Annotated in this window: 54 protein-coding genes, 4 tRNA genes, 1 rRNA gene and 1 other annotated feature (1 of these 60 running past the window's edge); of the genes, 47 read left to right on the top strand and 12 right to left on the bottom strand. The window is 54.9% G+C overall.

The features are described from left to right. Nucleotides 1–767 carry the final stretch of an assimilatory sulfite reductase (NADPH) hemoprotein subunit gene (gene cysI, locus F3I20_RS13305; protein WP_150014640.1) on the top strand. Its footprint begins 955 nt before the window's first position, so the window shows 767 of its 1722 coding nt (coding positions 956–1722); the start codon falls outside the window, past its left edge; the stop codon is at nt 765–767. Continuing rightward, nucleotides 764–1498 carry a phosphoadenylyl-sulfate reductase gene (locus tag F3I20_RS13300; protein ID WP_150014638.1) on the top strand — a complete coding sequence of 245 codons (735 nt, stop codon included), beginning with the start codon at nt 764–766 and terminating at the stop codon, nt 1496–1498. The genes cysI and F3I20_RS13300 overlap by 4 nt, the downstream gene beginning before the upstream one ends. A 59-nt stretch (nt 1499–1557) precedes the next feature. Here F3I20_RS13300 and F3I20_RS13295 read toward each other — a convergent pair whose 3' ends face one another. Further along, nucleotides 1558–1842 (bottom strand): YciI family protein, encoded by a 285-nt coding sequence (locus F3I20_RS13295; RefSeq protein ID WP_150014636.1) that lies wholly within the window; start codon nt 1840–1842, stop codon nt 1558–1560. Between the two features lie 9 nt (nt 1843–1851). Next, nucleotides 1852–2865, bottom strand: a complete 1014-nt coding sequence (locus tag F3I20_RS13290; protein WP_150037773.1) for an aminopeptidase — start codon at nt 2863–2865, stop codon at nt 1852–1854. Nucleotides 2866–3230: 365 nt separating this feature from the next. Here F3I20_RS13290 and cysG point away from each other — a divergent pair, with 365 nt between their 5' ends. The 13 genes from cysG (at nt 3231) to rpoS (ending at nt 14593) form a co-directional block, all read left to right on the top strand. Further along, entirely contained in the window at nt 3231–4646 is a 1416-nt protein-coding gene (gene cysG / locus F3I20_RS13285; protein WP_150014632.1) for a siroheme synthase CysG, read from the top strand. Between the two features lie 9 nt (nt 4647–4655). Further along, the gene (gene cysD / locus F3I20_RS13280; protein ID WP_150014629.1) at nt 4656–5564 is read left to right on the top strand and encodes a sulfate adenylyltransferase subunit CysD; all 909 of its coding nucleotides are present in this window, start codon (nt 4656–4658) and stop codon (nt 5562–5564) included. A gap of 11 nt (nt 5565–5575) precedes the next feature. Continuing rightward, nucleotides 5576–7003, top strand: a complete 1428-nt coding sequence (cysN, locus tag F3I20_RS13275; RefSeq protein WP_150037772.1) for a sulfate adenylyltransferase subunit CysN — start codon at nt 5576–5578, stop codon at nt 7001–7003. Next, a complete protein-coding gene (cysC, locus tag F3I20_RS13270; protein ID WP_150014626.1) occupies nt 7003–7608 on the top strand; it encodes an adenylyl-sulfate kinase in 606 nt (201 codons plus the stop codon). Before cysN ends, cysC begins: the two co-directional genes overlap by 1 nt. A 52-nt stretch (nt 7609–7660) precedes the next feature. Further along, nucleotides 7661–7981: a DUF3561 family protein gene (locus F3I20_RS13265; protein WP_150014624.1), complete on the top strand. Its 321-nt coding sequence runs from the start codon at nt 7661–7663 to the stop codon at nt 7979–7981. Nucleotides 7982–8150: 169 nt separating this feature from the next. Then, on the top strand, nt 8151–8468 hold the full coding sequence (ftsB, locus tag F3I20_RS13260; RefSeq protein ID WP_003849108.1) for a cell division protein FtsB: 318 nt from the start codon (nt 8151–8153) through the stop codon (nt 8466–8468). Nucleotides 8469–8471: 3 nt separating this feature from the next. Then, nucleotides 8472–9188: a 2-C-methyl-D-erythritol 4-phosphate cytidylyltransferase gene (gene ispD, locus F3I20_RS13255; protein WP_150014622.1), complete on the top strand. Its 717-nt coding sequence runs from the start codon at nt 8472–8474 to the stop codon at nt 9186–9188. Further along, nucleotides 9188–9670: a 2-C-methyl-D-erythritol 2,4-cyclodiphosphate synthase gene (gene ispF, locus F3I20_RS13250; RefSeq protein ID WP_008927107.1), complete on the top strand. Its 483-nt coding sequence runs from the start codon at nt 9188–9190 to the stop codon at nt 9668–9670. Before ispD ends, ispF begins: the two co-directional genes overlap by 1 nt. Further along, nucleotides 9667–10707 (top strand): tRNA pseudouridine(13) synthase TruD, encoded by a 1041-nt coding sequence (gene truD, locus F3I20_RS13245; RefSeq protein WP_150014620.1) that lies wholly within the window; start codon nt 9667–9669, stop codon nt 10705–10707. The genes ispF and truD overlap by 4 nt, the downstream gene beginning before the upstream one ends. A 191-nt stretch (nt 10708–10898) precedes the next feature. Next, on the top strand, nt 10899–11660 hold the full coding sequence (gene surE / locus F3I20_RS13240; RefSeq protein WP_150014618.1) for a 5'/3'-nucleotidase SurE: 762 nt from the start codon (nt 10899–10901) through the stop codon (nt 11658–11660). Next, nucleotides 11654–12280 (top strand): protein-L-isoaspartate(D-aspartate) O-methyltransferase, encoded by a 627-nt coding sequence (locus F3I20_RS13235; RefSeq protein WP_150014616.1) that lies wholly within the window; start codon nt 11654–11656, stop codon nt 12278–12280. The genes surE and F3I20_RS13235 overlap by 7 nt, the downstream gene beginning before the upstream one ends. Before the next feature lie 162 nt (nt 12281–12442). Then, complete coding sequence (gene nlpD, locus F3I20_RS13230) at nt 12443–13543, top strand: murein hydrolase activator NlpD (protein WP_150014614.1); 1101 nt, start codon at nt 12443–12445, stop codon at nt 13541–13543. A 57-nt stretch (nt 13544–13600) separates the two neighbouring features. Then, the gene (gene rpoS, locus F3I20_RS13225) at nt 13601–14593 is read left to right on the top strand and encodes an RNA polymerase sigma factor RpoS (protein WP_150014612.1); all 993 of its coding nucleotides are present in this window, start codon (nt 13601–13603) and stop codon (nt 14591–14593) included. A gap of 132 nt (nt 14594–14725) precedes the next feature. Here the strand turns inward: rpoS and mutS are convergent, their stop codons facing one another. Both mutS and narL read right to left on the bottom strand, forming a co-directional pair. Next, entirely contained in the window at nt 14726–17287 is a 2562-nt protein-coding gene (mutS, locus tag F3I20_RS13220) for a DNA mismatch repair protein MutS (protein WP_150037771.1), read from the bottom strand. Between the two features lie 310 nt (nt 17288–17597). Then, nucleotides 17598–18245: a two-component system response regulator NarL gene (gene narL, locus F3I20_RS13215; RefSeq protein ID WP_150014608.1), complete on the bottom strand. Its 648-nt coding sequence runs from the start codon at nt 18243–18245 to the stop codon at nt 17598–17600. 311 nt (nt 18246–18556) lie between these two features. Between narL and F3I20_RS13210 the strand changes: the two genes are divergently transcribed. The 7 genes from F3I20_RS13210 (at nt 18557) to F3I20_RS13180 (ending at nt 28399) form a co-directional block, all read left to right on the top strand. Further along, nucleotides 18557–19948 (top strand): NarK family nitrate/nitrite MFS transporter, encoded by a 1392-nt coding sequence (locus F3I20_RS13210; protein ID WP_150014606.1) that lies wholly within the window; start codon nt 18557–18559, stop codon nt 19946–19948. A gap of 101 nt (nt 19949–20049) precedes the next feature. Further along, nucleotides 20050–23811, top strand: coding sequence for a nitrate reductase subunit alpha (locus tag F3I20_RS13205; protein WP_150019353.1), 3762 nt, complete (start codon nt 20050–20052; stop codon nt 23809–23811). Further along, nucleotides 23808–25352 (top strand): nitrate reductase subunit beta, encoded by a 1545-nt coding sequence (gene narH / locus F3I20_RS13200; RefSeq protein WP_150037770.1) that lies wholly within the window; start codon nt 23808–23810, stop codon nt 25350–25352. The genes F3I20_RS13205 and narH overlap by 4 nt, the downstream gene beginning before the upstream one ends. After that, nucleotides 25349–26077 carry a nitrate reductase molybdenum cofactor assembly chaperone gene (narJ, locus tag F3I20_RS13195; protein WP_150037769.1) on the top strand — a complete coding sequence of 243 codons (729 nt, stop codon included), beginning with the start codon at nt 25349–25351 and terminating at the stop codon, nt 26075–26077. Before narH ends, narJ begins: the two co-directional genes overlap by 4 nt. Then, nucleotides 26074–26751, top strand: a complete 678-nt coding sequence (gene narI / locus F3I20_RS13190) for a respiratory nitrate reductase subunit gamma (protein ID WP_098052529.1) — start codon at nt 26074–26076, stop codon at nt 26749–26751. The genes narJ and narI overlap by 4 nt, the downstream gene beginning before the upstream one ends. A gap of 149 nt (nt 26752–26900) precedes the next feature. Beyond that, a complete protein-coding gene (gene mltB / locus F3I20_RS13185; RefSeq protein ID WP_150037768.1) occupies nt 26901–27983 on the top strand; it encodes a lytic murein transglycosylase B in 1083 nt (360 codons plus the stop codon). Between the two features lie 80 nt (nt 27984–28063). Further along, nucleotides 28064–28399, top strand: a complete 336-nt coding sequence (locus tag F3I20_RS13180) for a zinc ribbon domain-containing protein YjdM (protein WP_150014596.1) — start codon at nt 28064–28066, stop codon at nt 28397–28399. A 33-nt stretch (nt 28400–28432) separates the two neighbouring features. Here the strand turns inward: F3I20_RS13180 and F3I20_RS13175 are convergent, their stop codons facing one another. Further along, nucleotides 28433–29320, bottom strand: coding sequence for a dihydrodipicolinate synthase family protein (locus F3I20_RS13175; RefSeq protein WP_150019357.1), 888 nt, complete (start codon nt 29318–29320; stop codon nt 28433–28435). A gap of 165 nt (nt 29321–29485) precedes the next feature. Between F3I20_RS13175 and tam the strand changes: the two genes are divergently transcribed. From tam to luxS, 14 genes are all read left to right on the top strand, one after another. After that, a complete protein-coding gene (tam, locus tag F3I20_RS13170) occupies nt 29486–30298 on the top strand; it encodes a trans-aconitate 2-methyltransferase (protein ID WP_150014688.1) in 813 nt (270 codons plus the stop codon). Between the two features lie 68 nt (nt 30299–30366). After that, entirely contained in the window at nt 30367–30861 is a 495-nt protein-coding gene (pncC, locus tag F3I20_RS13165) for a nicotinamide-nucleotide amidase (RefSeq protein WP_150014592.1), read from the top strand. 95 nt (nt 30862–30956) lie between these two features. Beyond that, nucleotides 30957–32027 (top strand): recombinase RecA, encoded by a 1071-nt coding sequence (recA, locus tag F3I20_RS13160; protein ID WP_150014590.1) that lies wholly within the window; start codon nt 30957–30959, stop codon nt 32025–32027. 121 nt (nt 32028–32148) lie between these two features. Then, nucleotides 32149–32667 (top strand): regulatory protein RecX, encoded by a 519-nt coding sequence (locus F3I20_RS13155; RefSeq protein WP_150014588.1) that lies wholly within the window; start codon nt 32149–32151, stop codon nt 32665–32667. A 133-nt stretch (nt 32668–32800) separates the two neighbouring features. After that, complete coding sequence (gene alaS, locus F3I20_RS13150) at nt 32801–35428, top strand: alanine--tRNA ligase (protein ID WP_150014586.1); 2628 nt, start codon at nt 32801–32803, stop codon at nt 35426–35428. 248 nt (nt 35429–35676) lie between these two features. Next, nucleotides 35677–35862, top strand: a complete 186-nt coding sequence (csrA, locus tag F3I20_RS13145; protein WP_008927091.1) for a carbon storage regulator CsrA — start codon at nt 35677–35679, stop codon at nt 35860–35862. A 282-nt stretch (nt 35863–36144) separates the two neighbouring features. Beyond that, nucleotides 36145–36237 (top strand) — tRNA-Ser (locus F3I20_RS13140). Nucleotides 36238–36245: 8 nt separating this feature from the next. After that, nucleotides 36246–36322 (top strand) — tRNA-Arg (locus F3I20_RS13135). Between the two features lie 211 nt (nt 36323–36533). Then, a tRNA-Arg gene (locus tag F3I20_RS13130) sits at nt 36534–36610 on the top strand. 219 nt (nt 36611–36829) lie between these two features. Further along, nucleotides 36830–36906 (top strand) — tRNA-Arg (locus tag F3I20_RS13125). A gap of 580 nt (nt 36907–37486) precedes the next feature. Then, nucleotides 37487–38053: a fructose-1-phosphate/6-phosphogluconate phosphatase gene (gene yqaB, locus F3I20_RS13120; protein ID WP_150014584.1), complete on the top strand. Its 567-nt coding sequence runs from the start codon at nt 37487–37489 to the stop codon at nt 38051–38053. Further along, complete coding sequence (locus F3I20_RS13115; protein WP_010248498.1) at nt 38050–38478, top strand: YqaA family protein; 429 nt, start codon at nt 38050–38052, stop codon at nt 38476–38478. The genes yqaB and F3I20_RS13115 overlap by 4 nt, the downstream gene beginning before the upstream one ends. A gap of 31 nt (nt 38479–38509) precedes the next feature. Beyond that, a complete protein-coding gene (gene gshA / locus F3I20_RS13110; RefSeq protein WP_150014582.1) occupies nt 38510–40117 on the top strand; it encodes a glutamate--cysteine ligase in 1608 nt (535 codons plus the stop codon). A gap of 152 nt (nt 40118–40269) precedes the next feature. Then, nucleotides 40270–40785, top strand: a complete 516-nt coding sequence (gene luxS / locus F3I20_RS13105; RefSeq protein ID WP_003849049.1) for an S-ribosylhomocysteine lyase — start codon at nt 40270–40272, stop codon at nt 40783–40785. Nucleotides 40786–40846: 61 nt separating this feature from the next. On the opposite strand, the gene F3I20_RS13100 is transcribed toward luxS, so the two are convergent. Both F3I20_RS13100 and F3I20_RS13095 read right to left on the bottom strand, forming a co-directional pair. Beyond that, entirely contained in the window at nt 40847–42133 is a 1287-nt protein-coding gene (locus tag F3I20_RS13100; RefSeq protein ID WP_013358821.1) for an HlyC/CorC family transporter, read from the bottom strand. 15 nt (nt 42134–42148) lie between these two features. After that, nucleotides 42149–42949, bottom strand: coding sequence for a cytochrome C assembly family protein (locus F3I20_RS13095; protein ID WP_150014580.1), 801 nt, complete (start codon nt 42947–42949; stop codon nt 42149–42151). A 163-nt stretch (nt 42950–43112) separates the two neighbouring features. Between F3I20_RS13095 and ffh the strand changes: the two genes are divergently transcribed. The 5 genes from ffh (at nt 43113) to rplS (ending at nt 46621) form a co-directional block, all read left to right on the top strand. Next, nucleotides 43113–44474, top strand: a complete 1362-nt coding sequence (gene ffh, locus F3I20_RS13090) for a signal recognition particle protein (RefSeq protein ID WP_013358819.1) — start codon at nt 43113–43115, stop codon at nt 44472–44474. A gap of 141 nt (nt 44475–44615) precedes the next feature. Continuing rightward, nucleotides 44616–44864, top strand: a complete 249-nt coding sequence (gene rpsP / locus F3I20_RS13085) for a 30S ribosomal protein S16 (RefSeq protein ID WP_009086880.1) — start codon at nt 44616–44618, stop codon at nt 44862–44864. A gap of 18 nt (nt 44865–44882) precedes the next feature. Then, complete coding sequence (rimM, locus tag F3I20_RS13080) at nt 44883–45431, top strand: ribosome maturation factor RimM (protein ID WP_150014578.1); 549 nt, start codon at nt 44883–44885, stop codon at nt 45429–45431. A gap of 35 nt (nt 45432–45466) precedes the next feature. Then, on the top strand, nt 45467–46231 hold the full coding sequence (trmD, locus tag F3I20_RS13075; RefSeq protein WP_050496505.1) for a tRNA (guanosine(37)-N1)-methyltransferase TrmD: 765 nt from the start codon (nt 45467–45469) through the stop codon (nt 46229–46231). A 42-nt stretch (nt 46232–46273) separates the two neighbouring features. Next, nucleotides 46274–46621: a 50S ribosomal protein L19 gene (gene rplS / locus F3I20_RS13070; RefSeq protein WP_003849035.1), complete on the top strand. Its 348-nt coding sequence runs from the start codon at nt 46274–46276 to the stop codon at nt 46619–46621. A gap of 97 nt (nt 46622–46718) precedes the next feature. Here rplS and F3I20_RS13065 read toward each other — a convergent pair whose 3' ends face one another. After that, nucleotides 46719–47255, bottom strand: a complete 537-nt coding sequence (locus tag F3I20_RS13065) for a GNAT family N-acetyltransferase (protein ID WP_150037767.1) — start codon at nt 47253–47255, stop codon at nt 46719–46721. A 288-nt stretch (nt 47256–47543) separates the two neighbouring features. Between F3I20_RS13065 and F3I20_RS13060 the strand changes: the two genes are divergently transcribed. Both F3I20_RS13060 and tyrA read left to right on the top strand, forming a co-directional pair. Then, nucleotides 47544–48623 (top strand): 3-deoxy-7-phosphoheptulonate synthase, encoded by a 1080-nt coding sequence (locus F3I20_RS13060; RefSeq protein ID WP_150037766.1) that lies wholly within the window; start codon nt 47544–47546, stop codon nt 48621–48623. A gap of 5 nt (nt 48624–48628) precedes the next feature. Then, nucleotides 48629–49750: a bifunctional chorismate mutase/prephenate dehydrogenase gene (gene tyrA, locus F3I20_RS13055; RefSeq protein WP_150014572.1), complete on the top strand. Its 1122-nt coding sequence runs from the start codon at nt 48629–48631 to the stop codon at nt 49748–49750. Between the two features lie 41 nt (nt 49751–49791). Here the strand turns inward: tyrA and pheA are convergent, their stop codons facing one another. From pheA to bamD, 4 genes are all read right to left on the bottom strand, one after another. Further along, a complete protein-coding gene (pheA, locus tag F3I20_RS13050) occupies nt 49792–50955 on the bottom strand; it encodes a bifunctional chorismate mutase/prephenate dehydratase (RefSeq protein ID WP_150014570.1) in 1164 nt (387 codons plus the stop codon). A gap of 22 nt (nt 50956–50977) precedes the next feature. Beyond that, nucleotides 50978–51102, bottom strand: a sequence feature (Phe leader region). After that, nucleotides 51054–51101: a pheA operon leader peptide PheL gene (pheL, locus tag F3I20_RS24165; protein WP_187507180.1), complete on the bottom strand. Its 48-nt coding sequence runs from the start codon at nt 51099–51101 to the stop codon at nt 51054–51056. It overlaps the preceding feature by 48 nt. A gap of 89 nt (nt 51103–51191) precedes the next feature. Further along, nucleotides 51192–51527 carry a ribosome-associated translation inhibitor RaiA gene (raiA, locus tag F3I20_RS13045; RefSeq protein ID WP_013358812.1) on the bottom strand — a complete coding sequence of 112 codons (336 nt, stop codon included), beginning with the start codon at nt 51525–51527 and terminating at the stop codon, nt 51192–51194. Between the two features lie 280 nt (nt 51528–51807). Further along, complete coding sequence (gene bamD, locus F3I20_RS13040; protein ID WP_009086788.1) at nt 51808–52539, bottom strand: outer membrane protein assembly factor BamD; 732 nt, start codon at nt 52537–52539, stop codon at nt 51808–51810. A gap of 129 nt (nt 52540–52668) precedes the next feature. On the opposite strand from bamD, the gene rluD reads away from it, so the two are divergent. The 4 genes from rluD to F3I20_RS13020 all read left to right on the top strand — a co-directional run. Continuing rightward, entirely contained in the window at nt 52669–53646 is a 978-nt protein-coding gene (gene rluD / locus F3I20_RS13035; RefSeq protein ID WP_150014568.1) for a 23S rRNA pseudouridine(1911/1915/1917) synthase RluD, read from the top strand. Further along, a complete protein-coding gene (gene yfiH, locus F3I20_RS13030) occupies nt 53646–54374 on the top strand; it encodes a purine nucleoside phosphorylase YfiH (RefSeq protein WP_150037765.1) in 729 nt (242 codons plus the stop codon). Before rluD ends, yfiH begins: the two co-directional genes overlap by 1 nt. A gap of 113 nt (nt 54375–54487) precedes the next feature. Further along, nucleotides 54488–57073, top strand: a complete 2586-nt coding sequence (gene clpB / locus F3I20_RS13025) for an ATP-dependent chaperone ClpB (protein WP_190285972.1) — start codon at nt 54488–54490, stop codon at nt 57071–57073. Nucleotides 57074–57544: 471 nt separating this feature from the next. Next, nucleotides 57545–57671 (top strand): 16S ribosomal RNA (locus F3I20_RS13020); the annotation flags it as partial.

The following is a 57671-nucleotide window of genomic DNA, read 5'->3' as shown; positions in this document are numbered from 1 at the left end:
TTAAAGCGGAAGTGGAAAAACGAGCCGGTGTGACCTTTGAGCCGATCCGCCCGTATGAATTTACCACCCGTGGCGATCGCATTGGCTGGATTAAAGGCATCGACAATAAATGGCACCTGACGCTGTTTATCGAGAATGGTCGCCTGCTTGACTATCCGGGCCGTCCGCTGAAGAGCGGCATTGCCGAAATTGCGAAAATCCATCAGGGTGACTTCCGCCTGACGGCCAACCAGAACCTGATTGTGGCGGGCGTGCCGGAAAGCGAAAAAGCGCAGATTGAAGCGATCGCCCGCGAACATGGTCTGATGGATCATGTGACGCCACAGCGCGAAAACTCCATGGCCTGCGTTGCGTTCCCGACCTGTCCGCTGGCGATGGCAGAAGCCGAACGCTTCCTGCCCGCGTTTGTGACCAAAGTCGAGGGCATCATGCATGCTCACGGCGTCGGTGATGAGCACATAGTGTTACGCGTTACCGGTTGTCCGAACGGTTGTGGTCGTGCCATGCTGGCAGAGCTGGGTCTGGTGGGTAAAGCGCCAGGCCGCTATAACCTGCATCTGGGCGGAAACCGCACCGGAACGCGTATTCCCCGCATGTACCGTGAGAACATTAACGAAAGCGAAATTCTCGCCACCATTGATGAGCTGGTGGGACGCTGGGCCACCGAGCGCCAGGCGGCAGAAGGCTTTGGTGACTTCACCATCCGCGCGGGCATTGTCGCGCCGGTGCTGGACCCGGCACGCGACTTCTGGGAGGAGGCAAAATGAGTCATCCTGACCTCGCAGCACTGAATGAGATGTCCAAAGTCCAGCGCGCTATGGCGCTGGCGGCGACCAATGCGCAGCTGGAGAAGGCGTCAGCAGAAGAGCGGGTCAGCTGGGCGCTGGAGAATTTACCGGGAGCCTATGTGCTCTCCTCCAGCTTCGGTATTCAGGCCGCGGTGTCGCTGCACCTGGTGACGCGTCAGCAGCCCGATATTCCGGTGATACTGACCGACACCGGCTATCTCTTCCCGGAGACCTATCGTTTTATTGATGAGCTGGCGGACCAGCTCAATCTCAACCTCAAAGTGTTCCGCGCCGAAACCTCACCGGCCTGGCAGGAAGCGCGCTACGGCAAGCTGTGGGAGCAGGGCGTCGAGGGGATTGAGAAATATAACGAGATCAATAAAGTCGAGCCGATGAACCGGGCTATCGAAACCCTGGGTGCCCAGACCTGGTTTGCCGGCCTGCGCCGCGATCAGTCCGGCAGCCGGGCGAATCTGCCGGTGCTGGGCGTGCAGCGTGGCGTCTTTAAGCTGCTGCCGATTATTGACTGGGATAACCGCCAGATTCATCAGTACCTGGAACAGCACAAGCTGAAGTACCATCCGCTGTGGGATGAAGGCTATCTTTCAGTAGGTGATACCCATACCACCCGCAAATGGGAGCCGGGTATGGCAGAAGAAGAGACGCGCTTTTTCGGTCTCAAGCGCGAGTGTGGTCTGCACGAAGGCTGATGCCGTGCTTCTCTCCCCCGCGAGGGGGAGAGAATGTCTTCGCGCAGTCAGTCAGGCAGCTAAACGCCTTTTAATCCGGCAAACGCCTCCGCTTCGCGCGTCACATTCACCTTCGTCACCTCATACTCTGCCACGGCGACAAACGGATCTTCCGCTAATATCGCATCCAGCTTTTCACGTTCCATCTCCCTGACCAGCAACATGCCGCCCGTACGTGGATCTTTACGTCCCGCGGCAATAAAAAAGCCCGCATCAAAATAGCGATCCAGCCAGTCGATATGGCCTGCCAGCAGCACTTCAACCTCTTCTACCGGACGAACATAATTCAGAAAAATGACGTACATGTCAGATCCTCATACTTTAGGATTGGTCAGTTCGCTGATTAGCGGCAGCAGCACGCGAACGCTGTCGCGGGTTCGCAGCGCTATCTGGCCCGGCAGCCAGCGGTCGAGATAGTTCAGATTATCCAGGTCAGTCTGATGACGGGTCATGCCATCTGGAAAGTGGTGGCTGCGATGACGCTGTAATGCGCCATCTTTATTTCCCAGCGTCCAGTTGCTGGCGGTGACATCCAGCAGCGGAAAGCCTGCCCTGTCGAAGGCATTCAGACCGTTGAAGTCTTTACGATTCAGCTGGTGGCTGGCAGCGGGAATGCCCAGCTGACGGGCCAGTAGCAGAGCGCGGTCGCTGGTCTGCTTGCGCACCGCACGGGGCGTGTTCATGCCGCTGTTGAAATAGAGATGATCGCCGGTGATCAGGCTGTTCAGATCGATAACCAGCAGCGTGTTCTTCTTCTCGCGCGTGCTCATCCGCTCAACATAATCATCCATGCCATGCAGGTCCGCTTCTCCGGCGCTCAGCGCCACAAAGCGAATGCCATAGTGCAGCGGTTTGTGACTCAGCTGCTGTGCCAGCTCCAGCATCACGCCAAGACCCGACGCATTATCGTCGACGCCCTGCAGACGTAAGCCGCCCAGATTATGATGGACCTGGCTACTGTTCTGTGGCGTCCAGGTATCCAGATGCGCCACGATCAGGATCTCCTGCGGCACGCTGCCTGCACGAGCGGCAATTACCGAGGTGGCCGTGAGCTTATGCCAGCGCTGCGTGCCGTCATCTTCCTGCCACTTATAGCCGGTGTTGAACTGGCGGGTATCGGTTTTATACCCCAGCGCGGTAAATTGCTGTTGCAGATAGTCAGCGGCCATCAGCTCAGCCGGACTACCACTCATGCGGCCAGGAAAATAAGTGGCGATGTGCCGGACCTGCTGTTCGGCAAACTGACCCGCTGGCGCGGCCAGGGCCAGCGGGGAAATGAGTGCGCTCAACAAAACTGTCGCAACCCTCAGGCGGAGGGAACAAAACATAGTGCATCCTTTTTTTCATTATCCGGGAGCCAACAGGCATGCGGGCCGGGCCTGCTCATGCCGCGCGCATTATACCCCTTTTGTTCTGCGAGCTGGGTAGCGGAATCGGGCGCTGCTCTGAGCGAAAGCACCCACGCACATTTATCGCTGGCACTTATCTGCTTTTACAGTGGCGTAAGTAAATGTGAATGTGTGAGCCTGTTCACGAAAAAGCCATTACATTTCATCTGCTAAGATCAAATTGTTCTGTGCTTTGCGGTGTCGTTATTCCATTCGGTAACTACTCATTCCAATTCGTAATTTCATCTGGATAAACTCAGCGACGTATAGTCGCGTTAATACAAAGTTAAATCATCAGGGTTAACGTGGACTATTTGCCTCTTTTTGCCGATCTCTCTGGCCGCCCGGTTCTGGTTGTCGGCGGTGGAGATATTGCGGCGCGAAAAATTGAACTGCTGCGTCGCGCGCACGCACGCGTTCAGATCGCCTCGCGTGAACTCTGCCCGGAACTGCAGGCACTGCTGGATAAGCAGGAGCTGGAGTGGGTGGCGACCGCGTTTGACCCGGCCCAGCTGGATGGTGTTTTCCTGGTGATTGCTGCCACGGACGATAATCATCTCAACGCCCAGGTTTTTGAAGCTGCTAACGCGCGGCATAAGCTGGTTAACGTGGTCGACGACCAGCCAAAATGTACCTTTATCTTCCCGTCGATTGTTGACCGTTCACCACTGGTGGTGGCGATCTCCTCCAGCGGCACCGCACCGGTGCTGGCACGCATGCTGCGCGAAAAAATCGAAACGTTGCTGCCCGCCAGTCTTGGTCAGATGGCGGAGGTCGCCGGACTCTGGCGCGATAAAGTTAAACAGCGCTTCAGCCGCATGTCCGATCGTCGTCGTTTCTGGGAGCGGGCCTTCGACGGTCTGTTCGCCAGTCAGATGTCAGCCGGTAACGTCGAAGAGGCGAAGCGCACGCTGGATCGTGAACTGCTGGAAGAGCCAACCCGTCAGGGCGAGATCTTTCTGGTAGGTGCCGGGCCGGGCGACAGCGGCCTGCTGACGCTACGTGGCCTGCAGGTCATGCAGTTAGCCGATGTAGTGCTCTACGACCATCTGGTCAGCGAAGAGGTGCTGGACCTGGTGCGTCGCGACGCCGACCGCATCTGCGTCGGTAAACGCGCCAGCGCGCATACGTTACCCCAGGAAGAGATTAATCAGTTGCTGGTTTCACTGGCCCTGAAAGGTAAGCGCGTTGTCCGCCTCAAGGGTGGCGATCCCTTTATCTTTGGCCGCGGCGGCGAAGAGCTGCAGGCGGCACAGCAGGCGGGCGTGCCGTTCCAGGTAGTGCCGGGCGTCACCGCGGCTGCCGGTGCGACGGCCTATGCCGGTATTCCGCTGACCCACCGCGATTACGCGCAGAGCGTGATGTTTATTACCGGTCACTGCCGTCCCGATGGCGATGATATCGACTGGCCATCGCTGGCGCGTGCGCGTCAGACGCTGGCGATCTACATGGGCACGGTTAAAGCGGCTGCTATCAGCGCGGCGCTGATTCAGCACGGTCGCGCACCATCAACGCCCGTGGCGGTGATCAGTCGCGGCACCCGTCAGGATCAACAGGTGCTCACCGGCACCTTAGAACAACTTGAGGCGCTGGCCGCCTCGGCACCTACTCCGGCGCTGCTGGTGATCGGAGAGGTGGTTAATCTGCACGGGCAACTCGCCTGGTTTAAACATTCAGCACAGCAGGGGACTCGCGAGTCCGCCGTTGTCAATCTGGCTTGAGGGAAAATCATGGACCAAAAACGACTCACTCATCTGCGTCAGCTGGAGGCGGAGAGTATCCACATCATTCGCGAAGTGGCGGCGGAGTTCAGCAACCCGGTGATGATGTATTCCATCGGCAAAGACTCCTCGGTGATGCTGCATCTGGCGCGTAAAGCCTTTTATCCGGGCACGCTGCCGTTCCCGCTGCTGCATGTGGATACCGGCTGGAAATTCCGTGAAATGTACGAATTTCGCGACCGCACCGTGAAAGCGATGGGCGCAGAGTTGCTGGTTCACCGCAACCCGGAAGGCGTGGCGATGGGGATTAACCCGTTTGTCCACGGCAGTGCCAAACACACTGACATCATGAAGACGGAAGGGCTGAAGCAGGCGCTGAACAAATATGGTTTTGACGCGGCCTTTGGCGGCGCACGTCGCGATGAAGAGAAGTCACGCGCCAAAGAGCGTATCTACTCCTTCCGTGACCGCTTCCACCGCTGGGACCCGAAAAACCAGCGTCCTGAGCTGTGGCACAATTACAACGGCCAGATTAATAAGGGCGAGAGCATCCGCGTCTTCCCGCTATCGAACTGGACCGAACTGGATATCTGGCAGTACATCTTCCTGGAAAACATTGAGATCGTGCCGCTCTATCTCGCCGCACCGCGTCCGGTGCTGGAGCGTGATGGCATGCTGATGATGATCGATGACGATCGCATCAACCTGCAGCCGGGTGAAGAGATCACCCAGCGGATGGTCCGTTTCCGTACGCTCGGCTGCTGGCCGCTGACCGGGGCGGTAGAGTCCGAAGCGCAGACGCTGCCAGCGATCATCGAAGAGATGCTGGTCTCCACTACCAGCGAGCGTCAGGGCCGCATGATCGATCGCGATCAGTCCGGTTCGATGGAACTGAAAAAACGCCAGGGTTATTTCTAAGGAGACGCCAGATGAATACCGTAATTGCACAACAGATTGCCGACCAGGGCGGCGTTGAAGCCTGGCTGACCGCTCAACAGCATAAGAGCCTGCTGCGTTTTCTGACCTGCGGCAGCGTCGACGACGGAAAAAGTACCCTGATTGGGCGTCTGCTGCACGACACCCGTCAGATCTATGAAGATCAGCTTTCCTCACTGCACAATGACAGCAAACGTCACGGTACCCAGGGCGAGAAGCTTGATCTGGCGCTGCTGGTGGATGGCCTGCAGGCTGAGCGTGAGCAGGGCATTACCATCGATGTTGCCTGCCGCTACTTCTCGACCGAAAAGCGTAAGTTTATTATCGCCGATACGCCGGGACATGAGCAGTACACCCGCAACATGGCAACCGGCGCGTCAACCTGCGATCTGGCGATCCTGCTGATCGATGCACGTAAAGGCGTACTGGATCAGACTCGCCGTCACAGCTTTATCTCGACGCTGCTGGGCATCAAACACCTGGTGGTGGCGATCAACAAGATGGACCTGGTGGCGTACGATCAGGCACGCTTTGAGCAGATTAAACAGGATTACCTCGACTTTGCTGCCCAGTTGCCGGAAGACCTTGATATCCGCTTTGTGCCAATGTCAGCGCTGGAAGGAGATAACGTCGCCTCTGCCAGTCAGACTATGCCGTGGTACAGCGGCCCGACGCTGCTGGATGTGCTGGAAACCGTGGAGCTGAAGCGCGTAGTTGATCATCAGCCGATGCGTTTCCCGGTGCAGTATGTGAACCGTCCGAATCTGGATTTCCGTGGCTATGCCGGTACGCTGGCGTCGGGCAGCGTGCAGGTAGGCCAGCGCGTAAAAGTGCTGCCGTCTGGCGTGGAGTCGACCATTGCCCGCATTGTGACTTTTGATGGCGATCTGCAGGAAGCGGGTGCAGGCGAAGCGATTACGCTGGTGCTGCAGGATGAAATTGATATCAGCCGTGGCGATCTGCTGGTGGATGCCAGCGACGCGCTGGCTGCGGTGCAGTCTGCCAGCGTTGATGTGGTCTGGATGGCGGAACAGCCATTGCAGGCCGGTCAGAGCTATGACCTGAAAATCGCCGGTAAGAAAACGCGTGGTCGCGTTGAGAAGGTGCTGCATCAGGTTGAGATCAACTCGCTGGAGACGCGTCAGGTCGATTCGCTGCCGCTGAACGGTATTGGTCGCATTGAGATCACCTTTGATGAACCGATGGTGCTCGACAGCTATCAGCAGAATCCGGTGACCGGCGGCATGATCTTTATCGATCGCCTGAGCAACGTCACTGTAGGTGCCGGCATGATCCATCAGCCAAATCATGATGTGCCGGTTAACAGCGGTGAGTTCAGCGCGTTTGAGCTGGAACTGAATGCGCTGGTGCGCCGTCACTTCCCGCACTGGAATGCGCGCGACCTGCTGGGCGGTCAATAATGGCGCAGCACGATGATAACGTGGTGTGGCATGACCATCCGGTAACTCGTGCTTCTCGCGAGCAGCAGCACGGCCATCAGGGCGTGGTGCTGTGGTTCACCGGGCTGTCGGGCTCGGGGAAATCGACTGTTGCCGGTGCGCTGGAGCAGGCGCTGCACCGCATCGGTGTCAGCACCTATCTGCTGGATGGGGATAATGTGCGTCACGGCCTGTGCCGTGACCTCGGTTTCAGCGATGACGACCGTAAAGAGAATATCCGTCGGGTCGGCGAAGTGGCGAAACTGATGGTGGATGCCGGATTAGTGGTACTCACCGCCTTTATTTCACCGCATCGCGCCGAGCGGCAGATGGTGCGCGATCTGCTGGAACCGGGACAGTTTATCGAGGTGTTTGTCGATACGCCGTTAGCGGTGTGTGAGGCGCGCGATCCGAAAGGGTTATATCGCAAAGCCCGTGCCGGAGAACTGCGAAACTTCACCGGTATCGACAGCGTTTATGAAGCTCCGGAGAGCCCGGAAATTCAGCTGGATGGCGAACAATTGGTTACAAAACTGGCCGCCCAATTGTTAGACCTGCTGCGTGACCGCGATATCATCAGATCCTGAAGAGACAGCGGCGGATCGTCTGATCTGCCGCCCTCGCGCCAACAGGATGCCTATGCAGAACATTACCCCCATGCTCGCCCGTAAAGATGACTCAGCCCCGGATGAGCCACGCTCATTGTTGCCGGGCGGCGTTATCGGTTTTCTTGCTTACTGGTGTGCGCTGGCGATCCCGTTCCTGCTGTTCGGCTCTAACACGCTGTTTTTCTTTCTCTATACCTGGCCATTTTTTCTGGCGCTGTTGCCTGTCGCCGTGGTTACGGGGATTGCACTGAATACGCTGCTGAGCGGACAGTGGCTCTGGGCCGCGCTCGCCACGGTGATTATGGTGGTCACGCTTTTCTGGTTAATGTTCTCCTTTCTCTCCGGCTGGTAAGCCATCACTGCGCCCGTGCTGATGTGCAAACGCATCGGCAGGTTACAAATCTTTTCCCGCCAGATTCGGTACTGATTACCTGGACGCACAGCAAAGCGCGCCATTTTCGCGGCTGGTGTGGAGTCCTGTGCAAAGTTATGGGATGATTGTGCCGTTTTTAGGGGGCGGGATGGGAAAACTGACGTTACTGTTATTGGTGCTGCTCGGCTGGCTGCAATATTCATTGTGGCTGGGGAAAAATGGCATCCATGACTATACGCGCGTCAATGATGATGTCGCGGTACAACAGGCAAACAATGCCAAACTTAAATCGCGAAACGATCAGCTTTTTGCCGAAATTGACGATCTCAATGGCGGCTCGGAAGCGATCGAGGAGCGTGCGCGCAATGAACTGGGCATGATTAAACCCGGTGAGACCTTCTATCGTCTGGTGCCTGACCAGAACAAACGCAACGCGCAACAATCAGCGCAAAACCTACAACGATAAAACATGAACACTCTGGCCTCCCTTGCGGATGTGATTGCCGTGGTGCCCGCTGCCGGGATCGGCAGCCGCATGCAGGCAACCTGTCCAAAGCAGTATCTGACGATTGGTCAGCACACCCTTCTGGAACACAGCATTGCACGTCTGTTTTCCCATCCCGCTATCAGACAGGTGATTGTTGCCCTCAGCCCCGATGATGAGCACTTTGCTTCCCTGCCGCTGGCACGCGATCCGCGCGTAGTCAGGGTCACAGGCGGAGAGACCCGTGCCGAATCGGTGCTGGCCGGACTCCAGGCCGCACAGGGTTCCGCCTGGGTGCTGGTCCATGACGCTGCGCGTCCCTGTCTGCATCCCGACGATCTCCAGCAACTGCTCAACGTGCGCGAACAGAGCCACGTGGGTGGAATTCTGGCCGCGCCCGTGCGCGACACGATGAAGCGGGGCGAGCCGGGCAAAGCGGCAGTGGCCCATACTGTAGAACGTGACGATCTCTGGCACGCCTTAACGCCGCAATTTTTCCCGCATGCGCTGCTCACCGCCTGCCTGACGCGGGCGCTGACCGAGGGCGCAACCATAACGGATGAGGCCTCGGCGCTGGAGTATTGCGGCTACCATCCGCTGTTAGTCAGCGGACGCAGTGATAACATTAAAGTCACCCGGCCAGAAGATCTGGCGCTGGCGGCTTTTTATCTGAGTCAGATTCAATTAAAGGAGAGCGCATGATGCGTATCGGTCACGGTTTTGACGTTCACGCCTTTGGCGGAGAAGGTCCGTTAGTGATTGGCGGTGTGCGAATCCCGTTTGAACACGGTTTTATCGCCCATTCGGATGGCGATGTGGCGCTGCATGCGCTGACTGACGCGCTGCTGGGCGCAGTGGCGATGGGAGATATCGGCAAACTGTTTCCCGACACCGATCCGGCCTTTAAAGGGGCGGACAGCCGCGGCCTGCTGCGCGAGGCCTGGCGTCGTATCGAAGCCAAAGGTTATCGTATCGGTAATGTCGACGTCACGATTATTGCTCAGGCACCGAAAATGCTGCCGCACGTGCCACAGATGCGTATTAACATCGCAGAAGATTTAGGCTGCCATATGGATGCGGTCAACGTCAAAGCGACCACCACCGAGAAGCTCGGCTTTACCGGGCGCGGCGAAGGCATCGCCTGTGAAGCGGTCGCGTTAGTCCTGAAAGCTGACAGCCAATGACGCTGAGTTACCTGCACGGCACGCCCACAGCCGTCGGCGTGATCAAAGCCAATCCGGAAGATTTCGTGGTGGTGGAAGACCTCGGGTATAGCGCGGATGGGGAAGGTGAGCATCTGCTGGTGCGTATCCGTAAAGTCGGCGCGAATACCCGCTTTGTGGCGGAGGCGCTGGCTAAGTATCTTGGTATTCATCAGCGCGACATGAGCTATGCCGGGATGAAAGATCGCCATGCGGTCACGGAGCAGACCCTCTGTTTTCGTCTGCCAGGCAATGCGATGCCCGATCTGCGCGGTTTTTCGCTTGAGGGCGTCGACATTCTGCAGGTGGTGCGCCACAAGCGTAAGCTGCGCATCGGCGCACTGGCGGGGAATGCGTTCCGGCTGGTTATCCGCCAGATCAGCGATCGTGATGCGGTTGAAAAGCGTCTGGCGCAGATTCGCGATGCGGGCGCGCCCAACTATTTTGGTGAACAGCGTTTTGGTCGCGGCGGCAATAACCTGGTGATGGCGGAGAAGTGGGCGCGCAATGAGATTATTATTCGCGACCGCAACAAGCGCAGCCTGATGCTCTCTGCCGCACGCAGTGCGCTGTTTAATCAGGTGACCAGTACGCGTCTGCAACAGCAGGGCAGCCTGACGCAGGTTCTCAATGGTGATGCTTTACAGCTGACTGGCCGTGGCAGCTGGTTTGTCGCCCAGCCTGATGAACTCGCCGAGTCACAGCGCCGGGTTGAACAGCATGAGCTGCGCATTACCGCGCCGCTGCCGGGACGCGGCGAGCCTGGTCCGCAGGCTGACGCGCTGGCCTTTGAACAGCAGGCGCTGGCGGATGCGTCGCTGCTGCTGGGGTTGATCGAACGTGAGAAGATCGATGCTGCCCGCCGCGCCATGCTGGTGGTGCCGCGCGATATGCAGTGGAGCTGGTGGGATGATGTCACGCTGGAACTGGCATTCTGGCTGCCTGCGGGTAGCTTTGCCACCAGCGTCGTCCGCGAGCTGCTGACTCAAACGGATTCGCCCGATCAGCCTGATGAGTAATCTTCGCTGCAACATGACCCGACTTGTGGGTAATGTTGCGGCAAACCCCCACCGTCGTGTGATTTACGCCTACCACTTCCTTGCGTGCCTCGCTAGAATGCAAAAATCGCTGTCCATTCATCACCTGTTGCCATGCCGTTCAAACAGGTTCAGTCACGGCGACCAGTCGAATAAAAAAAGGTCAGAACGAAATGCGGATATTGCTCAGCAACGATGACGGCATTCATGCGCCAGGCATTCAGACTCTGGCAAACGCTCTGCGGCAGATTGCTGACGTGCAGGTTGTGGCTCCCGATCGTAACCGAAGCGGTGCCTCCAACTCCTTAACGCTGGAAACGCCTCTGCGTACTTTCACCCATGAAAACGGCGATATCGCGGTTCAGATGGGCACCCCGACCGACTGCGTCTATCTTGGGGTGAATGCGCTGATGCAGCCGCGTCCTGATATTGTGGTGTCAGGCATCAATGCCGGTCCCAATCTGGGCGATGATGTCATCTACTCCGGCACGGTGGCGGCGGCGATGGAAGGGCGACATCTGGGTTTACCGGCGATAGCGGTTTCACTTAACGGCCATCAGCACTACGCCACCGCGGCAGCGGTGACCTGCGCTATCCTCAGGGCGCTGACGCATGAACCGCTGCGTACCGGCCGTATTCTTAACATCAATGTCCCCGATCTGCCGCTGGCCGAACTTAAAGGCATCCGCGTGACGCGTTGTGGTAGTCGCCATCCGGCGGATCAGGTGATTGCGCAGCAGGATCCGCGGGGCAATACCCTCTACTGGATTGGCCCGCCGGGCGAAAAACTGGATGCGGGCCCGGATACGGACTTTGCCGCCGTGGATCAGGGTTACGTTTCTGTGACCGCACTGCATGTCGATTTAACGGCGCACAGCGCGCAGAACGTGCTCAGTGACTGGCTGGCGAAAGCTGAGGTGAACCTGGCATGGTGAATCGGCGTATTGAGACATTGCTGTCACAACTGCGTCAGCAGGGCATTGATGATGAGAACCTGCTGACAGCCATCAGCGAGGTGCCACGCGAACGGTTTATCGACGAGGCGTTTGAGCATAAAGCCTGGGACAATGTGGCCTTGCCTATCGGCTCCGGTCAGACGATCTCACAGCCTTATATGGTCGCGCGGATGACCGCGTTACTCGGCCTGAATCCGCATTCGCGTGTACTGGAGATTGGTACGGGTTCCGGGTATCAGACAGCGATTCTTGCCCATCTGGTAGACCATGTTTATTCAGTGGAACGCATCAAAGGGCTGCAATGGCAGGCCAAACGTCGTCTGAAACAGCTGGATCTGCATAATGTCTCCACCCGCCATGGCGATGGCTGGCAGGGCTGGCCTTCTCGCGGTCCGTTCGATGCCATTATTGTTACCGCCGCTCCACCGGAAATTCCGATTGCGCTGATAGCACAACTGGCAGAAGGCGGCATTATGGTGCTGCCGGTTGGTGAAGATCAGCAGGTACTGAAGCGCCTGCGTCGCCAGGGCGCAGAAGTTACGGAAGAGATTATTGAACCGGTGCGTTTTGTTCCGCTGGTGCAGGGCGATCTCGCCTGATGCTCTTCGTATTTCTTCACAACTGTTTCATGGCACCACCTGGTTGATATTGTTACTATCCAGTTTATTCAACGAAAACACAGATTTTATCGCGCTGCGCAGAGCATTCTGCTGGCCGGTACAGTGAAACAGATAGATCAGCGTTGCCATCACGGGGGATTAATGAGCACGGGAAGCACACTTTTTCAGTTACGCCGTCTGGCGGCACTTTCACTGGTAGGATTCTGGCTGGCAGGCTGCAGCTCCGGCGACAACTCACAGGCACCCATCAGTCGCGTTGGCGATGATGGCGGCATGATGAACAGCCAGGCTGGGGCAGGCCCGGTTTCGGGTGGTGTGCCTGCCGCGCCGTCTCAGGGACAAATGTTAAGCAGAAATTCAGCATCTGTCCCCAGCAATGGCGGAATGATTAGTACCAACAGTAATGTTGAGACGCAAAACGGCCGGATAGTGTACAATCGCAGTTACCAGAATATTCCTAAGGGTAGCTACTCCGGTGAAACGTATACCGTTAAGCGCGGAGACACCTTATTTTACATTGCCTGGATTACCGGCAATGATTTCCGTGATTTAGCCCAGCGCAACAACGTTGCCGCGCCATACAACCTGAATGTGGGCCAGACTTTACAGATTGGTAACGGGGCGGGGCAGCCGATTACCGGTGGCAATCCCATTACCGTTGCTGATGCAACGCAGGGCGGCGTTCCGGCGGCACCACAAATTAAATCGCCTGCTGTTGCACAGCAACCTGTTATTACGTATTCTGATGATTCAGGTAATTCGGGCGGCAGCAAATTGTTGCCTTCGAAAGGAGCAAATGTTGCAACGACAACAGCTCCAGTCGTGACCGCCCCCCCAACGGTGAGCAGTACCACCAACAGTTCAACGCCGGTCGGAAGCTGGCGCTGGCCGACCGATGGGAAGATTATCGATAACTTCTCTGCCGCCGAAGGTGGCAATAAAGGGATCGATATCGCCGGAACGCGCGGACAATCTGTGGTTGCCACTGCTTCAGGACGCGTGGTTTACGCAGGTAACGCACTCCGGGGGTACGGTAATTTAATCATCATTAAACACAACGATGATTACCTGAGCGCCTACGCCCACAACGATACAATGCTGGTTCGGGAACAACAGGAAGTTAAGGCGGGGCAGAAGATCGCTACCATGGGTAGCACCGGAACCAGTTCAGTCAGATTACACTTTGAAATTCGTTACAAGGGGAAATCCGTAAACCCGTTGCGTTATTTACCGCAGCGATAATCCGGCAGAACAACATTGTTTTATGTTCTGCCCTGGAATCACGGGTAGGAGCCGCTTATGAGCCAGAATACGCTGAAAGTAAACGAGTTACATGAGAACGCGGAATTCGATGAGAACGGAGCTGAAATTTTTGACGAGAAGGCACTCGTTGAAAACGAAGCCAGTGATAGCGACGTAGCGGAAGAAGAGTTGCTATCACAGGGTGCGACGCAGCGTGTATTAGATGCGACGCAGCTCTATCTTGGGGAGATTGGCTATTCTCCGTTGTTAACGGCAGAGGAAGAAGTTTTCTTTGCTCGCCGTGCATTGCGGGGTGATATCCCTTCCCGTCGCCGCATGATCGAAAGTAACTTACGCCTGGTAGTGAAAATCGCCCGTCGTTACAGCAATCGCGGTCTGGCACTGCTGGACCTGATTGAAGAAGGTAACCTCGGCCTGATTCGTGCCGTTGAGAAATTTGACCCCGAGCGCGGGTTCCGTTTTTCAACCTACGCTACCTGGTGGATTCGTCAGACCATTGAACGGGCGATCATGAATCAAACCCGTACCATTCGTCTGCCGATTCACATTGTGAAAGAACTGAATGTTTATCTGCGAACTGCGCGTGAACTTTCCCACAAGCTCGACCATGAGCCGAGTGCGGAAGAGATCGCCGATCAGCTTGATAAACCTGTTGAGGACGTAAGCCGTATGTTACGTCTCAACGAACGCATTACCTCAGTTGATACGCCATTGGGCGGTGATTCTGAAAAAGCGCTGCTGGATATTCTGGCCGATGAGAAAGACAACGGCCCTGAAGACACCACGCAGGACGATGATATGAAACAAAGCATCGTCAAATGGCTGTTCGAACTGAACGCCAAGCAGCGTGAAGTGCTGGCACGTCGTTTCGGCCTGTTAGGCTATGAAGCGGCAACGCTTGAGGATGTGGGTCGTGAAATCGGCTTAACTCGTGAGCGTGTACGTCAGATTCAGGTTGAAGGTTTGCGCCGTCTGCGAGAAATCCTGCAGGGTCAGGGCCTCAGCATTGAAGCACTGTTTCGTGAATAATCGTCTGTAAGGTAGTCTGAGTGCGAATGCAAAAAGCGGTGGTGAAAACCACCGTTTTTTTATGCCTGTAGAAAAGTGATTTACAGAAGAATGCCAGCGCCGCACCATGCGTTCACACGATGCGGCGTGCTATCACACCAGTGATTTAAGCCGATAAATCCAGTCGAGCGCCTGACGCGGTGTCAGCGTATCCGGATCCAGCGCCTCAAGCGCTTCTACCGCTGGCGAGGTCTCTTCAACCAGCAGTGGCAGCTGAGAACCATCTACCGTTGATGATGCCGAGTGATTTGAAACGGTTTCCAGCTCTTTCAGCTTGTTGCGCGCCCGTCTGATGACCTCTTTAGGCACGCCCGCCAGCGCGGCTACGGCCAGCCCATAACTTTTGCTCGCTGCACCTTCCTGAACGCTGTGCATAAAGGCAATGGTGTCACCATGCTCAACTGCATCCAGATGGACGTTGACCACGCCTTCCATTTTTTCCGGCAATGTTGTCAGCTCGAAGTAGTGGGTGGCAAACAGCGTCATCGCTTTGATGCGGTTTGCCAGGTTTTCGGCGCATGCCCAGGCCAGCGATAAACCGTCGTAGGTCGAGGTACCGCGTCCAATCTCATCCATCAACACCAGACTGTTTTCAGTGGCGTTATGCAGGATGTTTGCGGTCTCGGTCATCTCAACCATAAAGGTTGAGCGCCCGGAGGCGAGATCGTCAGCGGCACCGACGCGGGTAAAGATACGATCCAACGGGCCAATCAGCGTCTCGTCGGCAGGAACAAAACTGCCAATCCATGCCATCAGCGCAATCAGCGCCGCCTGCCGCATATAGGTACTTTTACCGCCCATATTGGGACCGGTAATGATCAGCATTCTGCGCTGAGGTGCCAGTGATAGCGGGTTAGCAATGAATGGCTCCTTCAGAACCTGTTCAACCACCGGATGGCGACCGCCGCTGATTTTGATTCCGGCTTTATCCTGCAACACAGGACGGCAATAGTTCAGGGTCCAGGCGCGTTCTGCCAGGTTGCTTAACACATCCAGCTCAGCCAGCGCAGCGGCACTGAGTTGCAGCGCCTCAAGGTGCGGCAGCAGCTGATCGAACAGCGCCTCATACAGGCTCTTCTCCAGCGACAGCGCTTTGCCCTTGGAGGTAAGGACTTTGTCTTCGTACTCTTTCAGTTCCGGGATGATGTAGCGCTCAGCATTTTTCAGCGTCTGACGGCGGACATAGTGCATCGGGACCTGATGGCTCTGGCCACGGCTCACCTGAATGTAATAGCCATGCACACCGTTAAAGCCGACCTTCAGCGTATCGAGTCCCAGCTTTTCGCGTTCACGGATCTCCAGCCGGTCAAGGTAGTCGGTTGCGCCGTCGGCCAGCGCGCGCCACTCATCCAGCTCGGCGTTGTAACCGGGCGCAATCACGCCGCCGTCGCGGATTAGCACTGGCGGGGAGTCGATGATCGCCTGCTCCAGCAGCTCACGCAGCGCGGTGAACTCGCCCATTTGGGTGCGCAGCTTCTGTAGCTGTGGTGCTTCAACACCGGCCAGCAACTGATTGAGTTCCGGCAGTTGCTGAAATGCGTGGCGCATGCGGGCCAGATCGCGCGGACGCGCGGTGCGCAGTGCCAGACGCGCCAGGATTCGCTCCAGATCGCCGACCTGACGCAGCACCGGTTGCAGAGCATCGCTGAGATTCTGCAGCTCAGCAATCGACTCCTGACGCTGGTTAATGATGCGCACATCACGCAGCGGCATATGCAGCCAGCGCTTCAGCATCCGGCTGCCCATCGGGGTGACGGTTTTATCCAGCACGGCCGCTAAGGTGTTGTCAGTACCGCCGGCCAGGTTCTGGGTAATCTCCAGATTGCGGCGGGTAGCGGCATCCATGATGATGCTATCCTGCTGCCGCTCCATGCTCAGCGAGCGGATGTGCGGCAGGGTGGTGCGCTGGGTATCTTTGGCATACTGCAGCAGACAGCCCGCCGCACTCAGTCCGAGGTGCGCGTTCTCTACGCCGAAGCCATTGAGATCGCGAGTGCCGAACTGCAGGTTCAGCTGCTGGCGCGCGGTGTCAATCTCAAACTCCCACAGCGGACGACGGCGCAGGCCACGACGCTGATCGATCAGCGACATCGCCTGAAAATCTTCGGGGTAGAGCAGCTCAGCGGGATTGGTGCGCTGCAACTCTGCCGCCATGGTTTCGGCATCAGCCGGTTCGCTTAAGCGAAAACGGCCTGAGCTGATATCCAGCGTGGCGTAGCCAAAACCGCGCGAACTTTGCACAATCGCCGCCAGCAGATTGTCATGCCGCTCCTGCAACAGCGCCTCATCACTGATGGTGCCGGGCGTTACAATGCGAACCACTTTGCGCTCGACCGGTCCTTTGCTCAGCGCCGGATCGCCTATCTGCTCGCAGATGGCAACGGATTCGCCCAGCTGAACCAGCTTAGCCAGATAGCCTTCAACCGCATGATAGGGTACACCCGCCATCGGGATCGGTTCGCCCGCGGACGCGCCGCGTTTGGTAAGTGAAATCTCCAGCAGCTGCGAGGCGCGCTTTGCGTCGTCATAAAACAGCTCGTAGAAGTCACCCATCCGGTAAAACAGCAGAATATCAGGATGCTCCGCCTTGAGGCGCAGGTACTGCTGCATCATGGGGGTATGGGAAGGAAAGTCCTTTTCGGTTGGCTCTTGCATAAGGTTTTAACTCATCTTTAATGCGGTAAATTTCTGGCGGTCAACGCCCATGAAACCGAAAGGATTCGCGTCGGCGCGCAGGATAACCAGATGATAACGAATAGGACAGGGCATATGCCAGCCTGATAAACGCCCTGATCCTGACCGGGTGTAACCTGACAGGCATCCTGGCAAATGTGGCGACGGCTGGCGACAGAAAAGTGGCATTTTTCATGACGCTGGCGCGGTGCTGCGAGGCGGCTCGCGATTTCTGCGTCAGTTTATGGCGTACGGGGGGCGGCGCTACAGCGCACAGCAGAAGGGAAAATGCTCAGTGCAGCCCGTTCTGCAGCGCCCAGACGGCGGCTTCGAGCCGGGATTTGAGGTTCATTTTTTTCAGCAGATATTTGACGTGAACCTTGACCGTGCTTTCGCTGATGTCCAGTTTGCGGGCAATCGCTTTGTTGGTCATTCCATCGCTGATCAGTTGCAGGATGTCGCGTTCACGCCGGGTCAGCTGGCTGATATCGCGCGTCTGTGCAGGCTGCGAATCGCGCAACCTCGCAACCAGAATCGGGGTTAACACTTCGCTCAGTACGATCTGTCCGGCGGCGGCCTGATGCAGCGCTTTCAGCAAGGCTTCCGGTTCCATATCTTTCAACAGATAGCCATCCGCGCCGCGCTTCAGCGCGCTGATCACATCCTCTTCATTATCGGAAACGCTGAACACGACTACCCGGCCAGAAAGGGCGATTTCGCGCAGCTGGGTCAGGGTATCCAGCCCGTTCAGACCCGGCATATTGAGATCCAGAAGGATCAGGTCGGGATCGTGCTGTTGTGCCAGTGCCAGACCCTCAATGCCGTTACCCGCTTCGGCCACCACCTGCAATCGTTCATCCAGCGCAATCAGCTGCTTCAGACCGTTGCGCAGCATAGGGTGGTCATCGATTAATAAGAGCGTAAATTTCTCTGCCGTCACAATTTTTCCTGTCCTGTACACCAGCCCTGTGCGGGCGACGGTGCCTATCTTACCGGTGAAGCGGGGTCGCTATATACCCCTAAAGGACTACTCCTTTATTTCCATTCAGATGCCCTTTTGCTGAAGGCGTTCGCAGCTGCAATTAAACCGCATGATTTATAAGGGTTATCTGCACTCAGTCAACTACTTAACCGGGATGAGCTGAGATTGCCACGCCTTTGTAACCTGCATTGCCGTTGATTTGTATCAAGCAAGCCACCAGGCCGGATGCGCAGGATATGCACAATTATTATTCTGCTGATGAGAGATTTATGACCCAATCTGCCCCATTGCAAACCCCGACGCGCGGCGCGTTAATCCAGGACTGGCAACCTGAAAACGAGGCGTTCTGGCAGACGCGCGGCAAGCGTATCGCCAGCCGTAATCTGTGGATTTCTGTTTTTTGCCTGCTGCTGGGCTTCTGCGTCTGGATGCTGTTCAGCACCGTCGCGGTGAATCTGAATAAAGTCGGCTTTAACTTCACTACGGAGCAGCTCTTTTTACTGACTGCGCTGCCGTCGGTGTCCGGGGCGCTGCTGCGTGTGCCTTACTCTTTTGTTATTCCCATCTTTGGTGGCCGCCGCTGGACCGCCTTCAGCACCGGTATCCTGATTATCCCCTGCCTGTGGCTCGGCTTTGCGGTACAGGACAGTCAGACCTCATTCGCCACGTTTATGGTGATCTCTCTGCTGTGCGGATTTGGTGGCGCTAATTTTGCTTCGAGCATGGGCAATATCAGCTTCTTCTTCCCTAAAGCCCATCAGGGCGGCGCGCTGGGTATCAACGGCGGCCTTGGTAATCTTGGCGTCAGCGTGATGCAGTTTGTCGCACCGCTGGCAATTTCCTGTGCCATTTTTGGCTTTGCCGATGTGGGTCATACCACCGTCACCGGCGACAATATCTGGCTGGAAAATGCGTCCTGGATCTGGGTGCCACTCCTGGCGATCGGCACGCTCGCGGCCTGGTTCGGCATGAATGATCTCGCGGCGGCAAAATCCTCGCTGCGTGAGCAGTTGCCGGTGCTGAAACGTCCGCATTTGTGGATTATGGCACTGCTCTATCTGGCGACCTTCGGTTCCTTTATCGGATTTTCTGCTGGCTTCGCCATGCTGACGAAAACGCAATTTCCGGATGTTGTGATCATGCATTACGCCTTTTTCGGCCCGCTGATTGGTGCGCTGGCCCGTTCAGCAGGCGGCATCGTTTCTGACCGCCTCGGCGGTACCCGCGTCACGCTGGTCAACTACATCCTGATGGCGCTGTTTGCCGCGCTGCTGTTCCTCACGCTGCCGGGAGACGGACATGATGGCTCGTTCATCGCCTTCTTCACCGTGTTTATGGGCCTGTTCCTGACCGCCGGTCTGGGCAGTGGCTCCACCTACCAGATGATTGCGGTGATCTTCCGCAAGCTGACGCTGGAACGTATCAAAGCTGAAGGTGGTGACGATGCGCATGCGCAGCGTGAAGCGGCAACTGAAACCTCGGCTGCGCTGGGCTTTATCTCCGCCATTGGTGCACTGGGCGGCTTCTTTATTCCACAGACCTTTGGCCTGTCGCTCGCCATGACCGGTTCACCCGCTGGCGCGATGAAAATCTTCCTGGTCTTCTATCTCTGCTGCATCGCCGTGACCTGGCTGGTTTACGGACGAAAAGCCCGCGCCTGATAACGACAAAGCCGGTGTGGCGCACCGGCATCATTTTACTTTCTGTGTCGCGACAGATGCAGAGTCAGCAATGTCATACAAAGCCTTCAGGAGTATTCCGGATGAGCAAGTTTCTTGATCGATTTCGTTATTTTAAACAGCTGGCCGAGCCCTTTTCCGGTCAGCATGGCCAGACCTTAAACAGTAACCGCGACTGGGAAGATGGCTACCGCAGCCGCTGGCAGCACGATAAAATCGTGCGCTCCACCCACGGTGTTAACTGTACCGGCTCCTGCAGCTGGAAAATCTACGTGAAAAACGGCCTGGTCACCTGGGAGACCCAGCAGACCGACTATCCGCGTACCCGTCCCGATCTGCCCAACCATGAGCCGCGCGGCTGCCCACGCGGAGCGAGCTACTCCTGGTATCTCTACAGCGCTAACCGCCTGAAATATCCGCTGATGCGCAAGAAGCTGATTCAGCTGTGGCGCGACGCGAAAGCACAGCACAGCGATCCGGTGGATGCCTGGGCATCCATTATCAGCAATCCGGAAAAGGCTAAAAGCTACAAGCAGGCGCGCGGACGCGGTGGCTTTGTCCGCTCCAGCTGGCAGGAAGTGAACGAGATGATCGCTGCTGCGAACATCTGCACCGCGAAGACGTACGGCCCTGATCGCATTATGGGATTCTCGCCGATTCCGGCAATGTCGATGGTCTCCTACGCCGCCGGCGCTCGTTATCTGTCACTGATCGGCGGAACCTGCCTGAGCTTCTATGACTGGTATTGCGATCTGCCGCCTGCGTCACCGATGACCTGGGGCGAGCAGACCGACGTGCCGGAATCGGCCGACTGGTACAACTCTTCTTACATTATTGCCTGGGGCTCGAACGTGCCGCAGACCCGTACCCCGGATGCGCACTTCTTCACGGAGGTCCGCTATAAAGGGACGAAAACCGTGGCCATTACCCCGGACTATGCCGAAGTCGCGAAGCTGTGCGACCAGTGGCTGAGTCCGAAGCAGGGTACCGACAGCGCGATGGCGCTGGCGATGGGCCATGTGATGTTAAAAGAGTTTCACCTTGATCGCGAAGTCGGCTATTTCCGTGACTACGTGCGCCGCTATACCGATATGCCGATGCTGGTGCTGCTGGAGCCGCGTGAGGGCGGCTACTATGCCGCAGGCCGTCAGCTACGCGCCAGCGATCTGGTGGATGGCCTGGGTCAGGAGAATAACCCGGAGTGGAAAACCGTGGCGCTGGATCAGGCGACCGGTGAACTGATTGCGCCGCAGGGTTCAATCGGCTTCCGCTGGGGTGAAAAAGGCAAATGGAATCTGGAGCAGCGTGACGGCCTGTCGCAAAAAGAAGTGGAGCTGCAGCTCAGCCTGCTCGGCAGCCACGATGAGGTCGTTGAAGTCGGCTTCCCTTACTTTGGCGGCATCACCCGCGAGCATTTTAAAAGCGTCGCGCTGGATGAGATTCTGCTGCACAAGCTGCCGGTGAAACGCCTGCAGCTGGCGGATGGCAGTGAAGCGCTGGTCACCAGCGTCTACGATCTGACCCTGGCGAACTACGGTCTGGATCGCGGTCTGGATGATGCCAACTGCGCGCAAAGCTACGACGAGATCAAAGCCTATAGTCCGGCGTGGGCTGAGCAGATTACCGGCGTCTCCAGGCAGAACATCATCCGCATTGCCCGTGAGTTTGCCGAAAACGCCGAAAAAACCCGCGGCCGTTCGATGATCATCGTCGGTGCGGGCATGAACCACTGGTATCACATGGATATGAACTACCGTGGTCTGATGAACATGCTGATTTTCTGCGGCTGCGTCGGTCAGAGCGGCGGGGGCTGGGCGCACTATGTCGGTCAGGAGAAACTCCGTCCGCAGACTGGCTGGACCCCGCTGGCCTTTGGCCTCGACTGGCAGCGTCCGCCGCGTCAGATGAACAGCACCTCTTTCTTTTACAACCACGCCAGTCAGTGGCGCTATGAAACCCTGGCGACCAGCGAACTGCTGTCACCGCTGGCAGATAAAAGTCGCTACAGCGGCAGCCTGATCGACCTTAACGTGCGTTCCGAACGCATGGGCTGGCTGCCTTCCGCGCCGCAGCTTAACGTCAACCCGCTGCACATCGCGGAACAGGCGAAAGCCGCCGGTCAGTCACCGCTGGATTACACCGTGGAAAGCCTGAAGCAGGGCGCTATTCGGTTCGCCGCTGAACAGCCGGACGATCCGCAGAACTTCCCGCGTAACCTGTTTGTCTGGCGTTCCAATCTGCTCGGCTCCTCAGGCAAAGGGCATGAGTACATGCTGAAATATCTGTTGGGTACAGAAAACGGCATTCAGGGTAAAGATTTAGGTCAGCAGGGCCGCGTGAAGCCGGAAGAAGTGGAGTGGCTGGATCAGGGTGCCGAAGGCAAGCTGGATTTGGTGGTCACACTCGACTTCCGTATGTCGAGCACCTGTCTCTACTCTGACGTCGTGCTGCCAACCGCCACCTGGTATGAAAAAGACGATATGAATACTTCGGATATGCATCCGTTTATTCATCCGCTCTCGGCCGCTGTTGATCCTGCCTGGGATTCAAAAAGCGACTGGGAGATCTATAAAGGCATCGCCAAAGCCTTCTCCGAACTCTGTCCTGGCCATTTAGGTGTTGAAACCGATGTGGTGACACTGCCGGTGTTGCATGACTCACCCGCAGAACTGGCGCAGCCGTTTGAGGCGAAAGACTGGAAAAAAGGCGAGTGTGACCTGATTCCGGGCAAAACTGCGCCACACATTATGGTGGTAGAGCGCGACTATCCGGCGACCTGGGAGCGCTTTACCTCGCTGGGACCGCTACTGGATACCCAGGGTAACGGCGGCAAAGGCATCAGCTGGAACACCAGCAAAGAGGTCGATTTCCTCAAGCAGCTTAACTATGTCAAAGCGGATGGCCCGGCAGCGGGACGGCCAAATATTGACACGGCGATCGATGCAGCCGAAGTGATCCTGGCACTGGCACCAGAAACCAATGGTCAGGTGGCGGTGAAAGCCTGGCAGGCGCTGGGCGCAATTACCGGCCGTGACCACACGCATCTGGCACTGAACAAAGAAGATGAGAAGATTCGCTTCCGCGATATTCAGGCGCAGCCGCGCAAAATTATCTCCAGCCCGACCTGGTCAGGTCTGGAAGATGAACATGTCTCCTACAACGCCTGCTACACCAACGTTCATGAGCTGATCCCGTGGCGTACCCTGAGCGGTCGTCAGCAGCTCTATCAGGACCATGAATGGATGCGCGCCTTCGGTGAGAGCCTGATGGTCTATCGTCCGCCTATCGATACCCGTGCGGCGAAGCCGTTGCTGAACAGCAAACCCAACGGTAACCCGGAGAAGGCGCTTAACTTCCTGACGCCCCATCAGAAGTGGGGCATTCACTCCACCTACAGCGACAACCTGCTGATGCTGACGCTGTCACGCGGCGGCCCGATTGTCTGGATGAGTGAAGATGACGCCCGTGAGCTGGGCATTGTGGATAACGACTGGATAGAAGCGTTCAACGCCAATGGTGCACTGACCGCGCGTGCGGTCGTGAGCCAGCGCATCCCGGCCGGTATGACCATGATGTACCACGCCCAGGAACGCATCGTGAATATTCCCGGCTCGGAGATCACCAGCCAGCGCGGCGGCATCCATAACTCCGTGACGCGAACCTGCCCGAAACCGACCCATATGATTGGCGGTTATGCCCAGCTCTCATGGGGCTTTAACTACTACGGCACCGTCGGCTCAAACCGCGATGAGTTCGTGGTGGTCAGAAAAATGAATAACGTTAACTGGTTAGATGGGGAAGGCAACGATGCCTGCCAGGGCAGCCAGCAGGAGGTAAAACCATGAAAATTCGTTCACAGGTCGGCATGGTGCTGAACCTCGACAAATGTATCGGCTGCCACACCTGTTCGGTGACCTGTAAAAACGTCTGGACCAGCCGCGAGGGCATGGAGTACGCCTGGTTTAACAACGTCGAAAGCAAACCTGGCGTCGGCTATCCGCACGCCTGGGAAGATCAGCAGAAGTGGAAGGGCGGCTGGATCCGTAAGATCAACGGCAAACTGGAGCCGCGCATGGGCAATCGCGTCGGCCTGCTGTCGAAGATCTTCGCCAACCCGGATGTGCCTGCACTGGATGATTACTATGAGCCGTTCGATTTTGATTATCAGCATCTGCACAACGCCCCTGCCGGTAAACATCAGCCGATTGCACGTCCGCGCTCGCTGATCACCGGTCAGCGGATCAAAAAGATCGAAAACGGCCCGAACTGGGAAGAGATCCTGGGCGGCGAATTTGCCAAACGCTCACAGGATAAGAACTTCGATAATATCCAGAAGGAGATTTACGGCCAGTTTGAACACACCTTCATGATGTACCTGCCACGCCTGTGTGAGCACTGCCTTAACCCGGCGTGCGTGGCAACCTGCCCCAGTGGCGCAATCTACAAGCGCGGCGAAGATGGCATTGTGCTGATCGACCAGGATAAATGTCGCGGCTGGCGGATGTGCCTCACTGGCTGTCCATACAAGAAGATCTACTTCAACTGGAAAAGCGGCAAATCAGAAAAATGCATTTTCTGTTATCCACGTATTGAAGCGGGCCAGCCCACCGTCTGCTCGGAAACCTGTGTCGGCCGGATCCGCTATCTCGGCGTGCTGCTCTATGACGCTGACCGCATTGAACAGGCGGCTGCTGCGGAAAACGAACAAGATCTCTATCAGAGCCAGCTGGAAATCTTCCTTGATCCCCACGATCCCGTGGTGATCGCCCAGGCGCTGAAAGATGGTGTCGCACAGAGCGTGATCGATGCCGCGCAACGTTCACCGGTTTATAAAATGGCGATGGAGTGGAAGCTGGCGCTGCCGCTTCACCCTGAATACCGCACGCTGCCGATGGTCTGGTATGTGCCGCCACTGTCACCGATTCAGTCGGCGGTGGATGGCGGGGCGCTGGCACATACCGGCGTGCTGCCGGATGTGGAAAGCCTGCGTATTCCGGTTGAGTACCTGGCGAACCTGCTGACCGCAGGCGACACCGCGCCGGTGCTGCTGGCACTGAAACGCATGCTGGCGATGCGCCATTACAAGCGCGCAGAAAGCGTGGACGGTGAGCATGATATCCGGGCGCTGGAGCAGGTCGGTCTGACCGAAGCGCAGGCGCAGGAGATGTACCGCTATCTGGCGATCGCCAACTATGAAGATCGCTTTGTGGTGCCTTCAAGTCATCGAGAACTGGCGCGTGAAGCCTTTCCGGAAAGCAAAGGCTGTGGCTTCAGCTTTGGCGATGGCTGCCATGGCAGCGACAGCAAATTTAACCTGTTTAACAGCCGCCGTATCGATGCCATTGACGTCAGCAGGAAAACCAGCCGCCCGGAGGATGCCTCATGATCACGCTGCGTGTTGTGTCGCGCCTGCTGGACTACCCGGACGAGGCGCTGTTTACCCACTATCCCGACCTGATCGCGGCGCTGGAAGAGGCCAGCGAACTCAACCTGCAGCAGAGTACACGGCTGGTGAGCTTTATCAATCAGCTCTGCACCCGGCCCATGCTGGACGTGCAGGCTGACTACTGCGAACTGTTTGATCGCGGCCGCGCCACCTCGCTGCTGCTGTTTGAACATGTGCACGGTGAGTCCCGCGATCGCGGTCAGGCGATGGTTGATCTGCTGGAACAGTACCGGGCTGACGGTCTGGAACTGGACAGCAAAGAGTTGCCCGATTATCTGCCGCTCTACCTCGAATATCTCGCCTGTAAAAGCGATAAGGCCGCGCGTCAGGGACTGGAAGACATCGTGCCAATCCTGGCCTTGCTGGCCGCGCGACTGGAAGCGCGACAGAGTCCTTATGCTGACCTGTTCACAGTGTTACTGACGCTTTCCGGCAGCGCAGTCGATCCTGCGGCCCTTAAGCCCCAAGTGGCGCAGGAAGCGCGCGACGATACTCCGGCCGCACTCGATGCGGTCTGGGAAGAGGAGCAGATTAAATTTCTCGGCGAACAGGGCTGTGCCTCAGCGCAGCAGGCGATGCATCAGCGTCGCTTCGCCGATGCGGTCGCGCCGCAGTATCTGGATATCGGCGCGGCGACGGCGCGCACCACAGGAGAATCAGCATGAATTTCATTAACACTTTCTTCTTCGATATTTATCCCTACCTGGCCGGAACAGTTTTCCTGGTCGGAAGCTGGCTGCGCTATGACTACGGGCAGTACAGCTGGCGGGCCGGTTCCAGTCAGATGCTGGACAAAAAAGGGATGCGGCTCGCCTCTAACCTGTTCCACATCGGCATCATCGGGATCTTCTTCGGTCATATCGTCGGGATGCTGACCCCGCACTGGATGTATGAATCCTTCCTGCCGATCGACGTGAAGCAGAAGCTGGCGATGATAGCCGGTGGTCTGTTTGGTGCGATGACGCTGGCGGGTGGGGCGCTGCTGCTGAAGCGCCGTCTGACCAATCCTCGGGTGCGGGCGACCAGCAGCGTCGGCGACATTCTGATCCTGACGCTGCTGGTAGCGCAGGCTACGCTGGGTCTGCTGACCATTCCGTTCTCTGCTCAGCATATGGACGGCAGTGAGATGATGAAGCTGGTGGGCTGGGCGCAGGCGGTAGTGACCTTCCACGGTGGTGCATCGCAGCATCTTGAGGGCGTCGCGTTTATCTATCGCGTGCACATGGTACTGGGCATGACGCTGTTCCTGCTGTTCCCGTTCTGTCGTCTGGTGCATATCTGGAGCGCACCGGTTGAATATCTGACCCGCCGTTATCAGCTGGTGAGAAACCGCCGCTAACCCCGGAATGGCTGCGGGGGAAATATCGCCCCGCAGCCCTTTTAACCGACGGCGGCGTTGACGTTTTTTTAAGATTCCGGACTGTATGTCAACGCGCTGAACGACTACTATTACCGCATCTGAATTTACCCCTCGTTTATGGATAACCGATGCGTCTCAAGTTAGCCCTCCTTGCGTTCATCCCGCTTCTGGCCTCCTGCAGCAGCAAACCTGACGTTCCGCCCCAGCAGAAGATGCTGGCTGCGCCGCAGGGCGGTTTTTTACTGCAACCGTCGCACAGCGGGCAGGCGATGTTCGGCGACTTTGCCGGTAATCCTGCCGCAGAGCAGTTTATCGATAAGATGGTTGAGAAGCATGACTTCGACCGTGAGCAACTGCATAACATCATCGGTCAGGCTAAGCGGCTGGATTACGTGCTGCGGCTGATGGATCGTCAGGCACCGAGCTATACGCCCGCGCCGGGACCTAACGGGGCCTGGATCCGCTATCGCAACAAGTTCATTACGCCGGATAATGTGCAAAATGGCGTGGCGTTCTGGAACCAGTATCAGGATGCGCTGCAACGCGCGCAGCAGGTCTATGGCGTGCCGCCGGAAATCATTGTCGGCATCATTGGCGTGGAAACCCGCTGGGGGCGCGTGATGGGGAAAACGCGGATTCTGGATGCGCTTGCAACCTTATCGTTTAACTATCCGCGCCGTGCCGCGTACTTCAGCAGCGAGCTGGAAACCTTCCTGCTGATGTCGCGTAAAGAGCAGGATGACCCGCTGGCGCTGAAAGGCTCTTTCGCCGGGGCGATGGGCTATGGTCAGTTTATGCCTTCCTCTTACAATGATTACGCGGTTGATTTCAACGGCGACGGCCATGCCAACCTGTGGGATCCGGTGGATGCGATCGGCAGCGTGGCGCACTACTTCCAGAAACACGGCTGGCGCAGCGGCGAAAATGTGGCAGTCCCGGCCAGCGGTCAGGCACCGATGCTGGAAGATGGCTTTAAAACCCGTTACAGCGTGAGCATGCTGGCGGCGTCAGGCCTGTCACCACAGGGTTCGCTGGACGGCAACGATGAGGTCAGTCTGCTGCGCCTCGACTTAGGCACCAGCTACCAGTACTGGTACGGCTTACCCAATTTCTATGTCATTACCCGCTACAACCATAGTACTCATTATGCGATGGCGGTGTGGCAACTGGGTGAGGCGGTGAGCAAGGCACGGCAGGGGGGCCTGTTATAAAGGCTATCCTTGTTAACTGTAAGGTTATATGATGACGCCCTTTTTCAGGCCACACAGCCACTGATATCTCTGGAGTCGTTATGTCTTTACCTGCCTGCCCAGCCTGTCACGCCGATTACACCTGGCAAGATGGCGAAAACTTCAACTGCCCTTCCTGTGGTCATATCTGGACCGAAGGAGAGGGTGACAGCAGCAATGCGTCACCGGAAGTGCGTGATGCCAATGGTAATCTGCTGGCAGATGGCGACAGCGTCACGGTGATCAAAGATCTCAAGGTGAAGGGCAGCTCCTCATCGCTGAAGATCGGTACCAAAGTGAAAAGCATTCGCCTGGTTGAAGGGGACCACAACATCGACTGTAAAATCGACGGTTTTGGCCCGATGAAATTAAAATCTGAGTTCGTGAAAAAGAACTGAGATCCGGGGCGCAGGGATGCGCCTGTCTTTCTTCTAGCTGAACAGCCGATCAATTGCGGCGCACTGTTCCGCGTTCAGAGCACCACCGTAATTTCGCGAGTTACTGCTCATTGAGTCATAACGTCGCGCCACGGCCGTTTTAATTGTCGTCACGAAATCATCTCCGATACTGTAAATCGCCATCAGCCGGCCGATCTGCTGCTGCAGACGCGTCAGCTCAGGCAGATTGCCTGTCCGCCATGCCGCCATCATCTCGGCAAAGTACTCCGGCACAATATTATTCAGGCCTGAAATTACCCCGGCACCACCCGCCAGCAGATTGGGAAGCAGGTATTCGTCATACCCCGATAGCACGGCGAAATCACTACGTACTTTGCGGGTCTCTTCAATCATTGCCCGGTTATGCGACACGCAATCCACCGTATCTTTGATACCGATAAAGTTGGGCAGCTTTGCCGCCAGAGCAGCAATCAGCGTGGGCGTCAGATCGCAGCCGGTGCGAGCCGGGAAGTTGTAGGCAAACCATTTCCCGCCCAGCTGTGCGTCAAGCGCTTCGAAGTAGTGCATCAGCTGCTCTTGTGTCTGGCCGTAATAGTAGGGCGGCAGCACCATCACCGCATCAAAATCGTTTTTCCACGCGGCTTCGGCCAGCGCCAGCATATCCGGGACACAGGTCGCCGAGACGTTCGCGACCATCTTCAGCGGCGACAGGGGCCTGGCTTCCTGAATCAGCTGTAAACGCTCCTGCTGCGTCAGTGAGGCAAACTCGCCAATGCTGCCCATCACCAGCAGGGTATCGATGCCGGACTCATTAAGGCGGGAGAAGTGTCGCCCGAGCGCGTCGATATCAAGGCCGCCCTGTGCACTGAAAGGGGTGACAGAAGGGCACCAGACACCGGCAAAGGCCGATTTTTCACGCATAGCTGACTCCTGAAGTAAATGTTAAAAATGAAACACTGTTTTAACTTAATGACTCCAGCCAGTCTCTGCCAGCGCCAGATGAAGAATTGAGCAACGGGTCGCACTTTTTTGTCTTTCATCCGTCTCAGTAAGCGAATGCTTCTGACAACTGAGCGAGAGGTGATGATGAAAGAGTGGGATCCCGTGCTGTATCGCAAATTTGAAGCGGAACGAACCCGTCCAGCCCGCGAGCTGCTGGCGCGCATCAGCCTGGGACAGGTTGAACAGGTGACCGATCTGGGCTGCGGACCCGGTAACAGCACCGAGCTGCTCGCCGATGCCTGGCCGCTGGCGCAGATCACCGGGCTCGACAGTTCAGCGACGATGCTAACTCAGGCCCGTGAACGTCTGCCGCACTGCCGTTTTGTCCAGGCAGATATCCGCACATGGCAGGCGGATGCGCCGCAGCAGGTGATTTATGCCAACGCATCTCTGCAATGGCTGGATAATCACGCCACGCTATTTGCTCATCTGGTTAGCCTGCTGGCACCCGGGGGCGTGCTGGCGATCCAGATGCCTGATAACCTCAATGAGCCGTCGCACCAGCTGATGCGCGAGGTGGCGGCTACCGATCGCTGGTCGTTACGCATGAGTGCCAGTGCCGCTGAACGTACACAGCTGCTTTCTACAGGCGAATATTATGATCTGCTGACCCAGGCCGGCTGTGAGGTGGATATCTGGCGAACCACCTATTATCACGTGATGGCCGATGCACAGGCGATTATCCGCTGGTTACAGGCGACCGGTCTGAGGCCTTTCCTGGCGATGTTAAATGAGTCTGAACAGATGTCTTTTCTGTCTGATTATCATCAGCGCTTACTTACCGCTTATCCGGCTCAGGCCGATGGTCAGATTCTGCTCGCCTTTCCGCGGCTTTTTATGGTTGCAGTGAAAAAAGGTGATGGCGCTGGAAAGCAGGCTGCAAAAACAGGGCAATAATGATAATAGCCCTTGAAAAAGTGGTTTTTCTGCACCACCTTCAACCCACGACCAAAGGGAGAGTTGTAATGGACGATCAGCAATTGCAGGCGTTAAGCGCGCAGATAGGTGAGAAGCTGAAGCAGCGTAATGCCACCGTAACCTGTGCGGAATCCTGTACGGGCGGCTGGATTGCCAAAGTCTTTACCGATATCAGCGGCAGTTCCGCCTGGTTCGAACGTGGTTTTGTGACCTACAGTAATGAGGCGAAACAGCAGCTGGTGGATGTTAAGTCTGACTCGCTGGCGCAGTATGGCGCGGTGAGTGATGCGGTGGTGCGTGAGATGGCGCTGGGTGCCCGCAAGGCAGCCCAGGCTGACTACGCGATCTCCGTCAGCGGCATTGCCGGCCCGGATGGCGGCAGTGAAGAAAAACCGGTCGGCACGGTGTGGTTTGGCTTTGCCGGGCCGCAGGATAACGTATTGACTTTTCAGCAGCATTTTAGCGGTGATCGTGATGCCGTCCGCCGCCAGTCGGTGGCATGGGCCCTGCAGAAACTGTATGGCGAATTTCTGACAAATTAAACTTGATACTGTATGACTATACAGTATAATTGTCGGCAACAGAAAGAGTGCAGGCACCCTGCGTGCGTGTTTACCCGGCTTGATTAGGAGTTGAAATGGCGATTGATGAAAACAAACAGAAGGCTTTAGCTGCCGCGCTGGGCCAGATTGAGAAACAATTTGGTAAAGGCTCCATCATGCGCTTGGGTGAAGACCGCTCAATGGATGTGGAAACCATCTCTACCGGTTCGCTCTCGCTGGATATCGCATTAGGCGCAGGCGGTCTGCCAATGGGCCGTATCGTTGAGATCTACGGACCAGAGTCTTCCGGTAAAACCACGCTGACCCTGCAGGTTATCGCATCTGCACAGCGTAAAGGCAAAACCTGTGCCTTTATCGATGCTGAGCATGCGCTTGATCCGGTTTACGCCAAGAAACTGGGCGTAGATATCGAAAACCTGCTCTGTTCTCAGCCCGACACGGGTGAGCAGGCGCTGGAAATCTGTGATGCGCTGGCGCGCTCTGGTGCTGTTGATGTTATCATCGTCGACTCCGTTGCGGCGCTGACGCCGAAAGCGGAAATTGAAGGTGAAATCGGTGACTCACATATGGGCCTCGCGGCACGTATGATGAGCCAGGCGATGCGTAAACTGGCCGGTAACCTGAAGCAGTCCAATACGCTGCTGATCTTCATCAACCAGATTCGTATGAAAATTGGCGTGATGTTTGGTAACCCGGAAACCACTACCGGTGGTAACGCGCTGAAGTTCTATGCGTCTGTCCGTCTTGATATTCGCCGTATCGGTGCCATCAAAGAGGGCGATAACGTGGTGGGTAGTGAGACCCGCGTTAAGGTAGTGAAAAACAAAATTGCCGCGCCATTTAAACAGGCTGAATTCCAGATCATGTACGGTGAAGGTATCAATACCTTTGGTGAGCTGGTCGACCTGGGCGTGAAGCACAAGCTGATTGAAAAAGCGGGTGCATGGTACAGCTACAATGGCGACAAGATTGGTCAGGGTAAATCGAATGCCGGCAACTTCCTGAAAGAGAATGCTGCTGTAGCAAACGAAATTGATCTGAAGTTGCGTGAGATGTTGCTCAATGGCGCGGATGAGACACTCGCAGCAGCCGACAAGACTGCTGAGAAAGAAGACGCGGCAAGTGAAGCGAACGAAGACTTCTGATTTCTGATGCGGGAGGGGCAAAAGCCTCTCCCGCTGTTTTATCCCCCCTGATACTTTTCCTGCCTTCCCTCTGTCCTGTTCTGTCGCCATAATCTCCCTCTGTTTTTAGAAGGTGCGCAGTATGACTGAATCCTCTCAGCCCCAACCCAATGTTGTCTCTTATTCTCGTCTGCTTGACCGTGCGATGCGCATTCTGGGTCAGCGTGACCACAGCCGTGCTGAGTTATCCCGTAAGCTGCAACAGTCAGCTCAGCGTGCCGCATGGGCGCAGAAAAAAGAGCCTGAAATTATCACTGAAGCGCTGCTGGAGCAGGTACTGGACTGGTGTCAGGAAAGCGGCTGGTTAAACGACGAGCGTTTCACCGATCGGTTTATTCAGAGCCGAAGCCGTAAAGGTTTTGGGTCGCAGCGCGTACGGCTTGAACTGGCTCAGAAAGGCATCGATCGTGAAGCCATTGATATTGCGATGGAAGAGACAGAGGTTGACTGGGCAGCCTGCGCCGCACAGCTGGCTGAACGAAAATTCGGACATCCGCTGCCCACAGAGTGGAAAGAGAAGGCGAAAGTACTACGCTATCTGCAGTCGAAGGGCTTTCAGACCGACGATATCCAGTCCATTTTCAGAAATTTTGATGACTAAAAGCCGATGTAATTTTACTTCCCAACGAAGAAAATTTATCTTATTCCCACTTTTTGTTCCGCTAATCAGGCACCACGAGAATGTGGCCGCGCCGATCAGAGGGAACGTTCGTTAGCGTGATTCCAGGACATATATGAGCAAGAGCACTGCTGAGATCCGTCAAGCGTTTCTCGACTTTTTTCATAGCAAGGGACATGAGGTTGTAACCAGCAGCTCCCTCGTACCGAATAACGATCCAACCTTGTTGTTTACTAACGCCGGGATGAACCAGTTTAAAGATGTGTTCCTCGGTCAGGACAAACGTGATTATACACGTGCGACCACGTCACAGCGCTGCGTTCGCGCAGGCGGTAAACACAACGATCTTGAAAACGTCGGCTACACCGCACGTCACCACACCTTCTTTGAAATGCTGGGTAACTTCAGCTTTGGTGACTACTTCAAGAAAGAGGCGATTGGTTTTGCCTGGGAACTGCTGACGAGCGAACAGTGGTTCAGCCTGCCGAAAGAGCGTCTGTGGGTGACGGTCTATGAAACCGATGATGAAGCCTACAATATCTGGGCGGATGAAATCGGCGTGCCACGCGAGCGCATTATCCGCATCGGCGACAACAAGGGCAGCGCGTACGCGTCAGATAACTTCTGGCAGATGGGCGATACCGGTCCTTGTGGTCCGTGCAGTGAAATTTTCTACGATCATGGCGATCACATCTGGGGTGGCCCTCCGGGCAGCCCGGAAGAAGATGGTGACCGTTATATTGAGATCTGGAACATCGTCTTTATGCAATTCAACCGTCAGGCTGATGGCACTATGCTGCCGCTGCCAAAACCGTCGGTTGATACCGGAATGGGCCTTGAGCGTATTTCTGCCGTTCTGCAACACGTCAACTCCAACTATGAAATCGACCTGTTCCAGAAACTGATTCAGGCTGTGGCACAGGTTACCGGCGCAACCGATCTGAGTAATAAATCGCTGCGTGTGATTGCCGACCATATTCGCTCCTGTGCTTTCCTGATTGCCGATGGCGTGATTCCGTCAAATGAGAACCGTGGTTACGTGCTGCGTCGTATCATTCGTCGTGCCGTACGTCATGGCAACATGCTGGGTGCCAAAGAGGCTTTCTTCTATAAGCTGGTTGCGCCACTGGTTGAGGTTATGGGGGCTGCGGGCGAAGAGTTACAGCGTCAGCAGGCTCAGGTTGAGCAGGTGCTGAAAAGCGAAGAGGATCAGTTTGCCAGAACGCTGGAGCGCGGACTGGCCCTGTTAGACGAAGAGCTGGAAAAACTGCAGGGCGACACGCTCAATGGCGAAATCGTCTTCCGTCTTTACGATACCTTTGGCTTCCCGGCTGATTTAACGGCTGACGTCTGCCGCGAACGCAACCTGAGAATTGATGAGGCGGGCTTTGAGCAGGCGATGGAACAGCAGCGTCAGCGCGCACGTGAAGCAAGTGGCTTCGCCGCTGATTACAGCAACGTGATTCGCATTGATGCCGCCTCTTCCTTCAAAGGCTACGACCAGCTTGATCTGACCGCCACGGTGAAAGCGCTCTACGTTGCGGGTGAGGCGGTTGATGAAGTGACCGCAGGTCAGGATGCTGTAGTCGTGCTGGATGAAACCCCATTCTATGGCGAATCCGGTGGTCAGGTAGGCGATACCGGTCTGCTGAAAGGGAAGAATGCTGAATTTAGCGTCCAGGATACACAAAAATATGGTCAGGCAATCGGTCATGTCGGTAAGCTGACCGCAGGGCAGTTGCGTATCGGAGATCGCCTTGAGGCCCAGGTTGATGCGGCACGTCGTGCGCGCATCCGTCTTAACCACTCTGCGACCCACTTATTGCATGCCGCATTGCGTCAGGTTTTAGGTGAGCATGTGGCGCAGAAAGGCTCGCTGGTTAATGACAAATACCTGCGTTTCGACTTCTCGCATTTTGAAGCGATGAAACCACAGGAGATTCGTCAGGTCGAAGATATTGTCAATGCGCAGATTCGTCGCAACCTGCCGGTTGAAACTGAAGTGATGGATCTTGATGCGGCGAAGTCTAAGGGTGCAATGGCACTGTTTGGCGAGAAATATGATCAGCGCGTACGCGTTCTGACCATGGGTGATTTCTCTGTTGAGCTGTGCGGGGGTACGCATGCTGCGCGCACGGGTGATATCGGCCTGTTCCGTATTCAGGCTGAGTCAGGAACGGCGGCAGGCATCCGTCGTATCGAAGCCATTACCGGTGAAGGGGCGCTGGCACAGGTCAATGCGCAGAGCAGCCAGCTGCAGGATCTTGCGCAACTGGTTAAAGCGAACAGCAGCAACCTCAACGAGAAAGTGCGTGGTCTGGTCGATCATGTACGCGCTCTGGAGAAGGAGTTGCAGCAACTGCGCGATCAGCAGGCCGCGCAGGAGAGTGCCTCACTGAGCAGCAATGCCATCGACGTTAAGGGAGTGAAACTGCTGGTCAGTGAGCTCAACAACGTCGAGCCTAAAATGTTGCGTACCATGGTTGATGATCTTAAGAATCAGCTGGGATCGGCGATTATTGTGCTGGCGACAGTTGCTGAAGGTAAGGTGTCACTGATTGCGGGTGTGACCAAAGATCTGACTGACCGTGTTAAAGCGGGTGAGTTGATTGCCGGTCTGGCACAGCAGGTTGGCGGGAAGGGCGGTGGCCGTCCTGATATGGCACAAGCGGGTGGTACTGATGCTGAAGCGCTGAAAAGCGCTCTGGCAGGGGTTGAGAGCTGGGTTAACAGCCGCCTGTAACACATAGAACAAGGCATTGTAAAAAGCGTCAGAACTCCGGTTCCGGCGCTTTTTAATACGATGCTAAAACAGCAAATGACAAAGTCAGGTTGATGTAGTGTATTTCGGCTAAACTAACTATCAGCAGAATGTATTGGCGCATCGATGTGCATTGGTGTATTTCTCATAGTCAATGTGCAGCGTTAAATGATGGATAATGCCGGGAGCCTGTACAAGCCCGACTCTTTTAATCTTTCAAGGAGCAAAGAATGCTTATTCTAACTCGTCGAGTTGGTGAAACCCTCATGATCGGTGATGAGGTAACTGTAACGGTGCTGGGTGTTAAGGGTAACCAGGTTCGTATAGGGGTTAACGCGCCGAAAGAAGTGTCTGTGCATCGCGAAGAGATCTATCAACGCATCCAGGCTGAAAAAACGCAACAAACCAGCGTTTAACGGATTCAGCGTCTCGCACCTGTGCGAGGCGCTACCGCTTTCTGTAAAAATCCCTCCTTTTCTTTTCAGCTTTCTCTTCCCTGTTTCGTTAACGACATCACCTTTCATTGTTGATAATTCACTCTTTTTGTCGCCATTTTGTCCCAATTGTGTGTGATTTGCTCAATCAAACAAAGTTTCGGAAAAATTGTTTGACTTAAAAGTCCGGGAAAGTAATATGTGCGCCACGCAGTGCCGATGAGCAGAAACAAGTTCAGACGCACGGTTCGAAAGAAAGCGTAAGGTGAGGTGGCCGAGAGGCTGAAGGCGCTCCCCTGCTAAGGGAGTATACGGTCAAAAGCTGTATCGAGGGTTCGAATCCCTCCCTCACCGCCATTTTCGATGCATCCATAGCTCAGCTGGATAGAGTACTCGGCTACGAACCGAGCGGTCGGAGGTTCGAATCCTCCTGGATGCACCATATTTTCGAATATGGAGATGTGCCTCGGTGTGACATGACGCATTAGCGTTCAGGCCGCACTAAGGAGGATAACGTTGCATTAGCAACGGCCCGAAGGGCGAAGCGCAAGCTGAGTAATCCTCCTGGATGCACCATCGAAAAACAAAGTGAATTAGCAATTCCTTTCATGGTGAGTAGTTAGTACCCTGCGTTGTACAAGAATTAGATTTATGCATCCATAGCTCAGCTGGATAGAGTACTCGGCTACGAACCGAGCGGTCGGAGGTTCGAATCCTCCTGGATGCACCATATTCTGCAATATGGTTAGTGCCTCAGTGTGTCATGACGTAATTAGCGTTCAGGCCGCACTAAGGAGGATAACGTTGCTTTAGCAACGGCCCGCAGGGCGAAGCGCAAGCTGAGTAATCCTCCTGGATGCACCATTCTTTGTAACATCCTCAGGTTGGTTTCTGTAATTCCATTAAAAGTTGTACCTCAAAAGACAGACCCCAAAAGATAGATCCCAATGCATCCATAGCTCAGCTGGATAGAGTACTCGGCTACGAACCGAGCGGTCGGAGGTTCGAATCCTCCTGGATGCACCATATTCTCCAATATGGTCAGTGCCTCAGTGTGTCATGACGTGATTAGCGTTCAGGCCGCACTAAGGAGGATAACGTTGCTTTAGCAACGGCCCACAGGGCGAAGCGCAAGCTGAGTAATCCTCCTGGATGCACCATCTTTGTTCTCTCATAAACCCTCAATGTATCATCGCTAAGAACTCACTAAACTCCTTACTGCCGCATCAGTAACCGCCTGTGCCCCAAAGCTAAAAACGTTTCAGGAACTCCCCCAGCAGTTTCCCTCTGGCTTTACCCATACTGTTTTTCTGCTTAACCCGCCTCACTGATTCATCATTCTGACTTAAGCGAATTACAGCGCCTGTCTCACGCGTCAGCACTCTCTGTTTTGCTGCCCACGCCCGTCCCCCGCAGCCTGTCAGCCAAAAGAATGTAAAAAATTCGCTTAAAATTCGCACTGTTATCACTGGCCGCGCACGATCACCTTTATCTGAAAACAAAAATTGTTAATGCTTTCAAAGCATTTGCTGTTCATCCCCCCTGGCGACAACCTGTCCACATTAGGCTAAAGTAATGTCTCATTTGGTGGATGTCCGGAGTGACAATGTACGATCAATATGACGCCCTGATTTTCGATATGGACGGCACGATTCTTGATACTGAGCCGACACATCGAAAAGCGTGGCGTCAGGTACTGGCGCGTTATGGATTAACGCTGGATGAAGCTCGTATTATCGACTTCAATGGCGCTCCCGCCTGGCGGCTTGCGCAGTTCATCATTGAAACCAATCAGTCGTCACACGACCCTCATCTTCTTGCCGCAGAAAAAACCGCTGCTGTGGAAGCGATGCTGCTGGAAAACGTTAAGCCGCTGCCTTTAATGGAGGTGGTAAAAGCGTATCACGGGCGTCGTCCGATGGCGGTGGGTACCGGAAGCGAACACAACATGGCAGAGGCGTTACTGACGCAGCTGGGCGTGCGTGAGCTCTTTTCTGCAGTTGTCGGCGCTGACGACGTTCAGCGTCATAAGCCTGAGCCTGAAACCTTCTTACGCTGCGCTGAGCTGATGGGTGTCGCGCCGGCACGTTGTGTGGTGTTCGAGGATGCTGACTTTGGCGTTCAGGCTGCGAAGGCGGCAGGCATGGACGTGGTGGATGTCCGCTTACTGTGAGTGACGTTCTTACCTATGCCTCGATGTTCGGCAGCAGTTTTCTGAGTGCGACGCTCCTGCCGGGAAGTTCTGAAGCATTGCTGATAGCACTATTAATAGCAAAAAAGACATCAGTTTACGGGTTGCTTTTGGCCGCATCCCTGGGAAACACCCTGGGCGGCTTAACCAACATTCTTATTGGTCGCTTGCTGCCGCTAAAACGTCAGGGGCGATGGCATGACACAGCAATGACGTGGTTGCACCGACTGGGACCTGCAGCACTATTATTCAGCTGGCTGCCGGTGATAGGTGATCTGCTCTGCGTTCTCGCAGGCTGGTTGCGTTTCGCCTGGCTACCCGCGATGCTGTTTCTCGCCGTCGGCAAAACACTGCGTTATATCGTTATCGCGACTGCCACATTACAGGGTATGCAATGGTGGCATTGATTCGCACAGATTCGAGGCTACGGTTAACATTATGCTGAACAAAAATAAATTATTATCACAGCGGGGGGGTAATGTGATCCCGGACGTATCTAAAGCGCTCTCCTGGCTGGAAGCGCATCCTAATGCCCTGAAAGGTATTGGCCGTGGCATCGAGCGTGAAACGCTGCGTGTACAGGAAAATGGCAATCTGGCAAAAACCGGCCACCCGGAATCTCTGGGCTCGGCGCTGAAACATGACTGGATCACCACTGATTTTGCCGAAACATTGCTGGAATTTATTACGCCAGTGGATCACAGCATCGATCATATGCTGGCCTTCCTGCGCGATATTCACCGTCACGTCGCCCGTGAACTGGGTGATGAACGCATGTGGCCTTTCAGTATGCCGTGCGAGATTGACGACGCGGATAATATTGAGCTGGCGCAATATGGCACCTCCAATATCGGCAAGATGAAGACCCTCTACCGCGAAGGCCTGAAAAACCGTTACGGCGCGTTGATGCAGACTATCTCCGGCATTCACTATAACTTCTCGCTGCCGCTCTCATTCTGGCAGGAGTGGGCTGACGTGAAAGATCAGGAAAGCGGAAAAGAGACGATTTCGGCGGGTTATCTGCGGCTGATCCGCAACTATTATCGCTTCGGCTGGGTAATCCCGTATCTGTTTGGCGCATCGCCAGCTATCAGCTCAAGCTTCCTGCAGGGGCGTGAGAGCGCGCTGCCTTTCGAAACCAATGACAAAGATACTATGTGGCTGCCGTACGCCACCTCGCTGCGTCTGAGCGATTTAGGCTATACCAATAAATCGCAGAGCGCTCTGGGCATCACGTTTAACTCGCTGGAAGGGTATGTCACTGCGCTGAAGAAAGCCATCAGGACGCCGTCAGAAGAGTATGCGGCGATGGGGACCAAAGATGCCGACGGTAACTGGCTGCAGCTCAACACCAATGTGCTGCAGATTGAGAACGAGCTCTATGCGCCCATCCGGCCTAAGCGTGTGACGCGTTCGGGTGAAGCACCTTCAGATGCGCTGCTGCGTGGCGGCATTGAATACATTGAAGTGCGCTCGCTGGATATCAACCCGTTCTCTGCCATCGGCGTTGACGAGAATCAGGTTCGCTTCCTCGATCTGTTCCTGATCTGGTGTACCCTGGCGGATGCGCCGGAAATGAGTGCCGATGAGCTGCAATGCACCCGTAAAAACTGGAACCGGGTGGTGCTGGAAGGGCGTAAGCCGGATCAAAAAATTGCAGTAGGATGCGGAGAAGCGGAACATTCGCTGGTGGAAGTAGGCAAGACCCTGTTTGCCGATCTGCGTCGGGTTGCTGAAGTTTTAGACAGTCATAATCAGGACAGCACGGAATATCAGCAGGTTTGCGATCAACTGGTAGCATCGTTCGACGATCCTGAGCTAACCTACTCGGCGCGTATCCTTCAGGCAATGAAGGACAATGGTGTCACCGGAACAGGGGTGGCGCTGGCTGAACAGTATCGCCATCTGCTCTGCGAAGAGCCGCTGGAAGTGCTGACAGAAGACGATTTCACGCGTCAGGCGCAGGCGTCTGTTGCTGCACAGCAGCAGCTGGAAGCGAATGATAAGCTGGATTTTGAAGCGTATCTGGCGAGCCGGGAAGGGTAGAAAAGAAAAAGGCCACATCAATGTGGCCAAATTAACATCTCTGTTGTCAGGGATGATGATGATAACAAATGCGCGTCTTTCATATATTCAGACGTTGGGCGAACAGAAAAGTTTCATCGTTTTAAAAAAATTCTCAGAACAGGAGGTGACGTATGCCACTACTGGACAGTTTTACCGTTGATCACACCATCATGGGCGCACCGGCAGTACGCGTTGCTAAAACCATGAAGACTCCGCATGGCGATACGATTACCGTCTTTGACCTGCGTTTTTGCCGCCCGAACATTGATATCCTCACTGAGCGTGGCATTCATACGCTTGAGCATCTCTTTGCCGGATTCATGCGTGACCACCTGAATGGTGACGGTGTGGAAATCGTCGATATCTCGCCAATGGGTTGCCGTACCGGCTTCTACATGAGCCTGATTGGTACGCCAGACGAGCAGCGCGTTGCGAAAGCGTGGAAAGGGGCGATGGAAGATGTTCTGAAAGTGAAAGATCAGAACCAGATCCCTGAGCTGAATGAATACCAGTGTGGCAGCTACAAGCTGCACTCACTGGATGAAGCGCAGCAGATTGCCCGCAATGTGCTGGCGCATGAGATCGGCGTTAACCGCAACGACGATCTGAAGCTGCCTGCTGAAAAGCTGAAAGAACTGCACATCTAGCCAGAGCTTCTCTGCTAAAAAAAACGCCGCATCATCTCGATTGCGGCGTTTTTTTATGGCTTCAGGAACCGACCGATTTTTTCAGTGGCGTCTTTGGCGTGATGCGCACCTGTTTAATCATGTTGTCCTGCACGTCCAGAATATCGACGTTGTAATGGCCTATCTGAACCCGGGTGGCGATTGCGGGGATCTCTTCCAGCGCTTCCAGCAGCATGCCGTTGATGGTGCGGGCTTCCTGCTCTGGCAACTGCCAGTTAAATGCCTTATTGATTTCACGCACGTTAGCACTGCCCTCAATCAGCACCGAGCCATCATTCTGCGGCATTACTTCTTCTGCCAGCGACGGTGACATGGAGGTGGTGAAGTCACCAACAATCTCCTCCAGAATGTCCTCAATCGTCACCAGCCCTTTGATGTCGCCATATTCATCCACCACCACGCCCGCTTTCTCTTTATTGCGCTGAAACTTCACCAGTTGGGTGTTAAGCGGTGTACCTTCCGGGATGTAGTAGATCTCATCGGCGGCACGCAGCAGCGTCTCTTTGGTAAACTCTTTTTTCTCCGTCATCATGCGCCAGGCTTCGCGTACCCGTAGCATCCCGACGCAGTCATCCAGCGAATCCCGGAACAGCACGATGCGGCCGTGTGGCGAGTGACTCAGCTGACGTACGACCGACTTCCAGTCATCATTGATGTTGATACCGACGATCTCATTACGCGGCACCATGATGTCGTCAACGCTGACTTTCTCCAGGTCGAGCACAGAGAGCAGCATGTCCTGGTTCCGGCGTGACATCAGGCTACGCGACTCATAGACGATGGTACGTAACTCCTCTTTGCTCAGCGCAGAGTTAATGGCACCGTCAGCGCGGATACCCGCTATCCTCATCAGCAACCGGGTAATGGTGTTGAGCAGCCAGACCAGCGGCAGCATGATGTATTGTAACGGGACCAGCAGCAGGCTGCTGGGAAAGGCGACGCGCTCGGGATAGAGCGCCGCCACGGTTTTTGGCAGCACTTCAGCGAAGACCAGCACCACAAAGGTCAGGATGCCGGTCGCAATCGCAACGCCTTCATCACCGTGAATACGCATGCCTACGATGGTGGCAAGGGCGGAGGCCAGAATATTGACCAGGTTGTTACCGATTAAAACCAGACTGAGCAGCCGGTCAGGACGACGCAGTAGTTTCTCCACCCGGCGTGCGGCGCGATTACCGTTTTTGGCCTGATGGCGCAGCTTATAGCGGTTAAGCGTCATCATGCCGGTTTCCGACCCGGCAAACCAGGCGGAAACCAGGACCATGACGCAGAGAATAATAATCAGCGTGGTGGTTGAAACATTCTCCAACGCAGAACTTCCTTTTTAACGAGAGACAGGGACAAGCAGATGCTGCAGGATGCGACTGCCGAAGTAAGCCATAGTTAACAGCACGGCACCGCTGCAGTTAAACCAGACGACGCGGCGACCACGCCAGCCTTCATGATAGTGCCCCCAGAGCAAAACGATATAAACAAACCACGCAATGATGGAGAGAACGGCTTTATCGACGTTTTCTGCGCTGAAAAGATCCTGCATATAAAACAGACCGGTGCAGAGCACCAGCGTCAGCAGCACAACGCCGACCTGGGTGATATGAAACATTTTACGTTCGATGGTCAGCAGCGGCGGCATATCCTGGGTGAACGCCAGTCGCTTGTTTTTCAACTGATAATCAATCCACGCCAGCTGCAGCGCATAGAGCGCGGCAATAATCAGCGTCGCATAGGCGAACAGCGACAGACCGATATGGATCATCATGCCCGGCGTGGTTTCCAGATGGGTGATGAACGCATTCGGGACAAAAGTAGCGAAGGCCAGATTAATCAGCGCGAAGCTGTAGACAATCGGCAGCAGCAGCCAGCCACGGTTGCGTGAAGCCACAATGGTCATGATGGCGCAGATCAACAGGCTCACCAGCGAGCCAATGTTGAGCAGGCTTAAATTCTGTCCGCTATCAACCGCAAATATGCGTTGCTGCAGGGCGACCGCGTGTGTCACCAGCGCCACACAGGCAGAGAACATCGCCATTCGCCGCCAGCCGCCGTTACGTTTCAACAGGCTGGGAATGATAAGGGCAAGACTTAAGGAGTAGGCGAATAGCGCCACTATCGCGAAAACGAACATAGATCCTTTCAGGTCAGTCAGATAAGGAAAAAGGCAGTATAGCGCCAGCCGAAGCAGGCTCCAAACGATCTAAGGGGCAATTGCAGAGATCGCCGAGGCTTCGTGTTATAATCCGCCGCATTCTGCCGATCAGGCGCCTCGCGATCTTTTTAAGTGAGAGACCATGTTTGATAATTTAACCGATCGTTTGTCGCAAACCCTGCGAAATATCAGCGGCCGCGGAAGGCTGACTGAAGAGAACATCAAAGAGACCCTGCGTGAAGTGCGCATGGCGCTGCTTGAAGCTGACGTTGCACTGCCGGTGGTGCGTGACTTCATCAACCGTGTGAAAGAGAGCGCGGTCGGCCATGATGTGAATAAAAGCCTGACGCCAGGTCAGGAGTTCATCAAAATCGTTCGTAACGAGTTGGTTGCGGCGATGGGTGCAGAGAACAACGCACTCGACCTGGCGGCTCAGCCACCAGCCGTGGTACTGATGGCGGGCCTGCAGGGTGCCGGTAAAACCACCAGCGTCGCTAAGCTGGGTAAGTTCCTGCGTGAGAAGCACAAAAAGAAAGTCTTAGTGGTTTCTGCCGACGTCTATCGTCCGGCGGCAATCAAACAGCTGGAAACCCTGGCACAGCAGGTTGGCGTGGATTTCTGTCCGTCCGACCTCAGCCAGAAGCCGGTCGATATCGTTAACAATGCGCTGCGTGAAGCCCGTCTGAAGTTCTACGATGTGCTGCTGGTGGATACCGCCGGTCGTCTGCACGTTGACGAAGCGATGATGGACGAAATCAAACAGGTTCATGCCGCGATTAAGCCGGTAGAAACGCTGTTTGTGGTCGATGCCATGACCGGCCAGGATGCCGCAAACACGGCAAAAGCCTTTAATGAAGCGCTGCCGCTGACCGGGGTTATCCTGACCAAGGTCGACGGTGATGCCCGCGGTGGTGCTGCGCTGTCGATTCGCCATATCACCGGCAAGCCGATTAAATTCATGGGTGTCGGTGAAAAAACCGAAGCGCTTGAACCGTTCTATCCCGACCGTATTGCGTCACGTATCCTCGGCATGGGTGACGTACTGTCACTGATCGAAGATATCGAAAGCAAGGTTGACCGCGACCAGGCGGAGAAACTGGCTAAGAAGCTGAAAACCGGCGACGGTTTTGATCTCAATGACTTCCTTGAGCAGCTGAAGCAGATGCGCAACATGGGCGGCATGGCCAGTCTGATGGGCAAACTGCCCGGTATGGGACAGTTGCCTGACAATGTGAAATCGCAGATGGATGATAAAGTGCTGGTGCGCATGGAAGCCATCATCAACTCGATGACGCGCAAAGAGCGTGAGAAACCAGAAATCATCAAAGGCTCGCGCAAGCGCCGCATCGCAACTGGCTCCGGTATGCAGGTACAGGACGTTAACCGCTTATTGAAGCAGTTCGACGACATGCAGCGTATGATGAAGAAAATGAAGAAGGGCGGTATGGCGAAAATGATGCGCGGCATGAAGGGTATGATGCCGCCAGGATTCCCTGGCCGCTAAGCGTTCCACAAAAAAGCCCGGAAAGGCACGGTTTAGGTTGCTTTTTTCGCCAAAATGAGTAAAATTTTCGGGCTTTTTATACAGCACCCGGACCCCGTTCCTCGATGGGGGCCGGGTGTTTTATTAACTGAAGAGGATGTTATGGTAACAATTCGTTTGGCACGTCACGGCGCTAAAAAGCGTCCGTTCTATCAGGTCGTCGTTACTGACAGCCGCAATGCACGCAACGGTCGTTTCATCGAGCGCGTTGGTTTCTTCAACCCGATCGCTTCTGGTCAGGCTGAAGGTCTGCGTCTTGATATGGATCGTATCGAGCACTGGGTTGGCCAGGGCGCAACACTCTCTGATCGCGTTAACGCGCTGGTCAAAGAAGCTAAGAAAGCAGCTTAATCTGTCACGGTGGTGAGCATGAGCAGACAACTTGCCGCACAGCCTCCTGTTAACCCGATTGTATTGGGTAAGATGGGAGCCGCCTACGGTATTCGCGGCTGGCTCAAAGTGTTTTCCTCCACTGAAGACGCTGAAAGCATCTTCAGCTACCAACCCTGGTTCATCCAGCGCGCCGGTAAATGGCAGCAGGTCGAACTGGAAGGTTGGAAGCACCACAATCAGGACCTGATCATCAAAGTCAAAGGCATTGACGATCGGGATGCGGCGGCTCAGTTAACCAATTGCGAAATTCAGGTTGACTCGACGCAGTTGCCATCGCTGGAAGAGGGCGATTACTACTGGAAGGACCTTATGGGCTGCCAGGTGGTTAACCTTGAAGGCTACGAGATGGGCAAAGTCATCGATATGATGGAAACCGGCTCGAACGACGTTCTCGTCGTTAAGGCAAACCTGAAGGATGCATTCGGTGTTCAGGAGCGGTTAATTCCGTTTCTTGATGAACAGGTTATCAGGAAAGTCGATCTCTCTACTCGCGTCATTGAGGTAGATTGGGATCCTGGTTTTTGAGCTCCGAATCGAGCGGTAACGTAACGGCGAATACAATGTGGATTGGTGTTATTAGCCTGTTTCCAGAAATGTTTCGCGCTATTACCGACTACGGGGTAACTGGCCGGGCTGTAAAAAACGGTCTGCTCAGCATTCAAAGCTGGAGTCCTCGTGACTTCACGCACGACCGGCATCGTACCGTGGATGATCGTCCTTACGGCGGCGGACCGGGAATGCTGATGATGGTACAACCCTTACGGGATGCCATCTCCGCAGCGAAAGCAGCGGCAGGTGATGGTGCCAGAGTGATATATCTTTCACCTCAGGGGCGCAAACTGGACCAACAGGGCGTTTGCGAACTGGCGGCACGAGACAAGTTAATTCTGGTCTGTGGCCGTTATGAAGGGATTGATGAGCGCGTAATTCATTCCGAAATTGACGAAGAATGGTCAATCGGTGATTACGTTCTCAGCGGCGGGGAACTGCCAGCCATGACGATGATTGACGCAGTCGCCCGATTTATTCCAGGCGTACTCGGCAAGCAGGCGTCAGCCGATGAGGATTCGTTCTCTGACGGTTTGCTGGATTGCCCGCACTATACCCGACCTGAAGTGTTAGACGGCGTGGAAGTCCCGGCAGTATTACTGTCAGGTAACCATGCTGATATTCGCCGCTGGCGTCTGAAGCAGTCGCTAGGCCGTACCTGGCTGAGAAGACCTGAACTTCTGGAAAACCTGGCTCTGACTGAAGAGCAAGCAAGGTTGCTGAATGAGTTCCAGCGTGAATCTCGGCAGCAACAAAACGATGATGTGGAAGAGTGATCTTCCCCGACTATCAGTTTACCCAGGATATGAGATTTAATTATGAGCAACATTATCAAGCAAATTGAACAAGAGCAGATGAAACAGGACGTACCTTCCTTCCGCCCGGGTGATTCCGTGGAAGTGAAAGTATGGGTCGTTGAAGGTTCTAAGAAACGTCTGCAGGCATTCGAGGGCGTGGTTATCGCTATTCGTAACCGCGGTCTGCACTCTGCATTCACTGTTCGCAAAATTTCTAACGGCGAAGGCGTTGAGCGTGTATTCCAGACTCATTCACCTGTCATTGACAGCATCGCTGTTAAACGTCGTGGCGCTGTGCGTAAAGCCAAACTGTACTACCTGCGTGAGCGTACTGGTAAGTCTGCTCGTATTAAAGAGCGTCTTAACTAAGGTATCGCTAACGCGACATCTAAAAGTTAATAGCAAACAAGGGGTTGGCGTGATGCCAGCCCCTTTTTTTGTCCTGATGGCAGCCAGCTGACAGAAGCTAACCGACGTCCGGCCTCTGAAAATGATAAATCGCCGTATTAACCGGCCCCGCCTCTGATACGATCAGGCCATAGCGACAGCCAATAAACTGGCCACCGCACTTCTCAGCAACTCTCCGACTGGCCAGGTTTTCCTCAGCCGCCAGAATTTCAATCACTCTTGTCTCCGGGTGTGAAAACCCCAGCGGTAACAGCTTTGCCACCGCGCGGCTGGCGATACCCTGACACTGGGCGTCACTCCGAACCCAGTAGCCAATTGCGCTGGTGTCACCTGAATGACGGGCAAAGCGTATTCCTGCGCCTCCCAGCAGCTGGTCATGCTGATCAACGATCGCAAACTCTTCCGCTTCTTCTTTCATCCTTTGCCAGTGGGTAAAGCGGATCCAGCTTTCTGCTTCGTGAGGCTGATAATCGTGATGCGCCCAGACCATCCAGGGGATCAGGCTGTCCAGTGAGTCATTAACTGCAGCAGTAAATGCGGAAACGTCGCCAAGCTCAAAAGGTCGCAGATAAATGTTCTGTAGCGATGGGCGCATAACTCTCTCAGTTTCAACAGGATAATTATTTCATTCTGCCTGTGGGGAGCAGAAACGCAACATACTTACGTGTAAATATATAATTACAGAAAGGTGAATCGTTATCCTGGAGGGTTTTTATTTATAGCTATGAATTTAAACACTATTTATTTAATAGTCCAGACTGTATTTGATCTGTGGTAATAAATGTGTACATGTAATATTGCGCTATGTATTGTCTGTGATACAGTAATTGCATTCCTCAATGAGGAGCCTTAATCAGCTAATACGAGCCAAAGGATCGCCATCATGCAAAAAGACGCGCTGAACAATGTGCATATCGCCGGTGAACAGGTACTTATCACGCCTGAAGAGCTGAAAGCGAAGTTTCCACTGACTACTGAACATCAGGATCAGGTCGCGGCGTCCCGCCAGACTATTTCTGACATTATTGCCGGCCGTGACCCGCGTCTGCTGGTGGTATGCGGACCCTGCTCAATTCACGATACCGAAGTGGCGCTCGAATATGCTCGTCGTCTGCAAACCCTTTCTGAAGAGCTGAAAGATCAGCTTTATATCGTGATGCGCGTCTATTTTGAAAAGCCTCGTACGACTGTCGGCTGGAAAGGGCTGATTAATGATCCTTACATGGATAACTCTTTTGATATGGAAGCGGGTCTGCACATTGCGCGCCAGCTGCTGGTGAATCTGGTTGAAATGGGGCTGCCGCTGGCGACTGAAGCACTGGATCCCAATAGTCCGCAATACCTGGGCGACCTGTTCAGCTGGTCTGCCATTGGCGCACGGACGACAGAATCTCAGACGCACCGTGAAATGGCCTCGGGCCTGTCGATGCCGGTAGGTTTTAAAAACGGCACCGATGGGAGTCTGGGAACGGCAATCAACGCCATGCGTGCTGCCGCAATGCCGCACCGTTTTGTCGGCATCAATCAGGCTGGTCAGGTCTGCCTGCTGCAGACGCAGGGCAATCCGGATGGTCACGTGATTCTGCGTGGTGGCAAAGCGCCGAACTACGGTCCTGAAGATGTCGCGCAGTGTGAAAAAGAGATGCTCAAAGCGGGACTGCGTCCAGCCTTAATGATAGATTGCAGCCATGGCAATTCGAATAAAGACTACAGCCGTCAGCCTGGCGTAGCGGAATCCGCTATTGCGCAGATCAAAGACGGTAACCGTTCAATCATTGGTCTGATGCTGGAAAGCCATATCAATGAGGGTAATCAGTCTTCTGAACAGCCACGCAGCGAAATGAAGTATGGCGTTTCCGTTACCGATGCCTGCATCAACTGGGAAGTGACCGAAACGTTGCTGCGTGAGATGCATCAGGATCTGCAGGGAGTGCTGGCGGCGCGTCTGTCACAAGAGGTGTAAGAGCAATGGTGGCTGAACTGACCGCGTTACGCGATCAAATTGACAGTGTTGATAAAGCGCTGCTGGATCTGCTGGCTAAACGGCTGGAGCTGGTAGCGGAAGTAGGGGAGGTCAAGAGCCGTTACGGCCTGCCTATCTATGTGCCTGAACGGGAAGCGTCTATGCTGGCTTCCCGTCGCAAAGAAGCTGAAGCCCTGGGCGTGCCGCCGGATCTGATTGAGGATGTGCTGCGTCGCGTGATGCGCGAATCCTATACCAGCGAAAATGACAAAGGGTTTAAAACCCTCTGTCCTGAACTGCGCCCGGTGGTAATCGTCGGTGGCAAGGGCCAGATGGGCCGACTGTTTGAAAAAATGCTCAGCCTGTCAGGCTACACGGTAAAAACGCTGGATAAAGAGGACTGGCCACAGGCCGGGGCACTGCTTAGCGATGCCGGCATGGTAATCATCAGTGTGCCGATTCATCTGACCGAGCAGGTCATTGCTCAGCTGCCTCCACTGCCTGAAGATTGTATTCTGGTCGATCTGGCGTCAGTGAAAAACCGCCCTCTGCAGGCGATGCTGGCCGCTCATAACGGTCCGGTGCTAGGTCTGCATCCGATGTTTGGCCCGGACAGCGGCAGCCTGGCAAAACAGGTGGTGGTCTGGTGTGATGGAAGAGAGCCGGAAGCCTACCAGTGGTTCCTGGAGCAGATTCAGGTCTGGGGTGCGCGTCTGCATCGTATCAGCGCGGTTGAGCATGACCAGAACATGGCGTTCATTCAGGCGCTGCGCCACTTTGCGACCTTTGCCTATGGTCTGCATTTAGCTGAAGAGAACGTCAATCTCGATCAGCTCTTAGCGCTCTCGTCGCCGATTTACCGGCTGGAACTGGCGATGGTGGGACGTCTGTTCGCGCAGGATCCGCAGCTCTATGCGGATATTATCATGTCATCAGAGAGTAATCTGGCGCTGATCAAACGCTATTATCAGCGGTTTGGTGAGGCGATTGCGCTGCTGGAGCAGGGCGACAAGCAGGCGTTTATTGCCAGCTTTAACCGGGTAGAACAGTGGTTTGGCGATCACGCGAAACGCTTCCTGGTGGAAAGTCGCAGTCTGCTGCGTTCGGCCAATGACAGCCGCCCATAAATGAAGAAGGCATCCAATAGGATGCCTTTTTTCTTTTCTGTTTATTCGCCGGGGGCGACTGGCACCACATTCTCGCTGGGATAGCAGCCCAGTACTTTCAGAGAACGGGTCATGGTTTGCAATTCCTGAAGCGCCTGCTGCATTCGCTCTGATTGCAGGTTGCCCTGCACATCAATGTAAAACATCTCTTCCCACGGATTGCCATTAATCGGGCGGGACTCCAGCTTGCTCATAATCAGATTGTGCTGACGCAGAACCAGCAGCGCATCAACCAGCGCACCCGCCTGCTGGCCGGTTGCCATAATCAGCGTGGTTTTCGCCGGAACCTGGTCCGATACCTCAATTGGTTTGCGGGCCAGTACGATGAAGCGGGTATGGTTCTGCTGCTGATTTGCCAGATTACGTTCCAGCACCTGCAGCTGATAGAGCTCGCCACCAGCTTCACTGCCCAGCGCCGCCACCTTAGGTGAGTTGAGCGCTGCCACTTTCTCCATCGCTGCTGCGGTACTCTCGGTATATTCGATTTTCCAGTGCGGGAAGCGGTTAATGAACTGGCTGCACTGCTGGAAGGGCTGAGGATGGCTGTAAACGGTCTCTATCTGCTGCAGATCTGTGAGGCCATTTACCAGTACACAATGGTCGATAGGTAGTGTCAGCTCACCCACGATAGAGAGGCTGGTCTGTTGCAGCAGATCGTAGACGTCGTTAATAGAGCCCGAACTGGTATTCTCAATCGGCATCACTGCATAATCGGCCACGCCATTTTCGACCTGCTTGATGATGTCGTGAAACTTCAGGCAGCCACACTCCACCATGCTGTCGAAATGACGCGACGCATAGTTGCGTGCGGCAAGGTGCGAGTAAGAGCCTTTCGGACCAAGGAAAGCGATGCGGGCGGCATGCGCATGGGGATGATTGAGGTTTTTCTGCAGCAGTGCCTGCTGAGTCAGTACTGAATCTTCGATGACCAGCTGGAACAGGCGGGTGATGTAGTGCGCATCCAGTTTGTGCGCTTTACCTAGCACAATCAGATTCTCCAGCAGCGCGCGTTCGCGCTCCACATCGCGAATCGGGCGATGCGTTGCCAGTTTCGCTTGCGCGACTTCCACTGCCAGCAGGCGACGCTCGGCCAGCAGCGTCAGAAGTTTTTTATCCACCGCGCTGATCTTATCGCGTAGCGCCAGCAATGGATTGTCGGGATTCATAGGGCTCACCTGTATGCTATCCAATAAAAAAGCCTCCCGGTTGGGAGGCTTCGTTGTTCGTCTTCGCTTTCATTTTCACACGACGAATGGCCTCCCGTTCAGGGGAAGGTAAAAAAGAAAGCGAAGAAAAACAGATCAAGTTTCATGTGAATGTCCGCAAAGAGAGTGGCCTGAGAGTAACCGTACTGCTTAAAAGCTGTCAATAAAAAAACGCGCCCGGAGGCGCGTTATGAAAATCAGGACTCTTCGTCGGCGGGGATAATATCTTTTACGCTGGCACTGGCGCGGCGCGCTTCAGACTTATGCTGAACTTTATTCAGCTGACGTTCGAGCTTCGCAATCAAATCGTTGATCGCGGTATACATATCATCATGCTTGGCGCTGGCCACCAGAGTCCCGTTAGGTGTGTTAATAGTGGCGTCAGCCACGAATTCTTTAGGCTCTTTGGACAGGACAATATGCGGATTAATCAGGTCAGTTTGCCATTTTTCGAGCTTGGCGAGACGGTCTTCAACATGGCTTCGGATTGCCGGAGTGATCTCCATTTGTTTACTGGTAATGTTCAGAATCATCGTTCCTACCTCTCTGTCATTTCCGTCTTGGTCTTTTCAGCATAGCGTGAAAAAGCGTTGAATGTGAGATTTCGATCACGAAAAAATGTCACTTTTTGTCAGTCACGACATTCTGTGAGAAAGGCTGAGAAACTGGCTGAAATGGCTTGAAGCGAAACGATTAACACGGCATGCTTGATGAGTTAGCTCGCTGGCAGCAGATCCACTTATGACTGTTCTTTGAGCAAAAAAAGCAGCCATCACAGGCTGCTTTTTTTATGGCTGAAAAGCTATCGGGCTATCAGCTGTTGTTCGCTGCAATGATTTTCGCCACTTTGTCTGCTTCAGCGTTCAGCTGCAGATTGCGGTAAGCATTTTCCATCAGCGGCAGCGCATCGTGTGTTGCCTGAGTATCCGGATAATCGCGCATCATACCTTCGACACGGTTAACAACCGCGACATATGCCTCGCGCTTAGTATAGAATTGCGCCACTGACAGTTCATATTTCGCCAGGCGGTCTTTCAGATAGACCAGACGTTTCTGAGCATCAGCCGCATACTGGCTGTTCGGGTAACTGCGCAGCAGCTGGGAGAAGTCGCGGAAGGCATCACGAGCGTGCGTCGGATCGCGGTCAGAACGATCGATACCAAAGAAGCCCTGCAGTGCTGAGTCATCCAGCGCCATATCCGTCAGACCTTTCATATAGATGACATAGTCAATGTTCGGATGTGTGGGGTTAAGACGCATAAAGCGGGCAATGGCAGCCTGTGCCAGGGGCAGATCGGCATTTTTATAGTACGCGTAGATTAAATCCAGCTGCACCTGCTGCGAATAAGGACCGAACGGATAACGATTATCCAGCGCTTCCAGTTGCTTAATCGCAGCTTTAAAGTTACCGTCCTGCAGCTTTTGCTGCGCTGTAGCATAGATTTCAGAAGGCGGGCTGTCCGGTACCGCGTCATTTGAGCCGGAACAACCAACAAGTGCCAGGCTCAGTGTGGCAGCAGCCACCAGATGTTTCATACGCGTCATGACGAAGTGATTATCCTCAAATGTTATGGCGGAAGCTGTCCGTATAGCTCCCGGTAATGACCAGGTACGATAGCACATTATATTAAACGGCATCGCCGTGAAAACCCAACGTTAACGAAGAAGCTGTATATGGCACAACAAGTTCAACTCACCGCAACGGTATCCGAATCACAACTCGGACAACGCTTAGATCAGACTTTGGCGGAATTGTTCCCTGATTATTCACGTTCCCGCATAAAAGAGTGGATCCTTGACCGTCGCGTGACGGTAAACGGCGTCATGGTCGATACACCCAAAGAAAAAGTGCTGGGCGGCGAGCGGGTCGCGATTGACGCTGAGATTGAAGAGGCACAGCGATGGGAACCGCAAAATCTTCCACTCGATATCGTTTATGAAGATGAAGACATTATCGTCATCAACAAACCACGCGACTTTGTGGTTCACCCTGGCGCCGGTAACCCGGATGGTACGGTACTCAACGCCTTACTTCATCACTATCCAGCGATTATGGATGTACCACGCGCAGGCATCGTACACCGCCTGGATAAAGACACTACCGGTTTAATGGTGGTGGCGAAAACTGTACCGGCTCAGACGCATCTGGTGGATTCGCTGCAACGTCGCGAAATCACCCGTGAATATGAAGCGGTCGCGATTGGTAATATGACGGCGGGCGGCACGGTTGAGCAGCCTATCAGCCGTCACTCAACCAAACGCACCCATATGGCAGTTCACCCGATGGGTAAGCCAGCGGTGACGCATTACCGCATCATGGAGCACTTCCGCGCCCATACCCGTCTTCGCCTGCGTCTGGAAACCGGTCGTACACACCAGATCCGTGTGCATATGTCTCACATCAGCCATCCGCTGGTGGGCGATCCGCTTTATGGTGGCCGTCCGCGTCCGCCAAAAGGCGCATCAGAGGCATTTATCACTACGCTGCGCGGTTTTGATCGTCAGGCTCTGCATGCCACCATGCTACGTCTGTATCACCCTATCAGCGGGATTGAAATGGAATTCCATGCGGCGCTTCCGCAGGATATGGTTGATCTGATCGCGGCGTTAAAAGCAGACACCGAAGAATTTAAAGACCAGATGAACTGGTGATGAATCTGATTACGCCTCAATGGCCTGCTCCGTCACGCGTTCGGGCCTGCTCGACGCAGCGACAGGGTGGCATCAGTACATTGCCCTGGGATGCACTGAATCTCGGCGGGCACGTGGGGGATAATCCGGATACGGTAACGCGTAACCGGCAGTTACTGATGGCAGAGGCGGGCTTGCCTGCGATGCCGCAGTGGCTGGATCAGGTTCATGGCACTGACGTTGTGCGCCTGGCTGAAGGAGCAAGTACGCCATTACGTGCCGATGCCTGTATCACCGATCAGCCTGGCGTCGTCTGCGCCATCATGACCGCTGACTGCCTCCCGGTCCTGTTCTGTTCGCAGGATGGGACGGAAGTGGCGGCGGCACATGCAGGCTGGCGCGGACTTTGTGCGGGTGTACTGGAAAATACGCTGGCGCAGTTTCGTTCGCCATCGGATCAGATCCATGCCTGGCTGGGTCCGGCAATCGGGCCGGATGCATTTGAAGTTGGTGCAGAAGTACGTGAGGCCTTTATGGCTCAGGATCCTCGCGCAGTGCAGGCTTTCCGCCCTTCAGGCGGCAAATTTTACGCTGATATCTGGCTGCTGGCGCATATGCGACTCCAGGCCGCGGGCGTGAAATCAATCAGTGCCGACAGCCGTTGTACCTTCACCCAGCGCGACGATTTCTTTTCCTTCCGTCGCGATGGGATCACCGGGCGTATGGCAACTTTGATCTGGCTGTTATAACCTTACGCCATAAGACGGTCCAGTTAGTGTATTTTTTACTCAAATCTCAGGTCATTAACCTTGAAAATTTGAGGGATGACCTCATTTAATCTCCAGTAGCATTTTGACCTGTAATGGGAGGAATTATGCGTCTGGATCGTCTTACTAACAAATTTCAGCTGGCTCTCGCCGACGCGCAGTCCCTGGCTCTGGGACACGACAACCAATTTATTGAACCTCTGCACCTGATGAGCGCATTGCTCAAACAGGAAGGCGGATCGGTTTCACCTTTACTGACTTCTGCGGGTGTCAACGTTACCCCCTTACGCGCTCAGGTTGAGCAGGCCATCGATCGCCTGCCACAAGTTGAAGGCAGCGAAGGGGATGTACAACCCTCATCTGACCTCGTGCGGGTATTAAACCTGTGCGACAAGCTGGCGCAGAAGCGCAATGATAACTTCATTTCATCCGAATTATTTGTTCTGGCCGCCCTTGAATCACGTGGTTCACTGGCCGATTTGCTTAAAGCAGCGGGCGCAACGCGCGAAAAAATCACCAGTGCGATTGAACAGATGCGGGGAGGAGACAACGTGAACGATCAGGGGGCTGAAGATCAGCGCCAGGCATTAAAAAAATACACCATTGACCTGACCGAGCGTGCCGAGAAGGGCAAACTCGATCCGGTGATTGGTCGTGATGAAGAGATTCGTCGTACTATCCAGGTTCTGCAGCGCCGAACCAAAAATAACCCGGTGCTGATTGGTGAGCCTGGCGTGGGTAAAACCGCGATTGTTGAAGGGCTGGCGCAGCGCATCATTAACGGTGAAGTTCCTGAAGGCCTGAAAGGCCGCCGGGTACTGGCGCTGGATATGGGGGCGCTGGTGGCCGGGGCGAAATATCGCGGTGAATTCGAAGAGCGTCTGAAAGGGGTGCTGAGTGACCTGTCGAAACAGGAAGGCAACGTCATCCTGTTTATCGACGAGCTTCATACCATGGTGGGCGCCGGTAAAGCGGACGGTGCGATGGATGCTGGTAATATGCTTAAGCCAGCGCTGGCGCGTGGTGAACTGCACTGCGTAGGTGCCACCACACTTGATGAGTACCGCCAGTACATTGAAAAAGATGCTGCCCTGGAGCGTCGTTTCCAGAAAGTCTTTGTGGCTGAGCCGAGTGTAGAAGACACCATCGCCATTCTGCGTGGCCTGAAAGAGCGGTATGAACTGCATCACCATGTGCAGATTACTGACCCGGCTATTGTCGCAGCGGCAACGCTTTCTCATCGTTACATTGCTGACCGCCAGCTGCCGGACAAAGCGATTGACCTGATCGATGAGGCAGCATCCAGCATTCGTATGCAGATGGACTCGAAGCCGGAGTCACTGGATCGCCTTGAGCGCCGCATCATCCAGTTGAAGCTGGAGCAGCAGGCGCTGAAGAAAGAGGCGGATGATGCCAGTATCAAACGTCTGGAGATGCTGGAAACTGAGCTGAACCAGAAAGAGCGCGAATATGCCGAGCTGGAAGATGAGTGGAAGACTGAGAAAGCCTCGCTGTCCGGCACGCAGAATATTAAAGCTGAACTTGAGCAGGCGCGTCTGAACTTAGAGCAGGCTCGTCGTCAGGGCGATCTCGCTCAGATGTCAGAACTGCAGTACGGTAAAATTCCTGAACTGGAAAAACAGCTAGCCGCAGCGACTCAGGCGGAAGGAAAAACCATGAAGTTACTGCGCAACCGCGTAACCGATGTGGAGATTGCCGATGTGCTGGCGCGCTGGACCGGTATTCCGGTGGCGCGAATGATGGAAGGTGAGCGCGATAAGTTACTGCGCATGGAGCAGGATCTGCATGGCCGGGTTATCGGACAGGATGAAGCGGTTGAAGCGGTATCAAATGCGATTCGCCGTAGTCGTGCTGGCCTGTCAGATCCTAACCGGCCTATTGGTTCCTTCCTGTTCCTGGGACCGACCGGGGTTGGTAAAACCGAATTGTGTAAGTCGCTGGCTAACTTCCTGTTCGATAGTGACGATGCGATGGTGCGTATCGACATGTCCGAATTTATGGAAAAACATTCGGTGTCGCGGCTGGTGGGCGCACCTCCGGGCTATGTCGGCTATGAAGAGGGCGGTTATCTGACCGAAGCGGTGCGCCGTCGTCCTTATTCGGTAATCCTGCTGGATGAAGTCGAGAAGGCACATCCTGATGTATTCAACATTTTGCTGCAGGTGCTGGATGATGGACGTCTGACGGATGGGCAGGGGCGTACGGTCGACTTCCGTAACAGCGTGGTGATTATGACCTCTAACCTGGGATCGGATTTAATCCAGGAGCGGTTCGGTAACCTCAGCTATCCGGAAATGAAAGATATTGTGATGGGGGTGGTCGGACAGCATTTCCGTCCTGAATTCGTCAACCGTATTGATGAAGTGGTCGTCTTCCATCCACTGGCTGAAAAACACATCGCATCGATTGCGCAGATTCAGCTGCAACGGTTGTACAAGCGTCTGGATGAACGTGGCTATCAGCTGCACATCTCCGATGCGGCGATCAAACTGCTGGCTGAGAATGGATATGATCCGGTCTATGGTGCACGACCTCTCAAACGTGCGATACAGCAGCAGATTGAGAACCCGCTGGCTCAGCAGATCCTTGCCGGTTCGCTGGTGCCAGGCAAAACCATCGAAATGGATGTGGAAAACGACGTCATAACTGCACATCAGTAATGATGCGAGTTGAAAAACGGGCCGCAGGCCCGTTTTTTTGTCCTTTTGCGGGGTTTTTGCTTAATTACTATCCCTTTTGAGTGTAAATCGAACGGTCAGTAAAAAAGTCTCAATTTGCACTTGCGCTATCTGAACCGTTCCCTATAATGCGCCTCCATCGACACGGCACACCGGCAACGGGAAACGGGTTGAAGGTTCAGGAGACTGCGCCGCCGGAGAAAAACTTCTTAGAAAGAGGTTGACTCTGCAGGAGGAAAGCGTAACATACGCCACCTCGCGACAGGACGCTAACGCACTGTTCGCACTGCTCTTTAACAATTTATCAGACAATCTGTGTGGGCACTCGCAGGATTGATATCAGCGTCTCCGGACGCACAAAAATATCAAAGCCTCACGAGTGAACACATAATGAAATTCATTATGACGTTTTACAGATGAGCATCGCTGAACTGGTTTCAGCAAATCAAACTTAAATTGAAGAGTTTGATCATGGCTCAGATTGAACGCTGGCGGCAGGCCTAACACATGCAAGTCGGACGGTAGCACAGAGGAGCTTGCTCCTCGGGTGACGAGTGGCGGACGGGTGAGTAATGTCTGG

The sequence above is a fragment of the Candidatus Pantoea gossypiicola genome (genome assembly GCF_008632075.1).
GTDB lineage: Bacteria > Pseudomonadota > Gammaproteobacteria > Enterobacterales > Enterobacteriaceae > Pantoea > Pantoea gossypiicola.
This window is presented reverse-complemented; position numbering and strand designations above follow the sequence as displayed.

Excerpts from the sequence above, each read along its gene's own strand:
- F3I20_RS13300 (WP_150014638.1), top strand. The coding sequence starts at position 764 with ATGAGTCATCCTGACCTCGCAGCACTGAATGAGATGTCCAAAGTCCAG.
- F3I20_RS13295 (WP_150014636.1), bottom strand. The coding sequence starts at position 1,842 with ATGTACGTCATTTTTCTGAATTATGTTCGTCCGGTAGAAGAGGTTGAA.
- F3I20_RS13290 (WP_150037773.1), bottom strand. The coding sequence starts at position 2,865 with ATGTTTTGTTCCCTCCGCCTGAGGGTTGCGACAGTTTTGTTGAGCGCA.
- cysD (WP_150014629.1), top strand. The coding sequence starts at position 4,656 with ATGGACCAAAAACGACTCACTCATCTGCGTCAGCTGGAGGCGGAGAGT.
- cysN (WP_150037772.1), top strand. The coding sequence starts at position 5,576 with ATGAATACCGTAATTGCACAACAGATTGCCGACCAGGGCGGCGTTGAA.
- cysC (WP_150014626.1), top strand. The coding sequence starts at position 7,003 with ATGGCGCAGCACGATGATAACGTGGTGTGGCATGACCATCCGGTAACT.
- F3I20_RS13265 (WP_150014624.1), top strand. The coding sequence starts at position 7,661 with ATGCAGAACATTACCCCCATGCTCGCCCGTAAAGATGACTCAGCCCCG.
- ftsB (WP_003849108.1), top strand. The coding sequence starts at position 8,151 with ATGGGAAAACTGACGTTACTGTTATTGGTGCTGCTCGGCTGGCTGCAA.
- ispD (WP_150014622.1), top strand. The coding sequence starts at position 8,472 with ATGAACACTCTGGCCTCCCTTGCGGATGTGATTGCCGTGGTGCCCGCT.
- ispF (WP_008927107.1), top strand. The coding sequence starts at position 9,188 with ATGCGTATCGGTCACGGTTTTGACGTTCACGCCTTTGGCGGAGAAGGT.
- truD (WP_150014620.1), top strand. The coding sequence starts at position 9,667 with ATGACGCTGAGTTACCTGCACGGCACGCCCACAGCCGTCGGCGTGATC.
- surE (WP_150014618.1), top strand. The coding sequence starts at position 10,899 with ATGCGGATATTGCTCAGCAACGATGACGGCATTCATGCGCCAGGCATT.
- F3I20_RS13235 (WP_150014616.1), top strand. The coding sequence starts at position 11,654 with ATGGTGAATCGGCGTATTGAGACATTGCTGTCACAACTGCGTCAGCAG.
- nlpD (WP_150014614.1), top strand. The coding sequence starts at position 12,443 with ATGAGCACGGGAAGCACACTTTTTCAGTTACGCCGTCTGGCGGCACTT.
- rpoS (WP_150014612.1), top strand. The coding sequence starts at position 13,601 with ATGAGCCAGAATACGCTGAAAGTAAACGAGTTACATGAGAACGCGGAA.
- mutS (WP_150037771.1), bottom strand. The coding sequence starts at position 17,287 with ATGCAAGAGCCAACCGAAAAGGACTTTCCTTCCCATACCCCCATGATG.
- F3I20_RS13210 (WP_150014606.1), top strand. The coding sequence starts at position 18,557 with ATGACCCAATCTGCCCCATTGCAAACCCCGACGCGCGGCGCGTTAATC.
- F3I20_RS13205 (WP_150019353.1), top strand. The coding sequence starts at position 20,050 with ATGAGCAAGTTTCTTGATCGATTTCGTTATTTTAAACAGCTGGCCGAG.
- narH (WP_150037770.1), top strand. The coding sequence starts at position 23,808 with ATGAAAATTCGTTCACAGGTCGGCATGGTGCTGAACCTCGACAAATGT.
- narJ (WP_150037769.1), top strand. The coding sequence starts at position 25,349 with ATGATCACGCTGCGTGTTGTGTCGCGCCTGCTGGACTACCCGGACGAG.
- narI (WP_098052529.1), top strand. The coding sequence starts at position 26,074 with ATGAATTTCATTAACACTTTCTTCTTCGATATTTATCCCTACCTGGCC.
- mltB (WP_150037768.1), top strand. The coding sequence starts at position 26,901 with ATGCGTCTCAAGTTAGCCCTCCTTGCGTTCATCCCGCTTCTGGCCTCC.
- F3I20_RS13180 (WP_150014596.1), top strand. The coding sequence starts at position 28,064 with ATGTCTTTACCTGCCTGCCCAGCCTGTCACGCCGATTACACCTGGCAA.
- F3I20_RS13175 (WP_150019357.1), bottom strand. The coding sequence starts at position 29,320 with ATGCGTGAAAAATCGGCCTTTGCCGGTGTCTGGTGCCCTTCTGTCACC.
- tam (WP_150014688.1), top strand. The coding sequence starts at position 29,486 with ATGAAAGAGTGGGATCCCGTGCTGTATCGCAAATTTGAAGCGGAACGA.
- pncC (WP_150014592.1), top strand. The coding sequence starts at position 30,367 with ATGGACGATCAGCAATTGCAGGCGTTAAGCGCGCAGATAGGTGAGAAG.
- recA (WP_150014590.1), top strand. The coding sequence starts at position 30,957 with ATGGCGATTGATGAAAACAAACAGAAGGCTTTAGCTGCCGCGCTGGGC.
- F3I20_RS13155 (WP_150014588.1), top strand. The coding sequence starts at position 32,149 with ATGACTGAATCCTCTCAGCCCCAACCCAATGTTGTCTCTTATTCTCGT.
- alaS (WP_150014586.1), top strand. The coding sequence starts at position 32,801 with ATGAGCAAGAGCACTGCTGAGATCCGTCAAGCGTTTCTCGACTTTTTT.
- csrA (WP_008927091.1), top strand. The coding sequence starts at position 35,677 with ATGCTTATTCTAACTCGTCGAGTTGGTGAAACCCTCATGATCGGTGAT.
- yqaB (WP_150014584.1), top strand. The coding sequence starts at position 37,487 with ATGTACGATCAATATGACGCCCTGATTTTCGATATGGACGGCACGATT.
- gshA (WP_150014582.1), top strand. The coding sequence starts at position 38,510 with ATGCTGAACAAAAATAAATTATTATCACAGCGGGGGGGTAATGTGATC.
- luxS (WP_003849049.1), top strand. The coding sequence starts at position 40,270 with ATGCCACTACTGGACAGTTTTACCGTTGATCACACCATCATGGGCGCA.
- F3I20_RS13095 (WP_150014580.1), bottom strand. The coding sequence starts at position 42,949 with ATGTTCGTTTTCGCGATAGTGGCGCTATTCGCCTACTCCTTAAGTCTT.
- ffh (WP_013358819.1), top strand. The coding sequence starts at position 43,113 with ATGTTTGATAATTTAACCGATCGTTTGTCGCAAACCCTGCGAAATATC.
- rpsP (WP_009086880.1), top strand. The coding sequence starts at position 44,616 with ATGGTAACAATTCGTTTGGCACGTCACGGCGCTAAAAAGCGTCCGTTC.
- rimM (WP_150014578.1), top strand. The coding sequence starts at position 44,883 with ATGAGCAGACAACTTGCCGCACAGCCTCCTGTTAACCCGATTGTATTG.
- trmD (WP_050496505.1), top strand. The coding sequence starts at position 45,467 with ATGTGGATTGGTGTTATTAGCCTGTTTCCAGAAATGTTTCGCGCTATT.
- rplS (WP_003849035.1), top strand. The coding sequence starts at position 46,274 with ATGAGCAACATTATCAAGCAAATTGAACAAGAGCAGATGAAACAGGAC.
- F3I20_RS13065 (WP_150037767.1), bottom strand. The coding sequence starts at position 47,255 with ATGCGCCCATCGCTACAGAACATTTATCTGCGACCTTTTGAGCTTGGC.
- F3I20_RS13060 (WP_150037766.1), top strand. The coding sequence starts at position 47,544 with ATGCAAAAAGACGCGCTGAACAATGTGCATATCGCCGGTGAACAGGTA.
- tyrA (WP_150014572.1), top strand. The coding sequence starts at position 48,629 with ATGGTGGCTGAACTGACCGCGTTACGCGATCAAATTGACAGTGTTGAT.
- pheA (WP_150014570.1), bottom strand. The coding sequence starts at position 50,955 with ATGAATCCCGACAATCCATTGCTGGCGCTACGCGATAAGATCAGCGCG.
- raiA (WP_013358812.1), bottom strand. The coding sequence starts at position 51,527 with ATGATTCTGAACATTACCAGTAAACAAATGGAGATCACTCCGGCAATC.
- bamD (WP_009086788.1), bottom strand. The coding sequence starts at position 52,539 with ATGACGCGTATGAAACATCTGGTGGCTGCTGCCACACTGAGCCTGGCA.
- rluD (WP_150014568.1), top strand. The coding sequence starts at position 52,669 with ATGGCACAACAAGTTCAACTCACCGCAACGGTATCCGAATCACAACTC.
- yfiH (WP_150037765.1), top strand. The coding sequence starts at position 53,646 with ATGAATCTGATTACGCCTCAATGGCCTGCTCCGTCACGCGTTCGGGCC.
- clpB (WP_190285972.1), top strand. The coding sequence starts at position 54,488 with ATGGGAGGAATTATGCGTCTGGATCGTCTTACTAACAAATTTCAGCTG.